Genomic DNA, 52,254 nt, shown 5'->3' on the forward strand with positions numbered 1-52,254 from the left:
GGGGTTTGCTGTGAGGGTTTTTCAGTTGGCGGAAACGATAACTCGCCGTAGCTATTTGATGTGTTGTCATACAAGAGGTGTTGCTAATCGATCAGTCTGGATGGTGCCCCCGCAGTGCAGGTTTGCACCGCAGGAGCTGTCCGGATCGAGGTCATGGCGGGTGACTCAGATCGCCATTTTGCTGAACAATCAGGGAATCAGGCGAGACTTGCGCAGTTTCTCGAACACGTCGAAAAACGCTTGATCGCTCGCTTGATAGGCAGTGAAGCCCATGGCCCTGCTTTTCGACATGTCGGTGACCACCTCGATCGGGCGACCCAGATCTGCATCGGTGTGCCATGGTGAAGTCAGTCGGCTGATATCCGATTCATTCAGCCCATGTTCGGCAACGACCTGCTGCCAGACGGTTTGGTCATCCGCCATCTGTGTCTCCAGTGGCGAGACGGTTGCGGGGAAATCGGCGGGCTGCACCCCGAAGTAATCGGCGATTCGGCCCCACATCCATTTCCAGCGGAACACGTCGCCATTGGTGACGTTGAAGGCCTGATTGGCCGCTTCGGGCGTGGTGGCGGCCCACAATTGTTGCGCCGCCAGTTGCCTGGCATCGGTCATGTCCGTGAGGCTGTCCCATTGCACACGGGACCCAGGGAACACAAAAGGGCGGCCGGTGTGTTTGCAGATGCTGGCGTAGACGGCGAGGGTGGTTGCCATGTTCATCGCGTTGCCCACGGCGACACCCGTGACGGTATGAGGCCGGTGCACGCTCCAGGTGAAGCCGTCCTTTTCGGCGGCGGCGAACACTTCGTCTTCCTGGGCGTAATAGAAATTTTCGATGTCCAGACGACCCTGTTCTTCGCGGAACGGAGTTTGCGGCAGGCTGCCTTTGCCATACGCTTCGAAGGGCCCCAGGTAGTGCTTCAAGCCGGTTACCAGCGCTACATGCTGAACACTTTGCGCCGGGCGAACCGCGTCGAGGACGTTGCGCACCATAGCGCCGTTGACGCGGATGTTGTCCGCTTCCGTGGCTTGCCGCGACCACGTGGTGATGAACACATGGGTCGGTTTCAAATCCGCCAGCGCTTGCTTCAACGACGACGGGTCTTGCAGGTCCGCAGCCACTGGAATCACTCCCGGTGCCGGGGCGGGGTTACGGGAAAGCGCTGCAACCTGCCATTTATTGTCGATGAGTAACTGGGTGATGGCGCTGCCAACGATGCCGCTGGCGCCCACGATCAATGCTGTCTGGGTCATAAGGTTCTCCGGTGAATAGTTTTCTGAGCCCGCGTGCGTGGCGGAGGTTCAACCGGATCGGTTCCAGCAGCCCGTCAATCAGCGAAAAATCAACGATTGATGCGCAGCGCCGCCGGTGCGTGCGCCGTCACCCACGGCGATGGCGACATTGCCGGCCGCGACGGCTGCATCACCGCAGGCAAACACGCCCGTCACACTGGTTTCACGCATCGCGTCGACCTTGATGAAATCGCCCATTGGCCCAGGTTCGAACTCACAGCCCAGTTGTTCGGCCAGTGGCGCCGCCATGTGGCAACGCGGCAGTACGAACACCCCCGCCAGTGGCAAGATTCTGCCGCTGCTCAACGTCACGTCGGCGTGCCCGCTCAGGGATTTCACCGAGTCGCGCTCCAGGGCCACGCCGCGTCGTTGCAGGCTGGCCAACTGCTCGGCGTCCGGCTCGAACGCTTCATTAAGCAGCAGCGTAGTCGGCCCCCAGTCGGGCAGCATCAGGGCGTGGTGCATGGACAGTGGACCGGTCGCGAGAACACCGATCGGGCCTTGATTCAACTCGTACCCGTGACAATACGGGCAGTGGAATACCGATTGGCCCCAGCGCTCCGCCAAACCAGGAATGGCCGGTAATTCGTCGGTCACGCCCGTCGCCAGGATCAGCCGTCGACCGGCGAACGACTGGCCATCGGCGAGGATGATCTCAAATTCATTGCCACGCTTGACCGCCCGGGCCGCCAGCTCGGAAATCCATTCAACGTTGGGATACGCCAGTAACTGCGTGCGCGCATCGCTGGCGATCAAGGCCGGGTCTCGCCCGTCCTGTCCAAGGAAACCGTGGGAATGGTGGGCGAAGCGATTGCGTCGCTGTCCGCCGTCGATCACCAGCACTTTGCGACGTGCGCGCGCCACCTGCAGGCCTGCGGAAATTCCGGCATAACTGCCGCCAACGATGATGATGTCGTAGACCATGATGACCACTCCGTGCTCTTCAAGAGCGCTCGATAAATTCTCGACACACCGTAAGTTACGTGAAAGCAGGCTGTCAATGGTCTCGTAACTTTCGATGTAGCGATTCATACTCGGCGCATCTATTTGCCCGGATTCGTCGTCTATGAGAACCGACACTCGCCTGTCACGGATGCTTCACGTGCTGATTCACATCGCACGTCACGATCAGCCCGCCACTTCCGACACCATTGCGCAGATGCTCGGCACCAACCCGGTGGTGGTGCGCCGGACCATGGCGTTGCTCAAGGAGGAGGGCTATGTTCGTTCGGAGAAGGGCCATCGCGGCGGCTGGACCCTGGCCAAACCGTTGACGCAAATAACCTTGCTGGATATTCACCAGGCGCTGGGTTCGTCTTCGCTGTTCGCCATTGGCCTGTCCACTGACCACCCCGAATGTCTGGTGGAACAAGCGGTGAATGCGGCGCTCACCGACGCATTCAATGCCGCTCAGGCGCTGCTGATCGCGCGTTTGGGCAGCGTTACGCTGGAGCAGTTGGCGCAGGATTTTGAAGCGCGTTTCAACGGTGTGGAAAAGCGGGTCTGACCGGGTGGTGCCCGCAAGCTGTGCCCTGTGTATCCACGATCGACCGAGAAAACTTTTTTGGCGGGCGACTTTTTGCTTCGCCTGACGTCCAACCCTGAGACTGCCAACATGGCTTACCAACCTCAGACAGCTGGCCTCAGCTAAGGACGGACGATGACCTTTTTCATTTTTCTTATAGCCTGCGGTGCCGCGGCGAGCACCGGCATCCTGTTCAAACCCGGCCAATGGTACAACGAGCTGAAGAAGCCCGGCTTCACGCCACCCAACTGGCTGTTTCCGGTGGCCTGGACGATCATTTATCTGCTGCTAGCCTGGGTCGGCTATCGCTTGACGCTGTTACCCGGCAGCCAGTTGCTGTTGGCATTATGGGCGGCGCAGATCGCCCTAAACACGCTTTGGACACCAGTGTTTTTCGGCGCGCACCAGATCTTTGCCGCCCTGATGATCCTCGTGCTTCTGTGGCTGGTGGTAGCGTATATGGTGGTGATGGCGTTGCGTTTTGATCTGGTGACCGGGCTGATCCTGTTTCCTTACCTTGCCTGGCTATCGGTGGCTGCAGCGCTTAATTTTTCCATCCTGCGCAACAATCGCTGAGTCGTCTGTCGCTCTGTTCAGTGCAGAGCGGCAATCTCGCAGCCCCACAGCTGTACGGACGGCTGGCCACTGTCCGGAGCGCCAATCCATTTGCTGAACGGGTGACAGCTGCCGTCGAAACACAGCTGGTAATCGCCCGCTTCCGGTGTCCTGCCTAGGTTCAACGATGGCAACGGCGGCAACGCCCGACGGTAGTGCCAGCTACCGTCGACCAAGCGTGCCTCTGCAGGGATTTCCATGCCCGCGCCATTTCCCCGCACCCGCGCTTCACCCAGCACCAGCCCTTGTGCGGTGACGCGGTAGTCTTCCTCCCAGCGGATCTTTTCGACGGTGTGTTCCCACGCCAGGGTGAAATTGACGATGGGAAGCTGAGCCCAAACCACTCCCGCCAGGCCCAGGCACACACCGATCATGCCTGTGCCAGTCGGGTGTGTCGCGAGCGCCACAGGTGCTGGGCGATGATCAGCGCGCCGAGCGCGAAACCGATCTCGTCGGTGAGCGGCAGTGCGACCACCAGCAAGGCGCCCGCAGCGAAGCTTGCCAAGCGTTCCCACATCGGCATCTTCTGTTGCAGAAAACCGGTGGACGCCATGCCCCACAAGCCGACTGCCAACACAGTCTTGATCAGCATGTAGGCGGTCATCCACAGGCTGTCGCCTTGCATCATCAGCGCCGGGTTGTAGACAGCCATGAACGGGATGACGAACCCGGCCAGGGCAATCCGCACCGCCCACAGGCTGATCTTGAAACCTGATTCCCTGGCGATGGGCGCGGCGGCAAAGCAGGCCAGCGCTACCGGCGGCGTCAGGTCGGCAAGGATGCCGAAATAAAACACGAACATGTGCGAAACGATCAGCGGCACGCCCAGTTCCAGCAGTGCAGGCGCAGCAATGGAGCTGGTGATGATGTAGTTTGGAATGGTCGGAATGCCCATGCCCAGCACCAGGCAGGTGATCATCGTCAGGATCAGTGACAGCAGCAGGTTGTCCCGCCCGATCGCCAATATGTAACCGGCGAACGTCGACGCCACGCCGGTCAGTGACACCACGCCGATGATGGTCCCGACCAGCACGCAGGCGATCCCCACAGGCACCGCGTGACGTGCGCCGTCAACCAGCGCGAACAGGCAGATTTCCAGCGTCTCGCGGCCGCCCTTGATGAACCAGCACACCAGCACCAATGCGGCGATGACCGCGAAAATCACGCCGATGCCGAGCTGGAAGAAACCCACGCAGAGCACGCCTAGCGCCACCCAGAAGGCGCAGCGCAAGGCGAAGCTGGAGACTCTCAGAATGATCGCCGAACCGAGGATCACGATGGCCGTCAGCGCCAGCCCGACCATCCCCGAAAACAGTGGTGTGCGACCGGAAAACAGCAGGTAGACCAGGACCAGCAGCGGGATCAGCAGGTACCAGTTTTCCTTGATCGCCCCCAGTGCACTCGGGCATTGATCTTTCGGCAGGCCCTTGAGGTTGGAGCGTTTGGCTTCCAGGTGGACCATCCAGAAGACCGAGCCGAAGTAGAGCATCGCGGGGATCAATGCCGCTTTGGCTACCTCCACGTACGGCACGTTGATGGTCTCGGCCATGATGAACGCCACCGCGCCCATGACCGGCGGCATGATCTGGCTGCCCATGCTCGACGTAGCTTCGACGCCACCGGCAAATGCCGCGCGATAGCCGAAGCGCTTCATTAATGGAATGGTGAACTGCCCGGTGGTGACGACGTTGGCAATCCCCGACCCGGTGATGGTGCCCATCAAGGCCGATGAAACCACCGCGACCTTCGCCGGGCCACCGAGCTTGTGGCCGAATATGCCCATGGCGAAATCGGTGAACAGTTTGATCATCCCGGCTTGCTCAAGAAATGAACCGAACAGGATGAACAGAAAGATATAGGTGGCCGACACGTACGTCGGCGTGCCGTACAAACCCTCGGTGCCAAATGACAGCTGATTGATGATCTGATCGAAGCCGTAACCCCGATGAGCCAACTCGCCCGGCAAGAATTCACCGAGTAAACCGTAGGCGAGGAACAGCCCGCAAATGATCGGCAACGCGATGCCCATCACCCGGCGTGCTGCTTCGAACACCAGAATGATCAAGACCAGCCCCACGACGATGTCGCTGGGCGTCAGGTCGCCTGAGCGCTGGATCAGGTCCGCCTCGAACACCCATTGATAAATCGCGGTGCTGATAGCGGCCAGACTCAGCAGCCAGGCCAGCGGTTGCCACGGCCGGCTTCTGCCGTAGGCGGGGTAGCTCAAAAACACCACCCACAGCAGGAAGCCCACGTGCACGGCGCGCAACACCTGGCTGGACACCGGCGAAAACGCAGCGGTGACGATCTGAAAGACTGAAAACGCCAGCGCCACGTAAAACAGGGTTTTTGGCCAGTCCCGCGGGTTCGCCGGAATACCGTGCTGATCTTCACTCATTAACTGCCTGCCTCATGATCACAATGCAAAGAAGGGTGATGCGCGGGCGCAGCGGCAGGGTATGCCGCTGCGCCACGCGTCATCACAGCGCAGCTTTTTCCTTGTAGTACCGTTCGGCGCCAGGATGCAGCGGGATTGGCAGGTTTTTGCTCGCGGACTCCAGCTTGATGTCTTTCGCTGCCGAATGAGCGTTACCCAGCCGCGTGAGGTTTTCGAACATCAGTTTGGTCATTTCATACGCCACGTCATCCGGCACATCGGCGCGGGTCACCAGGATATTGGTGATCGCCACCGTCGGCACCGCCTCGGGCTGTCCGTCGTAGGTATTCGGGGGGATCATCGCGCTCTGGTACGCCGGGTTGCCGATTTTGCTGACGACGTCGGCTGGTACGGCAACGTAGTTCAGCGGCATGACCGAGGACAGATCACGAATGGCCGCCATGCCCAGACCGGACGACTGCAGAGTCGCGTCCAGCTGGCGGTTCTTGATCAACTCGACGGACTCGGCGAACGGCAGGTATTGCACCTTGCCCATGTCTTCATAGCTCAAGCCTGCCGCTTTGAAAATCGCCCGCGCATTGAGTTCGGTTCCGGACTTCGGTGCGCCGACCGAGATCGTCTTGCCCTTGAGGTCCGCCAGCGTCTTGATCCCTGACTCCTGGCTGGCCACGATCTGGATGTAGTTGGGGTACGCGCCGCCGATGGCGCGAAGTTTGGTCAGCGGCGCCTTGAACCCGGCGTCTTCCACCCCGTTTTTTGCATCTGCCACCGAGTCGGCCAACGCCAGCGCCAACTCACCGCGACCGGCTTGCAACAGGTTGAGGTTCTCTACCGAGGCCTTGGTGGCCTGCACTGACGTCTTGACCCCGGGAATGCCGTCGCCGTAGATCTGCGACAGGCCGACACCAATCGGGTAATAAACCCCGCTGGTGCCGCCGGTGAGTATGTTGATAAACACCGGGGCGGCGTGTGCGGCGGTCGTCACGGCCAATGCGGCAGCAGCGGCCAGAAGGGTGAAGCGGTTGATCACTCGCATGGGAAAGGCTCCGTCTTTTATTGGCTTTGTGCAGAGTCATTCCACTGTAGTTGATGCAGGCGTAATACGCGTCGGTGCTGGGCTATGTTCGTGAGACACGAAGTTTCAACTTTTCTTCACCCCGCCTTTCTTCCCGCTGTCCAGCAGCAACCCCGAAGCCAGTGTCACGAAGCTCTCCACTGCCTTGCGCGACGCGGACTGGGGGTCGTCGGCATTGGCAATCCATAACGAAGCACCGAGCAACGAGCCCATGATCAGACGCGACATCGCCTCTGCATCCACTACGTGCACCGTGCCTTCGTCGATCAGTTTCTGGAGGCTGCGCTGAGTGCTTTGCATGCACGCGTTCTGGCTCGACCAGCCGGCCGGGTCGCCCAGTACCGCGGGCCCGTCAAGCAGCACGATGCGCTGGAATTCCGGTTCGAGCGCCATTTCGATGTAGGCGATGGACTCGTCGATAAAACCTTCCCACGTCGTGCTGGCCTCATTGATGATCACGCTCAGGCGTTCGATCATTTCCCCGTCAATCTGCGCGATCACCGCTTCCAGCAAGCCTTTCTTGCCACCGAAGTGGTGGTAGAGCGCACCCCGCGTCAGACCTGCTTCAGCCGTCAATTCGTCCATCGAACTGTCCGCATATCCTTTCGCCGCGAAGGCCTCTCGCGCAGCCTTTATCAGCTTGCCGCGAGTTTCCACAATCATGTCCGCGCGCTTCTGTGCCATCAGAACTTCATCCTCAAAAATTAGTGTCATACGCAACGTATGCCAGTTGACATACGCGATGCATGTCCTAATATAGCCGACATACACGGCGTATGCAATTTGACGGCATAGGCGTGATTCGGCCAAGCCGCCTTCAGCAGAGGAATTCAGCCCATGCACAAGCCCTGCGATTTTGATCTTCCAGACGGAAATCCGCCTGTAGTTTGCGCCACCGAACTGAATGCCGCTGGCCAGCCCTACGTCGCTGAAAGACGCAAAACCATCGGGCTTATCGTCAACCCCATCGCCGGTATGGGCGGGCGGGTCGGCTTGAAAGGCACCGATGGTGCCGGTGTTCTGGAAGAGGCAAAAAGACGCGGTGCGCGGCCGCTTTCCAGCGAGCGTGCGTTGCAGGCGCTGAAACGACTGGCTGCTTCAAGCACGCCATTCCACCTTGTTACCGGCTCCGGCGAACTGGGCGAGGACGTGGCGCGCGCCGCCGGCCTTGAGCCGATCGTGGTGTACCGCACACGCAGCGGCTGCAGCCTGCCGGAAGACACGCGCAATGCCGCCCGCGCCATGCTGCGCGCCTCGGTCGATCTGCTGTTGTTTGCCGGTGGCGATGGCACGGCGCGCGATGTGCTCGGCATGGTCAACGACCGCGTGCCGATCCTCGGCATTCCCACCGGCGTGAAAATGTACTCGGCGGTGTTTGGCACGACCCCGGAGAACGCCGGGCATCTGGCCTCGCGATTCATCGCCGGTGCCGGTTCGCTGCGCTCGCGCGAAGCCGAAGTGATGGACATCGACGAGGCGGCGATCCGCAACGATCAGGTGTCGACGCGGCTGTACGGCTACGCCCGCAGCCCCTATGAACGTCACCTGGTGCAAAACGCCAAGGCCGGTTCCGGGCCTGGCGAAAACGCCACGCTCGATGCTGCGAGCCGGCAGATCGTCCGCGAGATGCGCACAGGCTGCCTGTACATCGTCGGGCCTGGCACCACGACGCGGCGGGTCATGTCAGCCCTCGGTCTTCCTTCCACGCTGCTGGGCGTGGACGCGGTGCTGAACGGCGTACGCGTCGGCGCTGACCTCAACGAGCACGAAATCCTGCAACTGATGTCGGGGCGTGAGGCGCGGATCATCGTCGGCGTGCTCGGTGGCCATGGCAGCCTCTTCGGCCGCGGCAATCAGCAGATCAGCGCCGAGATCATCCGCCGCACAGGCGCGGACAACATCATCGTGATCACCACCGTCGAAAAGCTTCTTTCCCTGGAAGCCGGGTGTTTGCGCGTCGACACCGGCGATGCCGAAGTCGACGCCATGCTCGCCGGCTACAGGCGCGTGCACACCGGACCTGACCGGTCGGTTTTCTTCAAGGTTACATCCTGATCAGCCGTCCCACCTGAACTCAAACGAGGTTAACCCCATGAGTCTTCATGTCGCCCATCCCTACATGGCGAATTCCGTTCCCGCAATCCAACAGGAAATGCTCGACTCGATCGGTGTGGACAGCATCGAGCAGTTGTTCCAGCAGATTCCTGCCGAGCATCGTCTCAAGCGACCAATCAATTTGCCGCCGGCGCTCAACGAGAGTCAGCTTCGTCGGCACCTGTTGAGCATCCTGTCGAAGAACAAGACCACCGAGCAATACCTCAACTTTCTCGGCGCCGGCAGTTGGCAACACCATGTGCCCGCCGCCTGCGACGAAGTGGTGCGGCGCAATGAATGGCTGACGTCGGTGTTCGGCGAGCCGAGTTCCGACCACGGGCGCAATCAGGCCTGGTTTGAATTCTGCAGCCAGCTCGGCGAGTTGCTCAACATGGACCTGGTCGGCCTGCCGGTGCGCAGTTGGGGTTGCGCCGCCGGGCATGCGATCCGCATGGCCACGCGCATTAATGGCCGCAACGAGGTCGCCGTGGTGCGCGCCATCGATCCGGAGCGGCTCTCGGTCATTCGCAATTATTGCGAACCCGTCGAGATGCCCAGCCACATTACCGTGCGACTCGTCGATTACGATCCGGCCACCGGGTTGATTGATCTGGATCACCTGCGCGCGACCGTCGGCGCGAACACCGCAGCGGTCTATTTCGAAACGCCGTCGTACCTCGGTGTCATCGAACATCAGGGCGCGGAAATTGCCGCTATTGCGCACGCTGCGGGCGCCGAAGTAATTGTCGGGGTCGACCCGATTTCCCTCGGCGTGCTCGCGGCACCCATCGATTTTGGCGCGGATATTGTGGTCGGCACTACGCAGCCACTGGGTGTGCACATGAACTGCGGGGGCGGCGTCAGTGGTTTCATCGCCTCACGGGATGAAGAGCGTTACGCCCATCAATACCCGACGCTGTTCATCAGCATCGCGCCCACCACCAAGCCGGGTGAATACGGATTTGGCCTGAGCCTGTTCGAACAATCGTCCTATGGCTTGCGCGACAAGGGCAACGACTGGACCGGCCACTCGGTGTACATGTGGGCCATCGCCAATGCGGTGTACATGGCGATGATGGGGCCGCAGGGCTTCGAAGATGTCGGCGGCGTGATCCTGCAACGGGCGCATTACGCGGCAAAACTGCTCGGGCAGATTCCCGGCGTGCGGGTGACCTTCCCGTCGGGTTTCTTCAAGGAATTCGTAGTGAATTTCGATGCCACCGGGCACTCCGTGGCAGACATCAACAAGCGCCTGCTCGACCTCGAGATCTTCGGCGGCAAAGACCTAACCCGGGACTTCCCGGAGCTTGGCGCCAGCGCACTTTACTGCGTCACCGAGGTTCACACCCAGGCCGATCTTGAGCGTCTGGCCGACGCACTCAAAGAGGTAATCGCACAATGAGCACCACACTCAGGGAATACCATGCTCCGGTCTGGAGCGAACCGGTCATTATGGAAATGGGCTATCCGGGCCGCCGCGGGATGATTTTTTCCGACGTCGAGGAAGACGTGAAAACGGCCGTCGGCAGCGTTGAAGGGCTGGTGCCGGTGACGATGCGTCGCGGCAAAAAACCGGCCTTGCCGGAAATGTCCGAACCCGAGGTGCTCTATCACTACCTGCGTCTGTCGCAACAGACATTGGGCATGATGGGCATCAGCCTGTTCGGGACCTGCACGATGAAGTACAACGCGCAGATCAACGAAGCGATGGCCTGGCGTCCGGAGATAACTGAAGTCCATCCCTATCAGGACGAGTCTACCCTGCAGGGCGCGCTTGAAATCGTCCATAACATGGACACGATTCTGCGCGAATTGTCCGGCATGGATCAGTTCATCTTCCAGGCCGGCGGCGGTGCGGATGCGGCGTACACCAGTTGTGCAGTCACCCGCGCTTACCATGCTTCGCGCGGTGAACTGGAACAGCGCAACGAAATCATCACGACCATCCAGACTCACCCAAGCAGCGCAGCAACGGCAGCGGCGGCCGGCTTCAAGGTCATCACGCTGATGATTGAAGAAAACGGCTATCCATCGCTCGAGTCACTGAAGGCGGCCGTGTCCAGTCGCACCGCGGCGTTGATGGTGAATAACCCCGACGACATGGGCGTCTACAACCCCGAGATTCGCGAATGGGTGCGGCTGGTGCACGAGGCGGGCGGTTTGTGCTTCTACGATCACGCCAACTTCAATGGCGCGATGACCAAAATCCGCGCCCGTGAACTCGGCTTTGACGCCTGCATGTTCATGCTGCACAAAACCTTCGGCGCGCCGAAAAGTGGCGTGGGCGGGCCGGCTGTCGGGGCTTATGGCTGCTCCGCCCAGCTGGCGCCTTTTCTGCCGGCACCGGTGGTGGCGTTCGATGGTGAGCGCTACAGTCTTGACCATGACCGGCCGCAGAGCTGCGGCAAGATCCGCGAGTTCTGGGGCAACGTGCCGGTGATCCTTAAAGCCTACGCATGGTCCCGCGCGATGGGCGCAGAGGGCATGGCTGAAGCCTCGGACATCTCGGTGCTGGCCAACAACTACATGGAAAAAGGCCTGCTGGCCATTCGTGGCGTGACCCGCTCACACCCGGATGCCACCAGCCCGCGCCTGGAAATGACCCGCTACAGCCTGCAGCAACTCAAGGAAGAAACCGGCGTGGATGTGCACGACGTGCAGAATCGCATGAGTGATTTCGGCATCGACCCGATGTGGAGCAGCCATCACCCGTGGCTGGTGGAAGAGCCCTTTACCCCGGAGCCGGGCGAGATGTATGGCAAGGAGGCGCTGGACACCTGGATCGCGGTACTGGCGCAGATTTCCGACGAGGCCTATTCCAATCCGGATATCGTCAAAACGTCGCCGCACAACCAGGCGATTCATCGCTTGAAAGGCGCCAACATGGACGATCCGCAACATTGGGCGATGACATGGCGGGCGTTCCAGCGTAAACGTCAGAACACTTGAACAAACACTAAGCGTGCCTGAACAGAGCTAACAATCAGCCACGGGATTTTGCCGGCGCAGAGCGCTTGGCCGGCAACCTCCCCACAGGAAAAACTCATGTCTATTTTCGAACAGCACCTGGCGCCGTTGCCGGTCAATCACATGGCGCTCTCGCCGCTGAGCTTCATTGAGCGCACGGCCTCGGTTTACGGCGATTATCCCGCCGTGATTCACGGCTCGCTGCGCCGCAACTGGCGGGACACCTACGAGCGTTGTCGGCGCCTTGCCAGCGCACTCAGCAGACGCGGCATCAAAAAAGGCGACACGGTGGCGGTGATGCTGCCGAACATTCCGGCGATGCTTGAAGCGCACTTTGCCGTGCCCATGATCGGCGCAGTGCTTAATACCCTCAATGTGCGTCTGGATGCGCAAGCGATTGCGTTCATGCTCGAACACGGCGAGGCCAAAGTGCTGTTCGCCGATCGCGAATTTCACAGCGTAGTTAGCGCGGCGCTGACGCTGCTGGAAAATCCGCCGTGGGTGATCGACGTGGACGATCCGGAGTACGGCGAAGGCAGCGTGCTCAGCGATCTGGACTATGAAGCGTTACTCGCCGAGGGCGATCCGCAATTCGCCTGGCAATGGCCCGATGACGAGTGGCAAGCCATCTCGCTCAATTACACCTCGGGCACCACCGGCAATCCGAAGGGCGTGATCTACCATCATCGCGGCGCCTACCTGAATGCGCTCGGCAACCAGATGACCTGGGCGATGGGCAATCACCCGGTGTACTTGTGGACGTTGCCAATGTTCCACTGCAACGGTTGGTGCTACCCGTGGACGGTTACCGCGCTGGCCGGTACCCACGTGTTTCTGCGCCGCGTCGAGCCGCTGCAAATTCTCGCGTTGATTCGTGAACACCGGGTCAGCCACCTGTGCGGCGCGCCCATCGTTCTCAATGCGCTGGTCAATCTGCCGGAGGCGGTCAAAGCGGTTATCGAGCATCCAGTCGACGCCATGGTAGCTGGCGCAGCACCACCGGCAAAAGTCATTGGCGCGGTTGAGGAAATGGGCATCAAGGTCACTCATGTGTACGGGCTCACGGAGGTCTACGGGCCGGTGACGGTGTGCGCGTGGCACGGCGAGTGGGATAAAAAACCGCTCGACGAGCGCGCCCGGATCAAGTCGCGTCAGGGTGTGCGTTATCCGACGCTGGAAGGTTTGATGGTGGCCGATCCGCAGACACTGCAACCGGTACCGAGCGACGGGGTCACCATTGGCGAAATCTTCATGCGCGGCAACACGGTGATGAAGGGTTATCTGAAAAACCCGGAAGCAACCCGCGAGGCTTTCGCTGGCGGCTGGTTTCACACCGGCGACCTGGCGGTCCGGCATCCGGACGGCTATGTCGAGATCAAAGACCGACTCAAAGACATCATCATTTCCGGTGGCGAGAATATTTCCACCATTGAGGTCGAGGATGTTCTCTATCGCCATCCGGCTGTGCTGGAAGCGGCGGTGGTCGCCCGCCCGGACGAGAAATGGGGGGAAACGCCGTGTGCCTTCATCACCCTCAAGGTTGACAGCGCAGTCACTTGTGAGGCTGACATTATTCTGTTCTGTCGTGAGCATCTGGCCGGTTTCAAGTTGCCTAAAACCGTGGTGTTCCGCGAGTTGCCGAAAACCTCGACCGGCAAGATTCAGAAGTACCTGCTGCGCGATTGGGCCAGGGCGTTGTGAGAGATGATTCGCCAGGGCAGAGCCGGCGCGGTGCGCGGTGACCACGCTTGCCTGGCCCACCTTTATCAGAGAAGCTCGCCACCTGTTCAAGGACTGCGCATCGCGCGATCAAACAGTTAGGGAAGAATGGCATGGCTCTGAGGGTGATGGTGGTCGGCGGGTACGGTAATTTTGGCAGCATCGTCTGTCGGCATCTGGTGGAGATGCCGGACGTAGAGTTGGTGATTTCAGGCCGCGATGCGCGCAAGTTGCAAGGCAAACTCGACGAGCTGAAGAGCCGTTCGGGCAAGGTCTGCGAAGGTTGGTGCGGCGATGCCATGGGCGCCGATTTCAATGCGGTTCTGCTGTCGATGGACATTCATCTGGTCATTCATACCGGCGGCCCGTTCCAGGGGCAGACCTATGCAGTTGCCGAGCACTGCATCGACGCCGGCGTGAACTACTGCGACCTGTCTGACTGCAGAACCTTCGTCAGCGGCATCGGCGTTCTCGACGTCCGAGCTCGAGAAGCGGGTGTGGCGGTACTCAGCGGTTGCAGTTCAGTGCCATCGTTGTCGGCCGCACTCATCGATCAGCAGCGGCATCGCTTTACGCTTATCGATTCGATCGAACACGGCATTACCTCATCAGCCAAGATGCCCGGCCTGTCCACCGTCGAAGGTGTGCTGGCCTATGCCGGCAAACCGATCAAGCAACTCAGGAACGGCCAGGTGCATGAAGTGTTGGGTTGGCAAGACCTGACCCTGCGCAAAATGGGGCACTTGGGCACGCGTTTGCTGGCCAATGTCGATGTGCCGGACATGGATATTTTCCCCAGCCGCTATGGCGCGCGAAACCTGGCGTTCAAGGCGGGCTTAGGGCTCAAGCTGGGCGGAGTCGCCAACTATTTACTGGCTCAGGCGTTGAGGACGGGCATCGTCCGTGACCCTGCTCCATGGGCGGCAAGACTGCATCGCTGGGGGCTCTGGTTTGAACGCTTTGGCGACGGTAAAAGTGCGCTGTATATCGATGTCAAAGGTCTTGGCGCCAACGGCCAGCCATTGTCAATGACCGTGCAGCTGACCGCGCTGAATGACAAAGGCCCGGAAATCCCGAGCTGTGCCGCCGTCGCTCTGACGGCAAAAATCGCCGGGGGATACTCGCCCGAACCCGGCGCCCGGGCATGCGTCGGTGAAATCTCGGTCGACGAGTACATGGCCGCGATCAATGAACCGGACAACGTGAGCCTCGCCGTGCACTTCTCGGATGGGCAGGGCTGATCATGCTGTATCTGAAGGGTGCGGTTTCACCGGGATGTTTGTGATCGTGCTGATCATGGTGACGAAGATGACGCCGGGTCAGGTGCTGCAGTTGCTGCTGTAAGCGACTTCATGCGGGCAATGCGCTCACACCGGCGCCTTCAGAAAACGACGCTCATGATCGGGATCAGGCAGAAGGCAGGTGTCGTATTTTCCGAAAATCCGATAACGATTCAGTGCGATGCGGTCGTAGCACCAGTCACGAAATGAGCGGGGAAAGTAGCGCAGAAGTTTCAACACAGCCCAGCCAGCAGGCAGTTGGTTGATGACTTCAAGAAAGGCGTCCGAGCGCACCCAATAGTGCTGGTCGCGGATCACCGCCATAGTATCGAACTCATCCAGCGGCAGCCCGGCCCAAGCCAACAGTGCCTGCCCCTCGGGTGACTGCACTGTCGCCAACCGCACCCGCTGCTGGCGATCATGACGGATCAGGAATCGCGCCCAGCCATTGCACAGCTTGCACACGCCGTCGAACAAGACCACGGTCTCGCCTGGCTTGAGCATTGGTGCGCGGGAGGGGCGGGTGAGGGATGCGGGCATAAGCGTGGTTCCACCATGAATGGGTTCCCGGATCATACCCACTAACCGTACCAACGTCTGTTCAGGATCGCGTTACGGCTATGCAGCAGGCAGTGCGGCAATCGCCTCGACTTCCACCAGCATGCCGTCCAGCGCCAGCCGCGGGACCGCGATCAGCGTGCCGGTTGGCAGGTGCGATCCCCACGCCCGTTTTGCCTCAGCAGCCCATTCGGCGAGGCGTGATTCGGAGTGATCGACCACCAGTATGGTGAGTTTATAGACGTCATTGAGCGTGGCGCCGGCCGCTGCGAGGCCGATCTCGACGTTGGCGATCGTTTGCCGCACCTGCTCCGCAAAGCCTGGCGCCAGATAGCCTTCGCGGTCCTGCCCACCCTGACCGGCGAGGTGCACTATCCGCGCGTTAAGGGGGACTTGAGCGACGTGCGAATAGGCGTTGTCCGTAGGGTCGTAAAGGCCGGCAGGATTGGACAGGGTGAACGCGGGCGAAGATATTTCGGATGGCATGACGGACTCTCCAAGTGAATGAAGCCGAATCGTCAGACCTCAACGTATATTGAGGTCAAGCCCCTTTTGCCGGACATGTGCTTGCTGCTATTCGCGCTCCAGAATGCCAGCGCCCGGACCTTGCTCACCGTACTTGTCGGCCGGATTTCGCAGTGGACAGTCTTCCAGTGACAGACAACCGCAGCCGATGCAGCCATCCAGCTCATCGCGCAGACGCGTGAGCATGACGATGCGAGCGTTGAGGTTGTCTCGCCACTGCGTGGAGATATCGCGCCATTGCCCAGCCGAGAGCTTGCCGTCCGACGGGTAGGCATCCAGCGCCTGCTTGATCTCTTTCAGAGGAATGCCGGCGCGCTGCGCAACCTTGATCACAGCGACGTATCTCAACACATGCGCCGGGAACTGGCGCTGATTTCCGCTGGTGCGGACACTGGCGATCAGGCCTTTTTTTTCGTAGAAGTGCAGTGTTGAAACGGCTACCCCGGCTCGCCGCGCAACCTCGCCGACCGACAGCATTCTTAAGCTATTTACTGCCATGTTCCGCTCCAGCCTACATTTATCAAAATCGTGTCAGGCCGCTAGCCTACCAGCAGCGCACTGCAGTCCACGATATCGCGCATGAATGCCTGTGATTCCGGTTGAACTAAAAACTGACCATCAAGTCAGGATAAACAGCTGCACTCATCCCATTCGAGGAATCCGACATGCATGAATACACTGTGAAATATCTGTTCAATGGCGAGACCCGCGAGCATACCTTCGAGCTAAAAGACCCCGCGCTGCCTGTTCATGAGGCTGCAATGCACCTTCTGCAGTTACATTTTGGCGACAGCGAAAACAGCCTGATCATGCCCAACGCAGACGCGACGCCGGAAGAAATTCTGGAGCAGGCCGAGTTGGTCGGGGTGATGCAGATTGAGGTTGTCGATCAAGCGATTTGACGATGCGCATCCGAACACGCCACCAATGACTTCTTGTCCAGAGAAACGTAATCTCGCCTATTCGTTTCTCAAGACAAGAAAAACAACAGGAGTCATTGATGCAACCGATCCGTCTCGGTCTGGTGGGTTACGGCAAGATTGCCCAGGATCAACACGTTCCTGCGATCAACGCCAATCCCGCGTTTGAGCTGGTGTCTGTCGCGACGCAAGGGCAACCTTGCGCTGGCGTGGAAAACTTTCGCTCGCTGAGCGAGCTGCTTGAAAGCGGTCCGCACGTTGATGCGATTGCCTTCTGCACGCCGCCGCAAGGACGATTTGCCTTGGTGCAACAAGCGTTAGCCGCGGGCAAGCACGTGCTGGTTGAGAAACCGCCATGTGCCACGCTCGGTGAAGCGATGGCGTTGGTGGATCAGGTTGCGCAGCAGGGCGTCAGTGGTTTGTTTGCCTGGCATTCGCGCTATGCGCCGGGCATTGCGGCTGCCCGCGACTGGCTGGCCGGCCGCACGTTGCAAAGCGTTCAGATTGACTGGAAGGAGGACGTGCGCAAGTGGCACCCCGGCCAGACGTGGATCTGGCAGCCGGGTGGTCTGGGCGTTTTCGATCCGGGCATCAATGCCTTGTCGATTGTTACTCATCTATTGGCGTTGCCGCTGTTTGTCGGGTCGGCCGAGTTACGTGTTCCCGAGAATTGCCAGTCGCCGATTGCTGCATCGATCAAAATGTCGGATGCGCAGCATCTGGATGTGCGTGCGGAGTTTGATTTTGATCACGGTCATGACGAGCTATGGAGCATTGAGATTCGTAGCAGCGAGGGTATTTTGCGGCTGGATAATGGTGGTGCGCTGTTGAGTATCGACGGAGTTCGCCAGGTTGTATCAGAGGAGGGCGAATACGCGGCGGTGTATCGGCATTTTCAGCAACTGATTGCGGATGGGGCCAGTGATCTCGATTTGCAGCCATTGCGGTTGGTGGCGGACAGTTTTTTTGTGGGGAGTCGGGTGTTGGTTGCGCCGTTTTTTGATTGATCGCAACCCTGTAGCAGCTGGCGAAGCCTGCGTCCTGCAGTTAATGATCGTTCCCTCGCGTGGGAACGCCTCCCGGGACGCTCCGCGTCGCTATCTGCGACGCCGTAAATGACTAACACCCGCTAAACTTGCCGCACTTGCCGCTAAATCAAAGAAACCCATTGAAAAAAATTCTCATAAGCTTTAAACGAGATGTTCACTGGCACACTGCTGGCAATCATAAAAAAGTATCGCCAGTCTCTGGCTCCGGGAGCGCTGATGAGTGTTTGTCCATTGACGGACTCACTGCGGCAATCGAACGATTGCGAGGTTGCTGCATCTCAACCGAAAGGGAATCTGGGCAGGGTCGGCATGGCTTACGCTGGCAATGAAGAAACGGTTGAACACTTGCTGGATTCAGCGAGAAACTGGGCACACACCACCGCATGGGTGGTGTATCGCGCCGGTGAGCAAATGCATTTGATGGGGCAGGGCGATCCGCGCATGCAGTGGCCGTCCAGCATCGCCAATGAAGCGTTTGACGCTTTTTGCCAGTCCCGGTGTTTGCACCGCTGGCCGACTGGCAGTGGCGAAACCGTGCTGGGCTGGCTGCTCGCGCCCCTCGACGATGCGGCGGAGCCGGCGCTCGCCGGTTTTGCCCAGCGCCTTGGCATTCAGGTGCAGACCAACACCCTGGCCCGCGCGCAAATCACCCAGCGCGTGCTTTATGAAATCACCTACCTGGCCAGTTCGACCCGCGATCGCTCGGTGTTTCTGGTCGGCGTACACCGGCTGCTGGCCAGTCTGATCGATGCCGAGAACTTCTACCTCGCGCTGTATGACCCGCACACCGGCAAAATCGACTATCCGTATTACGTCGACATCATCGACGTCGATGCCGTGGAGTCCGAGCACTACGAATACCTTGACCCTGCGCATCTGTCGCTGACCGCGCAAGTGCTGACCACCGGCCAGCCTCTGCTGATCGACGCGGCAGGCATATGTGCAGCGCAGGACGAGGGGCGCTTTTTTTGCGTGGGTGACCGTCCCGAGTTCTGGATGGGCGCGCCGTTGAAGAACGCGTCGGACGACGTCTTCGGCATGTTGGCGATGCAGGTTTACGACGTTTCCCGCACCTACAGCGCCGAAGATCGCGCGTTGTTTCTGGTGGTAGCGCGCCACGTGGCCATGGCGCTGGACCGGATTCTGCACCGTGCCGACCTGGAAGCAACGGTGCTGCGCCGCACCCTCGAACTGTCCGCGCTCAACGATGCCTTGCGCCAGGAAGTCGCCGACCGCCAGCGCGCCGAACATTTGCAGAGCACACTGTTTCAGATCGCCGAACTGTCCAGCCAGCCCGGCGACATGACCGAGCTGTTTCAGACCTTGCATGGCATCGTCGCTGAGCTGCTGTTCGCGCAGAACTTCTATATTGCGCTGTTCGACGAAGCGACCGGTGAAGTGACCTTTCCTTATTACGTCGATGAGCGCCTGACTACTTGCCCGGTCGCGCGGCGTGGTCGTCGAGGCTTGACCGAGTACATCATCCGTCAGCGTCGCCCTTGCCTGATCGATGTCAACGAGGCCGAGCGGTTGTCCGCACTTGGCGAAATCCAACTGGCCGACGAGCACGTTCGATCCTATTCATGGCTGGGCATTCCGCTGTTCGAAGGCGATGCCGTGCGTGGCGTGCTGGCAGTGCAAAGCTACACCTCGCTGGTGCGCTACACGTTGCGCGACCAGGAGTTGCTGACCTTCGTATCGCGGCATATCGATACCGCGTTGTCACGGCGCACCGCCGCGGAAGCTATTCACGCTGCCAACCTTAAACTGGAAGCGCGAGTGCAGAGCCGCACCCGTGAGCTCGATCACGTCAATGCTCGGCTGCAGCACGAAAACTTCCACGACGCGCTCACCGGCTTGCCCAATCGCACTTATCTGCAACAACGCCTCGATTTGGCCTGGGCGCAGTTCGAAAGCGAAGGCGGGCACTTGGCGGTGATGTTCATCGACCTGGACCGCTTCAAGATGGTCAACGATAGCTTCGGCCACCATTTTGGTGACCTGCTGCTGCGGCAGGCAGCGCAGCGGTTGCGCAGTTGTCTGCGCGAAACGGACATGCTCGCGCGTCTGGGCGGCGACGAGTTTGCCGTGCTCGCCCCGGACGCGCCGCTGGAGGCAGTGATCGAGATTGCCGAGCGGATTCTGGTGGCCTTCGACCTGCCGTTCCTGATCAATGGCCACGAAGTGTTTTCGTCCTGCAGCATCGGCATCGTCGGCGCCGACAGCCAATTCCATGACGAGCCGGCCGACCTGCTGCGCGACGCCGATGCAGCCATGTATCGGGTCAAGAGTGCCGGGCGCGACAGTTATGCGGTGTTCAATCAGGAAGTGCGTCGCGAGGTGTCCGACCAGGTTGAGCAGGAGGGCGCGTTGCGCAACGCACTGAAACGCACCGACGAACTGCTGCCCTATTTCCAGCCGATTGTCAGCGTAGACAGCGGTGAGTTGCTGGCCCTGGAAGCGCTGATTCGCTGGCATCAACCGGGTGGACGGGTGATTGCGCCGGGTGAGTTTTTGCCGGATGTCGAGGGGTTGCGGCTGATCGGTCGGCTGGATTTGTACATGCTCAACAGCATCGCGGAAATCCTCGCCCTGCCCGAACATGCCAACTGGCCGCCAGTGCACGTCAATTGCTCCAGTTACAGCATGACGCGCGCGGATTTTGCCAGTGATGTGCTGGCACTGCTGGCCCGGCATGATGTTGCGCCTTCGCGGATCTGCCTGGAGTTGACCGAAGGCGCACTGGTCGCCGAACCGGCGATGGCCCGACTGACCATGCAGCAATTGGCCGACAACGGCATGTCGGTGGTGCTGGATGATTTCGGCGCAGGTTTCTCGTCCCTCAGCTATGTGCACCAATACCGCTTCAGCGGCTTGAAGATCGACAAGTCATTCATCTTCGAACTGACCACCAGCGCCCGCAGCCGCGCGATAGTGCGGGCGATCGTGCGCATGGCCGAATCGCTGGACCTCAGCGTGGTGGCCGAGGGCGTCGAGGACGAAGCAACGCTGGTATTGCTGCGCGAAATGGGCGCCGGACAGGCTCAGGGTTATTACTTCGCCAAACCAATGGGGTTGCAGGCACTGTTGGCGACGTCGTTGCTTACTCGCTAAAGGCCACAGCAATTCTCCATAGGGCTCTGCGGCGGTACGCAACCAGCATGCTCACCGCTAAACCTGTAGGAGCCGAGCTTGCTCGCGATGGCGGTGGGTCAGGCGATATCAATGTCGGCTGGTCGGGCCTCATCGCTGGCAAGCCAGCTCCTACAAAGTTTTGTGACGGTACGCAGCAATCTTTCTCACCGCTAAACCTGTAGAGCCGAGCTTGCTCGCGATGGCGGTGGGTCAGTCGAAATATTCAGGAGTTGAAACCGGCGTCAGCTCCATGGACCATAGCAAGCCTGTGCTGTTGCCCTACGCACCACGTTAAAAGGAAATACCGTTGAGCCCACACACATTGTCCATGCGCCTGGAGCGGGTGGCGGCGCATGTGCCTGCCGGTGCGCGGCTGGCCGATATCGGTTCGGATCATGGCTACTTGCCGGTGGCGTTGATGCGGCGGGGCACCATCACCGCGGCGGTGGCGGGGGAGGTGGCGTCTACGCCGTTCCACGCAGCCGAACGCACGGTGCGCGATAACCAGCTCGCCCAGCAGATCAGCGTGCGTCTGGCCGATGGCCTGGCGGCAATCGAGCCCGGTGATGGCATAACCGCTATCACCATTTGCGGCATGGGTGGCGAGACCATTCGCGACCTGTTGGAGTCTGGCAAGGCCCGCCTCAGCCGCCGCGAACGCTTGATTCTGCAACCCAACGGCGGCGAGCCACCCCTGCGCCACTGGCTGATGGGCAACGGTTACCGCATCCTCTGCGAAGAACTGCTGCGGGAAAATCGCTTCGACTACGAAATCATCGTCGCCGAATACGTCGGGACCGTGCAATACACGGCGGAACAGTTGTACTTCGGGCCCCTGCAGATGCAGGCACGCAGCGCAGTGTTCCTCGCCAAGTGGCAACGCCGATTGCGCGAGAAGCAGAAAACCTTGATTCATTTGGGTCGCGCGCGGCAGGCAATACCCGAAGAGAAGGAGCAGGAGCTCGCTCAGGAAGTGCGGTGGATCAGCGAGCTGCTGGCGTGCCCGACCGACAGCTCAGTCCAGCCCATCGACCGCTAGAGCCACGTGTTCACCACGCGCCGATCCAGTTCCTCCCAATCGGCCATGCCCAACACTCGCGTGGTATTCAAACCGCGCAAATAACCGCGCAACTGATTGGCGGTTGCTGAAACAAGCTCAGGGTCAGGCGCGGTTTCTGCCAGCAACACGGCTTCATATTGAATCAGGTACTCAGCCACCCGATCACGGAAATCGGGCAGAACGGCGTCGCGGATCAGATCGAACGTTCTCAAGGAGAGATCCTCATCTGTCTTTTGTGATGGAGTACGCATTCGCCTGCGCGGCGCGCAACTATCGTTAGAAGTAATAGTGACCATTACCAAACGCAAGTTTTGTTTTTCCGCCAAAGGCTGGAAAATCACCTCCATCGAACGTTCTGACTTCACATTTCACCGTGTTGTTGAGGTTCTTGCCGGACCTGTTTTTGTCAACGCCTCACCGAGCTCCTTTGGTTGGCCGCAACCAACCAATTCTTGACCCCGCTCCCTACTGGGTTGCGGGGTTTTTTTTAAATGATTAAACAGCGAGGAGTCAACGCCACCGAAGAAATTGAACACGGTGTTCGATAACATGTGGGTAGTGCAGGTCAGTCAGCAAATCTGAGGATGGATTCGCTGACTGATCCACTCCCGACTATGCGCCAGCACCTTGCCAGCCGCCGCCGTAGGGAAGTGGATGAACCCGTGCGGGCACGCCGGCAACAGGTGCACGTTGACCTGCGCAAACGGCTTCCAGCGCTCGGCAATCTCGAGCGTGTCGTCACTCAGCGGGTCCAGTTCGCCGACAAACAGCAGCGCGGGGGGCAGCCCGTCAAAGTCGCCATACAGCGGTGACAGCGGCGGTTGCCGACGTTGCTCGTCGCTTGAATCCGGGGTGAGCATGCGCAAGGCATCGACCATGCCGGGGCCGTCCAGTACGAGCGTTTCGGGGCCTGCGGCGCGTACGCTTGGGGTTCCCGTCAGGTCGTAGACGCCGTAGTAAAGCACCGCGCCCTTCACCCGGCGAAGCAAGTCCGGCCATGCCTTGAGCGCCAGCAGGGTGGCGGCGGCGAGATGCCCGCCGGCGGATTCACCCACGACGATCACCGCAAGGCCGGCAAATTCTTCGCAGTCGTCACTTAACAGCCAGCGCGCTGCGCCCAGGCAGTCGCTCATCAGGCCTTCAACCGGCGTCGTTACCGCCAGCCGATAATCCACCGAGACCGTTGCGACATTGCACGCGTTGACCATGGCGACGTTGAAGGCATCGTTCATCTGCGCATTGCCGATCACCCAGCCGCCACCGTGAAAGTCCAGCACGACGCCTTTTACCGGTCCTTTCGGTCTGATGATCCGCAAGGAAACAGCCACGCCATCAACGCGGATCACCCGCGTCTCAGCTTCGACGCCATGCCGGGCCAGCTTGCCTGCACCGCCGATCTGGCCCAGGCGCAAGAGTGCCTGAATCACACGCGGGGTGATGCGATTGCGGATGCGGAAGCGCGGCAACCAGGCGAGCGTCTTGTTGAACCGCCGCACCTGCGCTAATTCGTGCTCATCAAGTGTCATTGAGGTTTTGCCATCCAAGTGGGTCAGCTCTGATGGGACTGATGGGTGATCAGTCGTCGCGAATGCGTTCTTTATAGGCTGAAGTCCACATCGAATGTAGAAGCGCTGCGCCGATCAGGCATCAATTTACCACTGAAACCTCCAAGTTCACTGAATGCTCGACGCCAATTCAAAGATCGGGATGTACATCAGAATCACGATCACGCCAATCAACAACCCGATAAATGTCATCAGCAGCGGCTCGAACAAACGCACGAACCATTCGATCCAGCGGCTGATTTCTTCGTCGTAGAAATCGGCGCTGCGTTCCATCATTTGCCCGAGATTGCCAGACTGTTCGCCGGCGCGCAGCAGGCGCAGGGAAACGGGGGTGACGAGCTGGTTGAGTTCGAGGGCGGCGGACAGCGATTGTCCTTCGCGCACACGTTCGCAGGCCTGGTCGAGGCGCGCGCGGGAGCCGACGGTGAGCAGGTTGCGGACCATGCCCATGGCGGTGACGAGCGGGATGCCGCCTTGCAGCAGGATGCCCAGCGAGCGGTAGAAGCGGGCGAGTTCGTACATGAAGATGCGTTGGTGCACCGCCGGGAGTTTTTCGATGAGGCGGTCGACGCCGCGGCGGAAGGCCGGTTGGCGCTGGAGGAAGGCGAGGCCGACGATGATCGTCACCAGTGCGCCGAAAAACTCGCCCTGATGCGCATGCAGGAACATGCCGCAACTCATCAGAACCTGCGACAGCCACGGCAGATTCGAACCGAGCCCTTCAAACACCAGACTGAAACGCGGCACCACGTAGCCCATCAAAAACAGCACCACGCCACCGCCGACCACCAGCAACAGCAGCGGATAGATCGAGGCGCTGACGATGCGCTGCCGCACCTCGTCCATGCGCTGGCGGTAGCTGACGTAACGGCCCAGCGCGTCGCCGACAGCGCCGGTTTTTTCGCTGGATTGCACCAGTGCGACGTACAGCGGCGGGAACACCGCAGACAACTGACCAAGCGCCTGGGAGAACGATTTACCTTCGTACAGCAGCCGCACCAGTCCGCTCAATGTCTTGCGCGCCTGTGGAGCGCTTTCTTTCTCTGCGAGGCTTTCCAGCGCATCGATCAATGGCAGCCCGGCATTCAGCAAAGTGGCCAGTTCCTGGCTGAACAGCACCAGGTTGAAGGTTTCCTTTTTGCGCAATCGCAGCGCTCGCCAGTGTCGCTCGACGTGCAGGCTGACCACGCGCAAACCCTGATCTTCAACGATGCGCCGAGCTTCGCTATGGCCAGGCGCTTCGACCGTCATCGAGACCACACCGGCCTTGCCCACGGCTTTGAGATGAAAGCGCATGCTCGACACCCCCGTCATTGCCAACTGGTGACTTCGGCGTTCTCACCTTCGCCGCCGGGCTGGCCGTCCTTGCCCATCGACAGCAGATCGTACTCGCCGTTTTCGCCGGGGTGGCGGTAGGCGTAGTTACGGCCCCACGGATCCTGCGGGAGTTTTTTCTGCAGGTACGGACCGGTCCAGCGGGTTTCATCGCTGGGGGCGGTGACCAGCGCCTGCAACCCCTGTTCGGTCGACGGGTAATGGCCGACCTCCAGGCGATACAGGTCCAGGGCTTTGCTCAGGCCTTCGATTTGCGCCTTGGCCACCTTCACTTCCGAGCGGCCGAGTTGAGCGAAATACTTCGGCGCGACGATACCGGCCAACAGCCCCAGCACCACCAGCACCACCAACAGTTCGAGCAGGGTAAACCCGCGTTGGGAACGCGGAGCACAACGCAGACGCTGTTTCATGATGACCTCACACAATTAGGCAGAAGGGTCGCTGAGAGGTCTTATGCAATTGCCATGCTCACGCTCGGGCATCCTCCTCAACCTCCCGAATTACGGGGCTTTGCAGTTGCGGCACAGTGCTTGCGTATGGCTGATCCACGACCGTCCATTGGGGCATTACCCCCACTTTCCGGGGCCGGTCAGGGGAGGCACAACAATGAAAACACTCACCACCGGACTGCTCGGTTTTCTGCTGCTGACCGGCGTCGCTCAGGCCGATGTGTTCGTTTCCGTAGACGCCAAGGGCAGCTACGTGCTGTCCAATGTCCACCGTCCCGGCCGTACTTATGAACGGGTCATTCGCGACCCGCAATCGTCGCTGGTCAGCCTTGATCAGCAACCGCAAATGATCGCCCGGCAGCCCTATGCCGAACTGGTCTCGGCGGCGGCCACAGCGCATCAATTGCCGGCCGCGTTGTTGCACGCGGTGATCCAGGCCGAGTCCAGTTACAACGCCGAAGCGACGTCGCCGAAGGGTGCGGGCGGGTTGATGCAGCTGATGCCCGACACCGCTCGCGAGCTGGGGGTGAAGGACGTCTATGACCCCAAATCCAATATTCAGGGAGGCGCGCGTTATCTCAAGCGCTTGATGATCCTGTTCGACAACGACATCAGCCTCGCGGTGGCCGCTTATAACGCCGGGCCGCAGGCGGTCCTGAGCCGTGGCGGCGTGATCCCGCCGTTCACCGAAACCCAGCGTTACGTGCCGAATGTGCTGCGCCAATACCGGCGATTGCAAGGCCTGGCGGTGGATGCGCCGCTGTGATTGGGGGCTGCCCCGAATGTGGGGAAGCGCGCCGGATTTTTTACGAGATGGGCCGACTGCAAAAATTGCGGCTGGCACAAAAAACTGTAGGAGCAAGCTTGCTCGCGAAAGCGGTGTCATTCAAGCAAGACGGTGACTGACCCACCGGTATCGCGAGCAAGCTTGCTCCTACGAAGACGGTGATCCGCATCCGCAGTGGCCCGCCCGTTATGGGGGAGTGGGTGGGGAATATCCCCCGGCCTATTCAAATAGGTTCGCAACTCACTGAATCAATGGACTAATTTTTTATGGCATGCCGATTGCTCCAGCGACATTGTCGTGAACCATTCCTTTGAGCACCTACTGCGAGGTCCATCATCATGACCGGCAAATCCAACGCTCAGTCTCTGTTCCACTTGCTGCTGTCGGTGACGTCGATGATCGGCCTCAGTCAAGCGCAAGCAGCCCTGCGCTGTGAGCGCAACCTGGTCGCCAACGTCGTGGCGCTGGACCAGCCGCTGATGTTCAACCGCCTCGGTGCGCAGAACGTCAACGGCATGATGTACGCCCTGCGCCGCGACGTGGTCGACGACCACGATAAGTCGCTGGCCCAGGGCGGCGCGGCGGTGCCGGGGAAAGTGTCGCTGCGCCCCGACAAACGCCCGCGGCCACTGGTGCTACGGGTCGCTGCCGGCGACTGCCTGACCGTCAACCTGCAAAACCTGCTGGCCTATCAAGCCAACCCACACTCCTTGGACGATGGCGGCGAGGAGGAGGGCGAAGAAGAGGAAGGCCACGAAGATGAAGACCTGCAAAACGCCAATCAGCAATCCTTCAAGGCCGATGAGCAGGTGCGCGATCGTCACGTCGGTTTCCAGGTCAACGGCCTGCAAGCGGTCAACAGCATTGATGACATTTCCTCCTACACCGGGCGAAACGCCAATACCCTGATCGCCCCCGGCGCCAGCCGCACCTACACCCTGTACGCCGAGCGCGAAGGTGCGTTCACCGTCAGCAGCCGTGGCGCGACGTTCGGCAGCGAAGGCACCGCAGGCAACAATGCCAATGGTTTGTTCGGCCAGGTGGCAGTGATGCCCAAAGGGGCAAAAATTTATCGCAATACGCTGACTGAAGAAGAAATGCGCCTGGCCAGCACCGGCCGTACACCGGCCGGCCAGCCCATCGTCGATTACCAGGCGCGCTACCCGCAGCGCGAACCGTGGATCCGTGAAGGCAAGGCCGGTACGCCGATCCTGGGTATGATCGATGGCAATGAGATCATCACCAACGAAGCCGATGCCGTGGTCATGGGCAGTAACGCCGACGGCAGTTTCCCGGCCTCAACGTATCCGCTGGAAACCCTCGGCAAACGCAACCCGGCGATACCGAATCGACTCGAAGCCTTCCGCGATTTCTCCTCGCAATTCCAGGATGAAACCGCCGTGACCCAGGCATTCCCCGCTTACTGGGCGGACCCGGTGATGGGCCATGTGCTGGAACCGACCCGCGACTCCTTCATGATCAACTACGGCTCCGGCGGCCTGGGCGCCGAAGTGCTCGCCAACCGCCTGGGTGTGGGGCCGATGCACGATTGCCTGTCCTGCGCCTATGAGGAGTTTTTCCTCAGTTCGCATACCGTCGGTGACGTCGCGATGCTGGTGGACGTACCAGCCAACTCCGGCCTTGAAAACATCGCCCCGGGGCAGACACCGAGCGCTGATCAGGTCGGAATCAAGGCGACCATGGCGCTGTACCCGTCCGAACCTTCCAACGTCAACCACAGTTACATCGGTGACTTCGTCAAATTCCGCAACACGCATAATGGTTATGAACACCACATCTTCCACCTGCACGGACACCAGTGGCTGTTCAATCCCAATGACGACAACTCCGATTACCTCGACGCCCAGGGCATCGGTCCGGGCTCCGGCTACACCTATGAAATCGCCAACGGCGGTTCAGGCAACCGCAACCGCGTCGCTGGCGATGCCGTCTATCACTGTCACTTCTACCCGCACTTCGCCCAGGGCATGTGGGCCATGTGGCGAGTGCATGACGTGTTCGAAGAAGGCACCAAACTGGAAGTGTCGCAACAGGGCGAGGACGGCTTCCACAGTGAGCCTTTCGCATTGCGCAGCGGTAAACCGGCGGCGGGCGCACGGGCCTTGCCCGATGGCGAAATTGTTGCAGGCACCCCGATCCCCGCGATCGTGCCGCTGCCTGGCAAAGCCATGCCGCCCATGCCGGGCAAAGTTGCAGTGGTGCCTAAAGTCGGCACAACCCTGCTCGCCGCTGGCGATGACGATGATGATGACGAAGCCGGCGATGACGACGGCCCCGGCGATGTGCAGGCCATCGGTTCCCTGGCCCTTGTGGATCGCAGTGAAGCCAACCGCAACGCCGACGGCAGCCTGAAAAACCCTGGCTATCCGTTCTGGATCGGGGGCATGGAAAGCTCGGTCGGCCAACGCCCGCCAACGCCGCCTCTGGACATGCTCGACGCCGCCACGGCGCAAAGCCTGAAAGCCAGCGGCAATGCCTTGTGGGCCAACCTTGACCCTGCGCAGTCGGGCGGCTGGGACGGCGGACTGGGGCGGCACACGCTGGATGGCGTCTCGGCCGGTGGCCAGGCGCAGACCGTGACCACCTCTCTGGATTTCTCCAAGTCAGTGACCCGCGCCAAACCGATTTACCTGCCCGAAGAAGGCACTGAAGTCGAACAGGCGGCCATGTTGTTCCACTCCAAAAAAGATCACCCGAGCTTCGCCTTGCTGCCGGGTAATCAAATCGTGGCGCGCAGCTTCCGCACCAACGGCGCACTGCCAATCGCTGGCGCGCCTTATTACGAACCGTGCATGGATGACCGGCAAAAACGCCTGACCAGCAGCGCCGGCACGGGTGAATTTGCCAGCGGCGAGCGCGCCGACGGCATGTCGTTTCTCGGCAGCTCGAACTTCACCGCCGACCGTCCGCGTGTCTATAAAGCCGCCAACATCCAGTTTGACGCGGTGTACAACAAAGTCGGTTATCACTTCCCGCAAGCGCGCATCCTCGCATTGTGGGAAGACGCCTGGCCGGTGATCACCAAACAGCGTCCGCCAGAGCCGCTGGTGATGCGCATGAACACCTTCGATTGCGTGCAATACCAGCAAACCAACCTGGTGCCGGCCACTTATGAAATGGACGATTATCAGGTACGCACACCGACCGACGTGATCGGCCAGCACATTCATTTGCCGAAATGGGACCTGACCTCAGCCGATGGTTCGGCCAACGGCTGGAACTACGAAGACGGCGTGCTCTCACCTGGCGCCGTGCAGGAACGCATTGAGGCGATTCGTGAGTTCAACGACTGCGAAGGCGCGGATCCGCGTGACGGCACACCCGCGTGTCCGAAAGCGAAAAATCACCCGTACTTCGGCCAGTTCGGCCGGGCCGACTGGGTGGGTGCGCGGACAGCAATGCAGCGTTGGTTCATCGATCCGGTGATCAACATCAAAGGCGTCGATCGTGGCCTGGGCACCATTTTCACCCACGACCACCTCGGCCCATCGACGCACCAGCAGATCGGTCTGTACGCCACCGTGCTTGCCGAGCCTGCCGGTTCCACCTGGTTCCATGGCGAAACCGGCGAACCTTTGCACAGCGGTGCACGGCAGGATGGCGGGCCGACTTCGTGGCAAGCGGTGGTCTCTACCGGCGACATCGACGGTGACGGCCGCAATGACAGCTTCCGCGAGTTCTTCCTGGAGTACAGCGACTTCCAGCACGCCTATGAAGCCGGCGTCTATGTTGGTGCCGGGCCCAATGGCGTGCCGGATCCACAAGCGTTCCCGGCCACTGCCGACACGTTCCGCTACGCGATTAACCCGCCGGTGCGCGACAACACCAGCCAGTTGCTCGAACAAGTGGTGGAAGTGCGTGGCGGGGTGCTGCCGGTCTGCCCAAGCCGGCCTTGCCCGCAAGCGATCTCGGTGGATGACCCGGGCATGTTCGTCGTCAATTACCGTAACGAACCGCTGGCCCTGCGGGTGTACGACCCGAACAAGGTCGGCCCGGACGGCAAGCGCGGCATGCAGGCCGACGGCCTTGGCGGTGACCTCGCTTACGCCATGCAAAGCCGTACCGACCGGGCGATTCCGGCGATGAACCTCGCGCCCAACCTGATCACCTCGGCGAGCGGCCCAACCGGTGGCACCACGCTGTTCCCGCCGCACATCAACCGTGGTTCGGAGCCGGGCGATCCGTTCACGCCGATGCTGCGTACCTACACCGGTGACAACGTGCGGCTACGGGTGCACGCCGGCGGTCACGAAGAAGAGCACAACGTGACGTTGCACGGGGTGAAATGGCTGCAAAGCGGCACCGGTTACGGCAACAGCTCCAACTCGGGCTGGCGCGCATCGCAGATGGTCGGGATCTCCGAGCAGATGGGCTTCGTCGCACCTGTCTCGATGCTCTCCAGTTCGGCGGCGACCACCGGCGATTACCTGTACTCGATGGACGCTTCGCTCGAAGGCTACTGGAACGGCATCTGGGGAGTGATGCGCAACTACACCGCGCAGCGCAGCGATCTGTTCGCGTTGCCGAACAATCCGAAACCAATGGGCATGCGCAACACCGTGGCGTTCGATGGCACCTGCCCACGGATGAGCGCCAACCCCAACGGCATCGGCACACGGCCCACCGTGCAGCGCAACTACGACGTGGTCGCGGTGCTGGCTAACGACATCCTGCCGAATCCGTTGGGCCTGACCATCGGCGATCCAGCCGGGATTGGCCAACACGTCGGCGGTCCATTGAATGCGGCCGGAGGCACCCTGGTGTACAACTCGCGGACCGTGAGCATCCCGCAGGTCACCATCACCGATCCGGAAGATGGCGAGACCTTCACCGTCGGCGGGCAGAGCGGGCCGCTGCATGACCCGACTGCCGTGTTGTATGTGCGCAAGGGCGATCTCGATGCAGCCACCGGCAAGCTCAAGCCCGGCATACCGGTCGAGCCGCTGGTACTGCGCGCCGCTGCGGGTGATTGCATCAACATCACCCTGGAAAACCGCTTGCCGAGTGTGATGCCTGACCTGGCCCAAACGGCAATTCTGCAGGGCCTGGCCAAGCGTGACCGCAACGACGGGCAAGGTTCGACGACCTTCAACAACAACTTGTTGCGGCCGTCCAGCCACGTTGGCCTGCATGCGCAATTGCTGGCCTATGACATCACTAAATCCGATGGCACCAACGTCGGCGCCAACCCGATCCAGACCGTGCCACCGCGTGTCGGCAGCACCGGTGCTTACCCGACCCGTACCTATCAGTACTACGCCGGGCACCTGGAACGCGAAGGCAAACCGGTCACTCAGCTGGGCCGTAACGTTGACAACATCAACGCCACGGCGGTGGAATTCGGCGGCTTGAATTTCACCCCGGCGGATGTGATCAAGCAACCGCAAAAAGGCCTGGGCGGGGCCATGAGCGTGCTGCCGATCGGTTCGACCTGGGTTGAAGATGCCAAGCGTGCTTCAGCCACGGTGACCGCGCCGGGGCAGACGGTCTATCGCGACTTTGCGATGGTGTGGCAGAAAGCCTTGAACACCCGTTGGGCGAATGGCCGCCCGGTCGAAGGCATCGCCTCGGAAGGCAACGGCATACCGAATGATCCGAAAGACAACGCCAGCATGGCCGCCAACTACAAGGTTGAGCCGATGTGGTTCCGCTTCGGCCTGGCCCCTGATGCACCGTTCGGTCACGCCGGCAGCCCCGGCACCTACGGCGACGTGCCGAATGCGCACATGGCTTTCAGCAACGCGCTAGTGGCCGGTGATCCGCAGACGCCGGTGTTTTATGTGAAACCGGGGCAACCGTTCCGCACGCATATCCTGATGCCGTCCGGTGGCAGCCGTGGTTCGACCTTCCAGCTCGACGGTCACGTCTGGTCGGTCAACCCGTTCCTGTCGGAGAAGAGCGATGCCAGTGGTTACCCGTTGAGTGCGCCAGGCATTGGCTCGGTGCGGTTCGGTTACAACCCGATGTCGATGTACATCGGCGCCCGGGAAAGCGTGCTGCCAGCAGCGCACTTCAGCTTCATGCACCCGAGCGCCGGCGGCAGCAATGCGATCCCGGGCGACTACCTCTACCGCGACAACGCCTCGTTCGGCAGCGCCGCCGGTTTGTGGGGATTGCTGCGGGTTACCAATGAACCAGAACCCGCCCCGGCTCCGTAGAAAGGAAGGTTGAGGTGTGTGGCGGGAGACGCCGCACACCTTGTGGGAGCGAGCCTGCTCGCGAAAGCGTTATTTGCCTCACTGCAAACCGAGGTGACTTCTTCGCGAGCAGGCTCGCTCCCACAGCGGCGCGCCCAAGGCAGATTGATGAGGGGAGAATCACCATGAACAGGACCATCAAACTCACCACCGGCGCGTTGCTGGCCGGGCTTGGGCTGATCTGGCTAACGGTGGGGCAGACGACTACCGCGCCGGCCAGGCTCGCACCCGCCGCAATGCCGGTCACCGCCAACGATCAGACCCTGGTCCGCGACGGTGTCTCCATCGCGCTGGAGATGCAGTCCCTGGCGAAGGACGGCGTGCTGCGCGAAGGCGAATTCGCCGACGTACGCTTTCGCATCAACGACAGCACCTCCGGCCAGCCGCTCTCCGGCGTCGCCCCTGGTGCCTGGCTCGACCCGGAAACCGTTGCCGGCGACAAGGCCCAGGGCCGTGAGCAAAGCTGCAAATCGCGGGTCGGGGTGTTCCTCAAATCGAACATCGGCGCGCGACCACTGCTCGACCTCAACAGCTATTTCCTGATGGTGATGAACCGCGACGCCAGCGTCTCGGTGGTCGACCCGACCGTCTCGGTGGGCGGCGTCACCAGCACCATGGCGCGCATCGCGATCAAGCAGCCGCCCATGGACTGGGTCACACCGCGCGACAACAAACGCGTGTTCATCTCGATGCCCACTGCTGGCGAAGTCGCGGTGATCGACAGTCAGCAATTCAAATTGATCGACTCGGTCAGCGCCGGCAGCAACCCGGTACGCGTCGCGCTGCAACCGGACGAGCGCCTGCTGTGGGTCGGCAACAATGCCGCGAAGGCGGAAGAATCCGGCGTCACCGTGATCGACGCACAAAGTCTCAAACACCTGAAAACCCTCGCCACCGGCCCCGGTCATCACGAAATCGCCTTCAGCAAAGACAGCCGGCATGCCTTCGTCACCAACCGCGACGACGGCACACTGAGCATCATCGACATCGCTAGCCTGACGGTCAGCCAACAACTCAAAACCGGTTCGCACCCGCTGTCGGTCGCCTATTCGGCGCTGTCCCAGGCGGTGTACGTGGTCGATGGCAAGGACGGTACCGTGACCGTCGTCGACGCAGTCAGCCACGCTGTGCGCAAGGTGATCAACGTCAATCAGGGCCTTGGGCCGATGGGCTTCAGTGCGGACGGCCGGTTCGGCATCGTCCTCAACACCCTCGAAAACCAGGCCTCGGTGATCGACGCCGCCACCGACTCGCTGATCCATCAACTGGACGTGTCCGCCGAACCCTATCAAGTGGTGTTCACCAAGGCCTACGCCTACGTCCGCGGACTCGCCTCGGCCAAGGTCACCATGATCAACCTGTCGTCGCTGGGCGAAGGCCGTACGCCGATCAGCCAGGGTTTCGAAGCCGGCCCGCAGGCACCACGCCTGGCCGGTGACTTGCCACTAGCGTCGAGCCTGGCAGTGTCGCGCGATGACAACGCGGTGTTCGTGGTCAACCCGGTGGACAACACCACCTATTTCTACGCTGAAGGCATGAACGCACCGATGTCCGGTTACCCCAATCGCGGACAAGTGGCGCGCGCGGCGCTGGTCATCGACCGCAGCTTGCGAGAGGTCGAGCCGGGACTCTACAGCGCGCGGGTCAAACTGCCGGCCGCCGGACGCTTCGACGTGGCGTTCCTGCTCAACCAGCCGAATATTATCCATTGCTTCAGCGCTGCGGTGGAGGCGGATAAAAACGTCAACCCACTGGCCGGTCCACCGAAGGTCGAGTTCATGCTCGACAAATACACAGCGTCCGTAGGCAACCCTTACGTGGTGCGCTTTCGCATCGTTCAGGGCCAGCAGAAAGCGCGGCGCAGCGGGATCAAGGACGTTCAGGTGCGTTACTTCCGCGCGCCATCTTCGCGTGCCCAGGAGGTCGCCGCACTGGAAGTCGGCAATGGCATCTATGAAGCCCCGGTGAGCCTCGACCAGAACGGCGCCTGGTACCTGCACGTGCGCGCGGCGTCCCTTGGCGCAAATTTCGACGACAAGACCTTTGCCAGCGTTCGGGTCTTGCCCGGCAACGCCCACTGAAGAGGAGATCGACATGAACCGATTCGCACACCGTGGGCTGCTGACGTTCTGCCTCCTGGCCACTGGCATCGGTCAAGCCATGGCGCACTCGGCGGACGAACACGCCGGGCATGACATGTCCGCCAAAACCGCCAGTGCCGAGAGCGCTCAGGTGAAATTCGCCGACGTTGCGCTGGTCGATCAGAGCGGCAAAGCGGTGCGCCTGGAGAAGGACTTGGTGACCGACAAAATCGTCGTCATGAGTTTTATCTACACCAGTTGCACCACGGTCTGCCCGGTGGTGTCGTCGATCATGGGCAAGGTGCAGAAACAGCTTGGCGCCCGGGTCGGCAGCGAGGTGCAACTGGTGTCGATCAGCATCGATCCGCAGCGCGACGACCCCAAGCGCTTGAATGACTACGCCCGTGCATTCCAGAACGGTCCGGGCTGGAGCTGGCTGACCGGGAGCACGCAGTCGGTCAACGCAACCCTCAAGGGTCTGGGCAGCTTCAGTGGCGACTTCAAAAGCCATCAGCCGCTGATCCTCGTCGGCGACGGCAATAGCCGCCACTGGACGCGCTACTACGGGTTTACCGACCCGGCGGTTCTGAGCCGAGAAGTGGAAAAACTCAGCGGCCTGCGCAACAGCCACGCCAAGCACACCGCCATAGCCATGGAGCACCACCCATGAAAGCGCTCGCGTTGATCTTCCTCACCATGATGAGTTTTCCGGCGTTCTCCCACGAAGGCCATCAACCGGCTGCGGCCACAGAGCCAGCGGCAGAAACAGCAAGGGCGGCGCAACCGGCAGCTGGCACCCGCGATGCAAAAACCTGGTTCACCGACACGCCGCTGCAGGACCAGAACGGCGAGACCCTGCGCTTCTACAGCGATGCCTTGCAGAACCGCATCGTGCTGTTGAACGTGATCTTCACCCATTGCACCGATGCCTGCCCGCTGATCACCCAAAAGCTCAAGCAAGTGCGGGAAGTATTGGGCGACAAGGCGGACGTCATCACCTTTATTTCCCTTACCAGTGATCCGCTGCGGGACACCCCGGCGGTGCTCAAGGCTTACACCTTGAAGCAGGGCGTCGATGGCCCCCACTGGCTTTTTCTGACCGGCGACAAGGCACACATGGACCTTGTATTGAGCCGCATCGGCCAGATCATCCCGAGCCCCGAACAGCATTCCACACAGCTGATCGTTGGTGACGTGGCCAACAAACGCTGGAGCAAGATCCGCCCCGATGCACCGGCCGCTGCCATCGCCCAGCGCCTGCAGCTGCTGGCAATGCCCGTGGCCGGCCGTTGAGTCAGGGCCGTGAACACTTCATTCGCCCTCTGCCTGTTGGTGCTCGGTGGTCTCAGTTTGACCGTGCACGCGCTGCCCCTCAGCCCCAGTGAAAGCGCGGGCAAGCGGCTGTACCGCGAGGGCGTGTCGGCCATCGGTGAACCGATCATGGCGCGGGTCGGAGCGGCGGACGTGTTGTTGCCCGCCACCCGTTTGCCCTGCGCCAACTGCCATGGCGCCGATGGCCTCGGGCGGCCTGAAGGTGGCGTGCGCCCGCCCGACATCAGCTGGTCGCGACTCAGCAGCACGTATGGTCAACAGCAAATCAACGGCCGTGATTACCCGGCGTATTCCGACAGCAGCCTGGCGCGGGCGATTCAGCAGGGGCGCGATCCGGGTAACCATCGGCTCGATCCGGCGATGCCTCGGTTCCTCCTGTCGATGAAAGACCAGCGCAACCTTACCGCGTACCTGAAGCGGATTGCTGAAGATCGTGATCCAGGGCTGACCCCGGGAACTCTGCACCTGGGCACTTTGCTGCCGAGCAAGGGGCCGTTGGCCGAGGAGGGCGCCACCGTCGCAGCGGTGCTCAACGGCAGTGTCGCGCGCATCAACGAGGCCGGCGGCCTGCACGGTCGGCAAGTGCAGCTGACGATTGTCGATCCGGGCCCGGACCGCGCCAGCGCCGAACAGGCTTTGCAGCGCTTGATCGAGCAAGAACAGGTGTTCGCCCTGATTGCACCGTTGGCACCGGCACTGGGCACGGACCTGGCACAGCGCCTGGAAAGCGCCGGCATTCCACTGATTGGCCCACTGTCGCTAGTGGCCAGCGCGCAAAGCAGTCGGCAGATTTTCGAATTGCTGCCGGGCCTGCTCGAACAGATGATCGCTCTCGCCGATTACGCCGCCGAGCGCTTGCGCGTGCTGCAAGGGCCGACCTTGATCATCCATCCGAATGAGTCGAACCAGCGCCTGGCCGCGCAGAGTCTCGCTCAGTACTTGCAGGACCGCGCCTGGCAAAACGTCAGTCTGCAAAACTATGACGCGGCGCAGGACGCGTTGCCACTGGGCTCGCGCTCGGTGTTTTACCTGGGCAGCAGCGGCGGCTTCAGCAAGCTTGCCGGACGCTTGCAAAGCGCCGGGCAGGTGCCGTATTTGTTCGCCGCCTCGAACCAGGTGGCGGGGGACCTGATGCAGGTGCCCAGTGGTTTTTCCAGGCGGGTGTTTCTCGCTTACCCGTTTGTGCCCAGCGACTGGACCCTGGCCGGGCGCACGGCCCTGACCCGTTTGCGCGAACATCAAGGTTTGGGCGGTGAGCACACGGTGCTGCAGGTCGGCGCCTACAGTTCGATGCTGCTGTTCAGCGAAGGCATGAAGCAGGCCGGGCGCGATGCCAGTCGCGAGAAACTGGTCAGCGCCCTGGAAGGCCTGCATGACTTCGAGACCGGCCTGACCCCGCTGATCAGCTTCGGCCCGGGTCGACGCCTGGGCCTGAGTGGAGCGCACATCGTCACCGTGGAGCTGCCCGACCAGCGCTTCTATCGGGTCGCCCCTTATAAACCCATTGCCGCAATGCCCTGAGCGGAGGCCGATCATGAAAATCACCAGCGTGTTGATCCTGCTTGCGTTGTGGCTGCCAGTCGCGTTCGCCAACAATGGTCCGGTGGCTGCACGGGTCAATGGCGAAGAAATCTCTGAGATGCGCCTCGAACGCTATTTCGCTGAATTCCTCGAGGATCAGGGGCGCGCCGTGGGCAACATTCGCAATCCCAAGGCCTACAAACAATTGCGCCAGGCCGCGCTCGACGTCTTGATCGACCGCGAATTGCTGTGGCAGGAGGCCGTCAAGCGCGGGGTGGTGATCAGCGACGCCACGGTGCAGGCGCAGGTCGAGCAAACTCGCCAGGCCGTTGGCGGCCCGGACAAATTTGCCCAACGCCTGAGCGATGCCGGTTTCGACGAGCCGGGATTTGTCGAGTACACCCGCCGCGAAATCGCCGCGCAGCAAGTGTTCGCCGAATTGACCAAGGGCAGCGCACCGGACGAGCAGCAGGTGCGTGCGTTCTTCGCCGAACATCGCGCCGCGATGAGCCGGCCCGAGCAAATTCAGGCCCGCCACATCCTGGTCAAAGTGCCTGGCGGTGCCGATGCCGCGACAGTCGAAGCAGCGCGGCTCCGCCTGGTAAAAATGCAGGAAAAAATCAGCCAGGGTGCGGACTTTGCCAGCGTGGCTCAAAGGGGTTCCGAAGACAGCTCGGCCAGCAATGGCGGTGACCTCGGCTACTTCGCTCGCGGGCGCATGCTGCCGGAGTTCGACGCCGCCGCGTTTGCGCTCTCACCCGGCGCGGTCAGTGAGCCCGTGCGCACGGCAGTGGGTTGGCATCTGATTATTCTTGAGAACCACATGCAGGCCGCCGATGTCTCAGAAGAACAGGGGCTTGAAATAGTTCGGGCGCACCTTGCCCGACGGCAACAGGCTCAAGTGCGGCAACAGGTCTTGGCTCAGTTGCGATCAAGCAATCGAATCGAACGGATTGACGATGACTGAAGTTTCCCCCCCAATAGTGGGGAAAGGATCTGACCCTCTCCGTACGCTTCCCCACAGTTGGGGGGCGGGGTGCCAGTGACAGTTGGCTTTTCCATGAATTACAACGACATGCAGCGGCAATAGAACCGGCGCAAAGCCTGGCATGAAGTGTGCGTTAGCCTCAATAAGGCGCGCACTCCGCCAGGTACGTTTCTCGGACCTGCGGTTCAAGGAGTCCACCTTGGTAAACAAAGTACTGGTTGTTGAAGACGAACAACTCCTTGCTCAAAACCTCAAGGAATACCTTGAAGCGCAAGGTCTGGTCGTCCGGATGGCACATGAAGGTGCGGCGGGAATCGGTGAAGCCGAACGTTTTGCACCCGATGTGATGGTGTTCGATTACCGCTTGCCTGATATGGAAGGTTTTGAGGTGCTCGATGCCGTCCGCCAGAACGGGAAGTGTCATTTTGTGCTGATCACCGGGCACCCGACCGCCGAAGTTTGCGAACGGGCCCGCCAGTTGGGCGTCAGCCATATCCTGTTCAAACCCTTTCCGTTGGCGGAATTGGCCCGTGCAGTTTGTGATCTTCTGGGAATCAAGCGCGAACCCAGAGCAGGCATGGACACATCCGTAGGTTTCGTCGAACGACGCCAGAGCAGGACCGAGAGTTTCCCGCTGCAGTTGTACGACGGCAGTTGGGTGCTGGCAGATCGTCGACGCAACCCATCGACTTCCATGGCACCAGACGACGAACAATTGCTCACCGGGGATTAGTGACGCGACAAGAGGTTCGGCTCTCGCCGTAACTGCTCGCCGCGTCGACAGGGCTTTAGGCCCCCGGCGTTGGAGAGCAAGCCATGGACCGTCTATCCCTTGCCGTAGAACCGGCGCTGCTGGACTGCACACCGTCCCGTTTTACCAGCGAACAATTGGCCCAGGCCCGCGCCCGTGCCACCACCTCCGGCGAGCGCATGCTCGAAGCCCTCGGGGTGCTTTGCGAACTGGCGCCCATGCCGTTCATCCAGTGCCTGGGCGCGACCCTGCATTATCCGGTGCTCGACACCGACACCCTGTTCAGCGCCACGCCGGTGTTCGACCGGGTCACCCTGGCCCAATGCCTGAAACGCGAATTCATCCTGCTGCGTCACGACGACGCGGTGATTGGCGTGTTTGCCGACCCCTTCGACAGCGGCCGTCTGGCCTGGATCGATGACTGCCTGCACGGCGCGCCGTTGTACTTGGTGCATGCCGATGACCTGAAAGCCTATCTGGCGCGGCACGAAGAAAGCTTCCACGCGGTGGAATCGCTCAACGCCCAGGCCGGCGCCCATATCGAAATCGACAACCTGCAAAGCCTGTCCCTGACCAGCATCAGCGAGGACGCCAGCGTCGTCGTCAAACTGGTCAACTCGACCCTGTACGACGCGCTGAAAATGCACGCCAGCGACATCCATCTGGGCACCACCGGCAGCGGTCTGGTGATCAAGTACCGGATCGACGGCGTGCTCAACAACATCAGCAAAATCCAGGGCAGCGAGTTCGCCGAGCAAGTGTTGTCGCGGGTCAAAGTCATGGCCGAGCTGGACATCGGCGAGAAACGCGTGCCCCAGGACGGTCGCTTCAAGATCGGCATCAGCGGGCGGCAGATCGACTTCCGCGTGTCTATCATGCCGAGCATTTTTGGCGAAGACGCGGTACTGCGGGTGCTCGACAAACAGGACCTGGCCGACAAAGTTTGCGGCGTGCAGCTGCAGGCGCTCGGCTTTGAAGACGAGACCTTGCGCCAACTGCGCCGCCTCGCCGCCGAACCCTACGGCATGGTGCTGGTGACCGGCCCGACCGGCAGCGGCAAAACCACCACGCTGTACGCGATGATCACCGAGATCAACCACGGCGTGGACAAGATCATCACCATTGAAGACCCGGTGGAATACCAGTTGCCGGGCGTGCTGCAGATCCCGGTCAACGAGAAAAAAGGCCTGACGTTTGCCAGGGGCCTGCGCTCGATCCTGCGTCATGACCCGGACAAAATCATGGTCGGCGAGATCCGCGATCCGGACACCGCGCAGATCGCCGTGCAATCGGCGCTCACCGGCCACCTGGTATTCACCACCATTCACGCCAACAACGTGTTCGACGTGATCGGCCGTTTCACCCAAATGGAAATCGACCCGTACAGCCTGGTCTCGGCGCTCAATGCGGTGCTGGCGCAACGGCTGATCCGCCTGGTCTGCGCCACCTGCAGTACGCCGAGCAATCCCAGCGATGAAGAGTTGCAGGCGTCGGGACTCGATCCTCGGCAGGTCGATCACTACCAATTCGTGCATGGCAAAGGCTGCGGAAATTGCCGTGGCACCGGCTATCGCGGGCGCACGGCGATTGCCGAGTTATTGCACCTGGACGACGAGCTGCGGCAGATGATTGTCGAGCGCCAACCGATTTCGAAGATCAAGGCCCACGCGTGCAAACGAGGCTTGCGCTTGCTGCGCGAGTCGGCGCTGGAACTGGTGCAGGCAGGGCGGACCACGCTCGAGGAGATCAATCGTGTCACTTTTGTCTCGTGATCGTTTTATCGCCGTGCTCGGCGCCAGTGGCGTCGGCCTCGGCCAGCGCAAGGGCAGCGAAACCCTGTGGCTGGGCAGCGTCGGCTTCATCGACGAAGGTTTTCATGCCTGGTCGGTGGCGCTGGAAACCCTCGACCACCTGCTCGCAGAACACACTCGCCCTGGGGCTGAGTTGAGCGTGGTAATTTCCGGGCACTTCGGGCGTTTTTGCCTGGTGCCCTGGAGCGACCAGATCAGCAGCCCGGCCGAATTGCTCGGTTTCGCCACGCTGTGTTTCGAAGACCTGTATGGCGTACCGACCCAGCCCTGGAACGTTGTGTTGTCGCCGGAGCCTGCCGGTTACGACCGCATAGCCACGGCGCTGCCGCAGGAGTTGCTCGAGCGTCTGCGCAACCTCGCCAGCGCGCGCGAAGTGCGGCTGGGTTCGGTGCAACCGTACCTGATGGCGGCGTTCAATCACTTCGACAAAAGCTTCGACGCTGGTGACTTTCTGTTCGTGGTCGCCGAGCCGGTGCGCAGCGTGCTGCTGGTGGCCCGCGAAGGGCGCTGGGCCTCGGTGCGCTCGGTCGGCACTGGTGACAGTGACGCCGCATTGAGCGCGCTGATCGGCCGCGAAAGTCAGTTGCAGGCCTCGACCAGCGAGCGACCGCTGAACCTTTATCTGCATGCGCCGGCGCGTGTCGACGTGCAACCCGATGTGCCCGGTGTGCAGTTGCGCACCCTCGAAGAAGACCGGACCCACGTACGCGATTACCTGTACGTGATGTCCCGGGCGGTGGCCTGACATGCGCCCGCTGATGCTCGATTTTCAGCCACGTCGCCGCTCCGGTCCTTTGGGCTGGAGCCTGCTCACCGTCGGCGCCGTATTAACGGTGGGTTGCCTGTTCGTCCAGCACCACCTCAGTGAGCAGGCGGCGCAACAGCAAGGCCACTTGCAAACCGCGCAGCGTGTGCTGACCGGCGACAGTGGCAGCAAGACCAGCCTGACCCCGGCCGAAACCCGCGAACAGGCGCAAAACCTCGCGGAAATGCGCAAGGTCTCGCAACAGCTGCGGCGGCCATGGGAGCACCTGTTCGCCATGCTCGAAAGCATGCCACGGGACAACATCGCGCTGCTGGCACTGACCCCGGATGCGCGCAAAGGTCAGGTGCGGATCAGCGCCGAGGCGAAAGACCTGGAAGCGATGCTCGGCTTCCACCGCAACCTCGAAGCCAGCGACGAGCTCTCCGATGTGTCGTTGCTGAGCCACGAAATTGTCGCCAACGTGGCGGAACGTCCGGTGCAATTCAACCTGTCGGCTACCTGGGAGATTGGCGATGCGAATCCCTAAATTGATCGTCCACGAATATTTGCAAGGGCTCGGCGCGCCGGGGCTGGCAGGGCTGGCGATGGTGCTGGTGGCGCTGGTGTATGGCCTGGCGGGCCTGATGCCGGACTGGCAATCGCTGCAACAGCTCAGCCAGCAGACCCGCGAAGCCGGCGAGTACCTGGCCCGCGTCGAGAACGGCAGCGTCGCCGCACCAGTGGTGCCGCAGCGCCAGCTCGATGACTTCCGCAGCAAGCTGCCATCACAACCGCAGGCCACGGTCGCCATCGACAAAATCTACGCGTTGGCCGCGCAGGAACACATCACCCTGGCCCGTGGTGAATACGCCTTGGGTATCGATCCGAAAACTCACCTGGCGCGTTATCAAATTCTGCTGCCCGTGCGCGGCAGCTACCCGCAACTGCGGCGCTTTCTGCATGCCTTGCTGTTGCAACTGCCGGCCGTGGTGGTGGAAGACGTCGAGTTCCAGCGCAAGAAGATCGCCGACACCGACCTGACCGGCCGGATCCGCATGACCCTTTACTTGTCGAGGTCATGATGAATACCAAACGCGTAGCGGGATGGCTCGGGTTCTTCGTCGTCGCGGCGGCGCTGGCCTGGTTGCCTGAATACCTGATGCCCACGGACAACAGCGATGTGGTCGCCGTGGTGGCCCGCCCGGCCAAAGGCACAAACGTCGGCACGCTGCCGGCGGCTTCTACGAGCAAGAAAACCGCCGTAGTCAAGGACCTCAGCCCGGCCGGTGACCTTTTCGCCGCGCGCAGCTGGAAAGCCGCACCGAAGATCGCCACCGTCATTGAACAACCCATCAGCGTCGCCCCGGTCGTGCAAGTCCCCACTGCACCGCCGATGCCGTTCCAGTTTGTTGGCCGCATGGATGACCGTTCCGACTTGCAGGTTTTTCTGCAGAACGGCGAGAAAATATACGTCGTACGCAAAGGGGATGTGATCGACGAAACGTGGCGGATCGAGGGTATTTCCGATGTGGAATTGAGCCTGGTCTACCTGCCTCTGCATTTATCCCAGACGTTGTCTGTGGGGAGCGCGCAATGAACAGATCCCGTTTATTGACCAGTTTGTGCCTGTGCACCGCGCTGGCCGCGTGCAGTTCGGCCCAGGTCGCCAACAAGGAAGCGTCCGACCTGATCGAACAGGGCCAGTACGAAGCCGGCCTGGCGCGGATCGAAGATGGCCTGCGTGAAAATCCTCGTGACACGGAACTGCATCTGGCCTTGAACAGTGGCCGTGCGAAAGCGATCACTGCGCTGCTGACTGAAGCCGATGCCGACCGTGCGCACCGTGATTTTCCCCAGGCGCGCATGGGTTACAGCCGGGTGCTGACCATCGAACCGAACAACCGTCGTGCGCAGGACGCGTTGCGCCAGCTCGACTACCTGCGCAGCATGGATGAAAAACTCGAACTGGCCCGGGGCGACCTGCGTCGCGGCGACATTTACGGCGCCGATCGCCAGGTCAAACAGATCCTCGAACTGGACCCGAAAAACGACGGCGCGCTGGAACTGCAAGGCAATATTCGCCTGGTGCAGAGCCGCAACGTCATCCCGTATCCGCAACTGCGCACACGGCTGGATCGGCCGGTGACCCTGGAGTTTCGCGACGCCAACCTGAAGACCATTTTCGAAGTGCTGTCGCAGGTCGCCGGGTTGAATTTCATCTTCGACAAAGACCTGCGCCCGGATATGAAAGCCACCATCTTCGTGCGTGACGTGCGCATCGAAGACGCAGTGGAACTGCTGCTGCAACAGAACCAGCTGCATCAGAAAGTGGTGAACGAAAACACTTTGCTGATCTACCCGGACTCGCCGCAGAAGCTCAAGGACTATCAAGAGCTGGTGATGCGCACCTTTTACCTGACCAGCATCGACGCCAACACCGCGCTGAACATGATCAAAACCATGCTCAAGACCCGCGACGTGTTCGTTGATGAACGCCTCAACACCCTGACCATGCGCGACAGCGAAGACGCGATTCGCATGGCGGAAAAACTCCTCCAGTCGCAGGACCAGTCCAACCCCGAAGTGGTGCTGGAAGTGGAGGTGATGGAAGTCGCCACCCAGCGGATTCTCGACCTCGGCCTGCAGTGGCCGAACACCTTCGGCGTGGTCAACAGCGATGGCTCGGCGGTGACGTTGCTCGATCAGCTCAAAGGCATCAACTCTAGCCGGATCAGCATTTCGCCGTCGCCACAGGCCAAGATCAACGCGCAGGACAACGACATCAACACCCTCGCCAGTCCGGTGATTCGCGTCAGCAACCGTGAACAGGCGCGCATCCACATTGGTCAGCGCGTACCGATCATCAGCGCCACCTCGGTGCCTTCCACCCAAGGGCCGGTGATCACCGAAAGCGTGACTTACCTGGACGTCGGTCTGAAGCTGGAAGTGCAGCCGACCGTGCACCTCAACGGTGAAGTCGCGATCAAGATCGCGCTCGAAGTGAGTAACGCAACGCCGCTTGAGCCGACCCGGCAGGGCACCATTCCCGTGCAGGTCGACACCCGTAATGCGCAGACCACCTTGCGTCTGCATGACGGCGAAACGCAGATCCTTGCCGGGCTGATGCGCAACGATCACGGCGCCACCGGCAACAAGATTCCAGGCCTTGGCGACATCCCCGGGCTGGGCCGTTTGTTCGGCAGCAACAAGGACACCGTTGGCAAATCCGAGCTGGTGCTGTCGATCACGCCGCGCATCGTGCGCAACCTGCCGTACCAGAGCCCGTCGGACATGGAATTTCCCACCGGCACCGAAACCAGTCTGCACATCCAGGCACCGGACCGGCGCATGCAGACCTCGACTCAGCCTGCGGGCCTCGACCATCCGGTTGCGGTCAATTCCCCAGTCGTTGTCGGGAAGCCTTGATCATGAACGCCTCGCAGCGCGGTTTTACCTTGATCGAAGTCGTGGTGACGCTGGCCCTGATCGGCCTGCTGGCCGGCATGGCCGCGCCGCTGACCGAGACCGTGGTGCGCCGGGGCAAAGAGCAGCAATTGCGCACCGCGCTGTACCAGATTCGCGACGCCATCGACGCCTACAAACGTGCGTTCGACGCCGGGTACATTGAGAAGTCGCTGAACAGCAGCGGTTACCCGCCGAACCTGCAAGTGCTGGTCGAAGGCGTGCGCGATGTGCGCAGTGCCAAAGGTGCCAAGTTCTATTTCCTGCGCCGCGTGCCGCGCGATCCGCTGGCACCGGTCAAGCGTGATGACGAAGGCGGCTGGGGCGTGCGCTCTTATGACAGCACGGCGCTGAACCCGCGCGAGGGCGAGGACGTGTTTGACGTTTACTCGCAATCGGGTGGCAAGGGGCTCAACGGCATCGCGTATCGGGAGTGGTGATCATGACTCGGCAAAAGGGTTTTACCTTGCTCGAACTGATGGTGGTCATGGCAATCATCGCCACCCTGATGACCATCGCCTTGCCGCGTTATTTCAACAGCCTCGAAGCATCGAAAGAGACCACGCTGCGCCAGAGCCTGTCCGCCATGCGCGAGGCGCTCGATCACTATTACGGCGACACCGGGCGCTACCCCGATTCCATCGAGCAACTGGTGGAGCAGCGCTACCTGCGCAACCCGCCAACCGACCCGATTGCCGAGCGCAAGGACCTTTGGGTGCTGGTCGCGCCGCCGGACGGCGTGGCGGGCGGCGTGGCCGATATCAAAAGCGGTGCCACCGGGAGGGCGCGCGATGGCAGCCTTTATTCCGAGTGGTAAGCCGGCTGGCGAGGAGGGTTTCACCTACCTCGGCGTGCTGTTCCTGATCGTGCTGATGGGCATGGGCCTGGCGAGTGCCGGCCAATTGTGGTCGACCGCCTCCAAGCGCGATCGCGAGCGCCAGTTGCTCTGGGTCGGCACCCAATACGCGCAGGCCTTGCGCAGCTATTACCGCAGTTCGCCAGGTCTGGCGCAGTACCCCAGAGAGCTGGCGGACCTTTTGCAGGACGAGCGTTTCCCCAATGCCAGGCCTCACATTCGGCAGTTGTACCCGGACCCGGCCGGCGGCGGTGAATGGACCTTGATGCGTGGGTTTGACGGGCGCATCACCGGCCTCAACAGCCCGTCCACGGACAAGCCGATGAAGCAGGCGGACTTCCCCGCGCAATGGTCGGATTTTACCGGAATGGCCAGCTACGCGGACTGGCAGTTCGTTGCCGAGAAAGCTTTCCTCGAAGGCGCGCCCGGGCCGAAAGCCCAGCCTGGTGCAGCGCCGGGAGTGCAGCCATGAACAGATTCTGTATGGCCTTGATCCTGATCTTAAGCGCTTCGTCTGCCTCGGCCGCCGAAGAGGACGAACTGCTGGGTTTCGTCGTCGATGACACGATTTCGCACATTGGCCACGAGTTTTATTACGCGTTCACCGAACGCCTGCGCGCCACCAGCCCGATGGATTTCAACCTGGTGGTACGCGAACGACCTTCGGCGCGCTGGGGCAGCCTGGTGACCGTGGAATATCAACAGCGATTGGTTTACCGGCGCTTTCTGCCGCCCAACACCGTCGAGCTGAAGGAGGAGGCGTCCGACGCTGCCGACTGGGTTCGCGGACAGATAGTTCAGCGCAAGCTGGAAGCCTTGTTGCAGGACACCACGGACCTTGAGAGGGACGAATTATGAAAACCAAAACGCTCTCGCAGTGCACCGGCTTATGGATGCTTGGCCTTGTCAGCGGCGGCCTGGTCCAGGCCTCGGAGCTGGTTTACACGCCGATCAATCCGTCGTTTGGCGGCAACCCGTTGAACGGCACCTGGCTGCTCAATAACGCGCAATCGCAGAACGACTACGACGACCCCGATCTGAAAAGCCGCTCATCGCTGGCCGGCACCTCAGCGCTGGAGCGCTTCAGCAATCAGTTGGAATCGCGCTTGCTCGGGCAGTTGCTGGACAACATCTCCACCGGCAACACCGGCAGCTTGTCCACCGATGCTTTTATCGTCGATGTGCTCGACGACTCGGGCGCGCTGACGATTGTGGTGACCGATCGGGTGACGGGTGAAATTTCTGAAATCCAGGTGAATGGACTGGCCCCTTGAAGGGGACTCGGGTCGACGGGGAGTGACGGACATGAAAAAAATAATACTGGTTGGGCTGATGCTGGCGGCGTTGCAGGGTTGCAGTTTGCGTGAGCCGATGGGTGCCGAGCAGGACACCGAATCACCGACGCTGACACCACGGGCGTCGACCTATTACGATCTGCTCAACATGCCACGGCCCAAGGGGCGCCTGATGGCGGTGGTCTATGGTTTTCGCGATCAGACCGGGCAATACAAACCGACCCCGGCCAGTTCGTTTTCCACCAGCGTGACCCAGGGCGCGGCGAGCATGCTGATGGATGCGTTGCAGGCGAGCGGCTGGTTTGTGGTGCTGGAACGTGAGGGGCTGCAGAATCTGCTGACCGAGCGCAAGATCATTCGCGCGTCGCAGAAAAAGGCCAATACGCCGGTGAATATTCAGGGTGAGTTGCCGCCGTTGCAGGCGGCGAATCTGATGCTCGAGGGTGGAATCATTGCGTATGACACCAACGTGCGCAGTGGCGGGGAGGGCGCGCGGTATCTGGGGATTGATATTTCCCGGGAGTATCGGGTGGATCAGGTTTCGGTGAACCTCCGTGCGGTAGATGTGCGCAGTGGGCAGGTGTTGGCGAACGTGATGACCAGCAAGACGATTTATTCGGTCGGGCGCAGTGCCGGGGTGTTCAAGTTTATCGAGTTCAAGAAGTTGCTCGAGGCTGAAGTCGGCTACACCACTAACGAGCCGGCGCAGTTGTGTGTGCTGTCGGCGATCGAGTCGGCGGTGGGGCATTTGCTGACGCAGGGGATCGAGCGCAAGTTGTGGGCGGTGGCGGGGGATAACGCGGCTGCGGTGCAGAATGAGACGCTGGATCGGTATCTGGCGCAGAGCAAGATTGTGCCTGAGGAAGAGAATGAGTGATTCCCCGGCCCTGCAGGCGTCGCTCAACCCGCTGTGGGTGAGAGCGGTCATCTGCAAGCTCCTCCGAAAAAAACAGCACGTACATCCAATTTCCCAACCCCCCGCCCCGGGCACTATCAAACCATTCCCGGCGCACCCACGCCGGCGGTTTTTTTCTGTGCGGGCGGGCCATGAACACATCGCAATGGGATGAACGCGCTCCCGACCTCGGCTTGCTTTTCCTGCGCGTCAGCGGTGGGCTTTTTCTGCTGTGGGTTCACGGTCTGCCCAAGCTGCTTAACTACAGCGCCGAACTGCAGCTCATCGAAGATCCCTTCAACCTCGGCGCCCACGTCACGTTGATGCTGGCGATATTCGCCGAGGTGTTCTGCCCGTTGCTGATCATCGCAGGGGCGCTGGTACGTCTGGCCTGTCTGCCGATTTTGTCCGTGCTGTTGATCGCGATGTTGGTAGTGCACCCGCAGTGGACCCTCGCCGAAGGGCAGTTCGGTTGGTTACTGTTGATCGTTTTCACCAGCGTTTTTATCGCCGGGCCGGGAAGGCTGGCGCTCAATGTGCGTTTCGCCGGAGCTTTACGTTATGCCTGATTCCATCCAGCCCGAGCTTGCCAAAAAAAGCTTCGATGAAGTCGTGACCCTGGTTATCAAGCACCGGGTCAAGGCCGGTTTTGAAGTGGCTTACGAGGCGTGGTTGCGCAACATCGTCAGCATCGCCGGGCAGCAGGACGGGCACTTGGGTGTCGATGTGATGCGCGGCAAAAACGCCGGCCTCGACCTGTACACCTGCGTACTGCGCTTTTGCTCCACCGAGGCGATGCAGCGCTGGCTCGATTCACCCCAGCGCCAGGCACTCGTTAACGAAGCCACGCCGATGCTGGCCGATGGCGACCAGACTGAAGTCAACCCGGTCAACGAGTTCTGGTTCGCCCCGGCCGAAGCGGGTTCACCGCCACCGCCACGCTGGAAACAGGCAGTGGTGACGCTGCTGGTGATTCTGCCGCACACGCTGCTGGTGCCGTTGCTCTGGGGACCATTGCTGCAACTGCATGCTTTTCTCTCCAACTACGTGGTTGCGACGTTTCTGATCACGCTGACCATCGTGGTCTCGGTGGTGTACCTGTTCATGCCATTGGCGACGCGCCTGTTCGCGCCCTGGCTGTCTCCCTCCACTCAGCCCAAGGAAACGCGATGAACGCCGACCTGATTTTATTCAATGGCCACTTTCATACCGTTGACCGGGAAACCCCGCGCGCCAGCGCCGTCGCGATCAGCGAGGGTCGCTTTGTCGCCGTCGGCACCGATGCCGACGCCATGGCTTTGCGCGGTTCCGGCACCCAGGTCATCGACCTCAAGGGCCGGTGTGTCATACCCGGCCTCAACGACTCGCACTTGCATCTGATCCGTGGCGGGTTGAACTACAACCTCGAACTGCGCTGGGAAGGCGTGCCGTCGGTGGTCGATGCCTTGCGCATGCTCAAGGATCAGGCCGACCGCACGCCGACCCCGCAATGGGTACGCGTGGTCGGTGGCTGGAACGAATTCCAGTTCGCTGAAAAACGCATGCCGACCCTTGAAGAACTCAACCAGGCTGCGCCGGACACCCCGGTATTTGTCCTGCATTTGTACGACCGCGCCTTGCTCAACCGCGCCGCGCTGCGAGTGGCGGGCTACACGCGCAACACGCCGAATCCACCGGGTGGCGAGATCGTCCGGGACAGCAACGGCGAGCCGACCGGCATGCTGGTCGCTCGACCCAACGCGATGATCCTCTACTCGACGCTGGCCAAGGGGCCGAAGCTGCCGCTGGAATATCAGGTCAACTCGACCCGCCAGTTCATGCGCGAGCTCAACCGCTTGGGCCTTACCAGCGCCATTGATGCCGGCGGTGGTTTCCAGAACTATCCGGACGATTATCAAGTGATCGAGCAGTTGGCCAAGGACCAGCAACTGACTATCCGCATCGCTTACAACCTGTTCACCCAAAAGCCGAAAGAAGAACTCACCGATTTCAAGAACTGGACCAGCAGCGTCACGCTGCATCAGGGCGATGATTACCTGCGCCACAACGGAGCCGGGGAAATGCTGGTGTTTTCCGCGGCGGATTTCGAGGACTTCCTCGAGCCGCGTCCGGACCTGCCGCAAACCATGGAAGACGAGTTGGAGCCGGTGGTCCGCCACCTCGTCGAGCAGCGTTGGCCGTTCCGTTTGCATGCGACCTACAACGAGTCCATCAGCCGCATGCTCGACGTGTTCGAGAAGGTCAACCGCGACATTCCGTTCAACGGTTTGCCATGGTTTTTCGATCACGCGGAAACCATCACGCCGCAGAACATCGAGCGGGTGAGGGCGCTGGGTGGCGGCATCGCGATTCAGGATCGCATGGCGTTTCAGGGCGAATATTTTGTCGAGCGTTACGGTGCCAAAGCCGCCGAAGCGACGCCGCCGATCAAGCGCATGTTGGCCGAAGGCGTACCGGTCGGTGCCGGCACCGATGCCACGCGGGTGTCCAGCTACAATCCATGGACTTCGTTGTACTGGATGGTCAGCGGCCGCACGGTCGGCGGGCTGGAACTGCACAGCGAAGGGCTATCGCGCCAGACCGCGCTGGAATTGTTCACCCACGGCAGCGCCTGGTTCTCTTCCGAACAGGGCAAAAAAGGCATGATCAAGGTCGGGCAACTGGCTGACCTTGCAGCGTTGAGCGCGGATTTTTTCAGCGTCGACGAAGAAGCGATCAAGTGGATCGAGTCACTGTTGACTGTGGTCGGCGGCAAGGTGGTGTACGCCGCCGGAGATTTCGAAAAACTCGGCCCGGCCAGTGTACCGGTGCTGCCGGACTGGTCGCCGGTGGTCAAGGTGCCGGGACACTGGCGGCCGACTTCGCCGATGCAGGCGCAGGTGCACCATTGCAGCGGGCCGTGTGGCGTGCACGCGCACAGCCATGACCGCGCGCGTTTGTCGAATGCGCCGGTGAGTGACTTTGCCGGTTTCTGGGGCGCCTTCGGCTGCTCGTGTTTCGCTTTCTGATGAACATGATAAAGCGTCGGCCCGACGTGCCGGCGCTGCCAGCGACAACCATCCCTCGAGGAGTTTCACATGAGCAATGTTCCCTACAAACGCCTGAACAAAGACGACGCTGTGGTGCTGTTGGTAGACCACCAGACCGGTCTGATCTCGCTGGTTCAGGATTTCTCGCCCAATGAATTCAAGAACAACGTGCTGGCCCTGGGCGACGTCGCCAAGTTTTTCAAACTGCCGACCATCCTCACCACCAGTTTTGAAAACGGCCCGAACGGCCCGATGGTTCCTGAGTTGAAAGAGCAGTTCCCGGATGCGCCGTACATTCCGCGTCCAGGCCAGATCAATGCCTGGGACAACGAAGATTTTGTCAAAGCGGTGAAAGCCACCGGTCGCAAGCAATTGATCATCGCCGGTGTGGTGACTGACGTGTGCGTGACGTTCCCGACCCTGTCGGCACTGGCTGAAGGCTTTGATGTATTTGTGGTCACCGACGCTTCCGGCACGTTCAATGAAACCGTGCAGCAAGCTGCTTGGGCGCGCATGACTGCGGCCGGTGCGCAACTGGTCAACTGGTTCTCGGTGGCGTGCGAGCTGCAGGGCGACTGGCGCAACGACATGGAAGGCCTGGCGAACCTGCTGTCGCCGCGCATTCCAAACTACCGCAACCTGATGAACAGCTACTCGGTGCTGAGCGCGAAGTAAGTCCTGTGGCGAAAAAAATGCCCGCCATTGTGCGGGCATTTTTTTCAGTCTCAAGGTGAGGGGAGTCTCTGTGGCGAGGGCTTTTCTAGTGATCTGCTTTTGTGGTGCTGATCTTTTGTGATGATGAGATTTTGTGATGATGAGATTTTGTGGCGAGGGAGCTTGCTCCCGCTGGGTTGCGAAGCAGCCCCCTTGTTACAAAAAAAAGCAGGGGACCGCTACGCAGTCCAGCGGGAGCAAGCTCCCTCG

The 52,254-nt window shown here is 61.0% G+C and carries 49 protein-coding genes and 1 pseudogene; 37 read left to right on the forward strand and 13 right to left on the reverse strand.

The window, feature by feature from the left end; all coding sequences use genetic code 11:
* Nucleotides 1-189: 189 nt before the first annotated feature.
* Both DU29_RS0119590 and DU29_RS0119595 read right to left on the reverse strand, forming a co-directional pair.
* Nucleotides 190-1,251 (reverse strand): SDR family oxidoreductase, encoded by a 1,062-nt coding sequence (locus tag DU29_RS0119590; protein WP_028623205.1) that lies wholly within the window; start codon nucleotides 1,249-1,251, stop codon nucleotides 190-192.
* 78 nt (nucleotides 1,252-1,329) lie between these two features.
* Nucleotides 1,330-2,214, reverse strand: coding sequence for an NAD(P)/FAD-dependent oxidoreductase (locus DU29_RS0119595; RefSeq protein WP_028623206.1), 885 nt, complete (start codon nucleotides 2,212-2,214; stop codon nucleotides 1,330-1,332).
* 142 nt (nucleotides 2,215-2,356) lie between these two features.
* Here DU29_RS0119595 and DU29_RS0119600 point away from each other — a divergent pair, with 142 nt between their 5' ends.
* Complete coding sequence (locus DU29_RS0119600; protein ID WP_028623207.1) at nucleotides 2,357-2,797, forward strand: Rrf2 family transcriptional regulator; 441 nt, start codon at nucleotides 2,357-2,359, stop codon at nucleotides 2,795-2,797.
* A 153-nt stretch (nucleotides 2,798-2,950) separates the two neighbouring features.
* A complete protein-coding gene (tspO, locus tag DU29_RS0119605) occupies nucleotides 2,951-3,391 on the forward strand; it encodes a tryptophan-rich sensory protein TspO (RefSeq protein ID WP_028623208.1) in 441 nt (146 codons plus the stop codon).
* A 17-nt stretch (nucleotides 3,392-3,408) separates the two neighbouring features.
* Here the strand turns inward: tspO and DU29_RS0119610 are convergent, their stop codons facing one another.
* From DU29_RS0119610 to DU29_RS0119625, 4 genes are all read right to left on the reverse strand, one after another.
* Entirely contained in the window at nucleotides 3,409-3,804 is a 396-nt protein-coding gene (locus DU29_RS0119610) for a DUF1850 domain-containing protein (protein WP_028623209.1), read from the reverse strand.
* Complete coding sequence (locus tag DU29_RS0119615; protein ID WP_028623210.1) at nucleotides 3,801-5,828, reverse strand: TRAP transporter permease; 2,028 nt, start codon at nucleotides 5,826-5,828, stop codon at nucleotides 3,801-3,803. The genes DU29_RS0119610 and DU29_RS0119615 overlap by 4 nt, the downstream gene beginning before the upstream one ends.
* A gap of 82 nt (nucleotides 5,829-5,910) precedes the next feature.
* The gene (locus DU29_RS0119620) at nucleotides 5,911-6,864 is read right to left on the reverse strand and encodes a TAXI family TRAP transporter solute-binding subunit (protein ID WP_028623211.1); all 954 of its coding nucleotides are present in this window, start codon (nucleotides 6,862-6,864) and stop codon (nucleotides 5,911-5,913) included.
* 105 nt (nucleotides 6,865-6,969) lie between these two features.
* Nucleotides 6,970-7,587, reverse strand: coding sequence for a TetR/AcrR family transcriptional regulator (locus tag DU29_RS0119625; RefSeq protein WP_028623212.1), 618 nt, complete (start codon nucleotides 7,585-7,587; stop codon nucleotides 6,970-6,972).
* Nucleotides 7,588-7,740: 153 nt separating this feature from the next.
* Between DU29_RS0119625 and DU29_RS0119630 the strand changes: the two genes are divergently transcribed.
* The 6 genes and pseudogenes from DU29_RS0119630 to DU29_RS1000000133360 form a co-directional block, all read left to right on the forward strand.
* Nucleotides 7,741-8,958 (forward strand): ATP-NAD kinase family protein, encoded by a 1,218-nt coding sequence (locus DU29_RS0119630; RefSeq protein ID WP_028623213.1) that lies wholly within the window; start codon nucleotides 7,741-7,743, stop codon nucleotides 8,956-8,958.
* Nucleotides 8,959-8,995: 37 nt separating this feature from the next.
* A complete protein-coding gene (gene gcvPA / locus DU29_RS0119635; RefSeq protein WP_028623214.1) occupies nucleotides 8,996-10,399 on the forward strand; it encodes an aminomethyl-transferring glycine dehydrogenase subunit GcvPA in 1,404 nt (467 codons plus the stop codon).
* Nucleotides 10,396-11,946 carry an aminomethyl-transferring glycine dehydrogenase subunit GcvPB gene (gcvPB, locus tag DU29_RS0119640; RefSeq protein ID WP_028623215.1) on the forward strand — a complete coding sequence of 517 codons (1,551 nt, stop codon included), beginning with the start codon at nucleotides 10,396-10,398 and terminating at the stop codon, nucleotides 11,944-11,946. Before gcvPA ends, gcvPB begins: the two co-directional genes overlap by 4 nt.
* A gap of 96 nt (nucleotides 11,947-12,042) precedes the next feature.
* Entirely contained in the window at nucleotides 12,043-13,665 is a 1,623-nt protein-coding gene (locus tag DU29_RS0119645) for an acyl-CoA synthetase (RefSeq protein ID WP_028623216.1), read from the forward strand.
* A 131-nt stretch (nucleotides 13,666-13,796) separates the two neighbouring features.
* Nucleotides 13,797-14,924 carry a saccharopine dehydrogenase NADP-binding domain-containing protein gene (locus DU29_RS0119650; RefSeq protein ID WP_028623217.1) on the forward strand — a complete coding sequence of 376 codons (1,128 nt, stop codon included), beginning with the start codon at nucleotides 13,797-13,799 and terminating at the stop codon, nucleotides 14,922-14,924.
* 22 nt (nucleotides 14,925-14,946) lie between these two features.
* Nucleotides 14,947-15,027: pseudogene (locus tag DU29_RS1000000133360) on the forward strand (DUF2269 domain-containing protein); the annotation flags it as partial.
* A 23-nt stretch (nucleotides 15,028-15,050) separates the two neighbouring features.
* On the opposite strand, the gene DU29_RS0119660 reads toward DU29_RS1000000133360, so the two are convergent.
* The 3 genes from DU29_RS0119660 to soxR all read right to left on the reverse strand — a co-directional run bounded on the left by DU29_RS0119660 (nucleotide 15,051) and on the right by soxR (nucleotide 16,544).
* Complete coding sequence (locus DU29_RS0119660; protein ID WP_028623218.1) at nucleotides 15,051-15,503, reverse strand: thiol-disulfide oxidoreductase DCC family protein; 453 nt, start codon at nucleotides 15,501-15,503, stop codon at nucleotides 15,051-15,053.
* 78 nt (nucleotides 15,504-15,581) lie between these two features.
* On the reverse strand, nucleotides 15,582-16,007 hold the full coding sequence (locus tag DU29_RS0119665; RefSeq protein WP_033050705.1) for a RidA family protein: 426 nt from the start codon (nucleotides 16,005-16,007) through the stop codon (nucleotides 15,582-15,584).
* Between the two features lie 87 nt (nucleotides 16,008-16,094).
* Nucleotides 16,095-16,544: a redox-sensitive transcriptional activator SoxR gene (gene soxR, locus DU29_RS0119670; protein WP_033050706.1), complete on the reverse strand. Its 450-nt coding sequence runs from the start codon at nucleotides 16,542-16,544 to the stop codon at nucleotides 16,095-16,097.
* Between the two features lie 167 nt (nucleotides 16,545-16,711).
* Between soxR and DU29_RS0119675 the strand changes: the two genes are divergently transcribed.
* From DU29_RS0119675 to DU29_RS01000000130220, 4 genes are all read left to right on the forward strand, one after another.
* Nucleotides 16,712-16,948, forward strand: coding sequence for a hypothetical protein (locus DU29_RS0119675; RefSeq protein ID WP_028623221.1), 237 nt, complete (start codon nucleotides 16,712-16,714; stop codon nucleotides 16,946-16,948).
* A gap of 98 nt (nucleotides 16,949-17,046) precedes the next feature.
* Nucleotides 17,047-17,973: a Gfo/Idh/MocA family protein gene (locus DU29_RS0119680; protein ID WP_028623222.1), complete on the forward strand. Its 927-nt coding sequence runs from the start codon at nucleotides 17,047-17,049 to the stop codon at nucleotides 17,971-17,973.
* 258 nt (nucleotides 17,974-18,231) lie between these two features.
* The gene (locus DU29_RS0119685; RefSeq protein ID WP_028623223.1) at nucleotides 18,232-21,129 is read left to right on the forward strand and encodes a sensor domain-containing phosphodiesterase; all 2,898 of its coding nucleotides are present in this window, start codon (nucleotides 18,232-18,234) and stop codon (nucleotides 21,127-21,129) included.
* Between the two features lie 328 nt (nucleotides 21,130-21,457).
* Nucleotides 21,458-22,189 (forward strand): tRNA (adenine(22)-N(1))-methyltransferase, encoded by a 732-nt coding sequence (locus tag DU29_RS01000000130220; RefSeq protein WP_050483144.1) that lies wholly within the window; start codon nucleotides 21,458-21,460, stop codon nucleotides 22,187-22,189.
* Here DU29_RS01000000130220 and DU29_RS0119695 read toward each other — a convergent pair.
* Nucleotides 22,186-22,422 carry a hypothetical protein gene (locus DU29_RS0119695; RefSeq protein WP_028623224.1) on the reverse strand — a complete coding sequence of 79 codons (237 nt, stop codon included), beginning with the start codon at nucleotides 22,420-22,422 and terminating at the stop codon, nucleotides 22,186-22,188. The genes DU29_RS01000000130220 and DU29_RS0119695 overlap by 4 nt on opposite strands.
* Nucleotides 22,423-22,498: 76 nt before the next feature.
* Here DU29_RS0119695 and DU29_RS1000000132865 point away from each other — a divergent pair, with 76 nt between their 5' ends.
* Nucleotides 22,499-22,666, forward strand: a complete 168-nt coding sequence (locus DU29_RS1000000132865) for a hypothetical protein (protein ID WP_161781301.1) — start codon at nucleotides 22,499-22,501, stop codon at nucleotides 22,664-22,666.
* A gap of 113 nt (nucleotides 22,667-22,779) precedes the next feature.
* On the opposite strand, the gene DU29_RS0119700 is transcribed toward DU29_RS1000000132865, so the two are convergent.
* The 3 genes from DU29_RS0119700 to gspG form a co-directional block, all read right to left on the reverse strand.
* A complete protein-coding gene (locus tag DU29_RS0119700) occupies nucleotides 22,780-23,736 on the reverse strand; it encodes an alpha/beta hydrolase fold domain-containing protein (protein WP_028623225.1) in 957 nt (318 codons plus the stop codon).
* Nucleotides 23,737-23,883: 147 nt separating this feature from the next.
* Nucleotides 23,884-25,071 carry a type II secretion system F family protein gene (locus tag DU29_RS0119705; protein ID WP_028623226.1) on the reverse strand — a complete coding sequence of 396 codons (1,188 nt, stop codon included), beginning with the start codon at nucleotides 25,069-25,071 and terminating at the stop codon, nucleotides 23,884-23,886.
* A 14-nt stretch (nucleotides 25,072-25,085) separates the two neighbouring features.
* Nucleotides 25,086-25,520: a type II secretion system major pseudopilin GspG gene (gspG, locus tag DU29_RS0119710; protein WP_028623227.1), complete on the reverse strand. Its 435-nt coding sequence runs from the start codon at nucleotides 25,518-25,520 to the stop codon at nucleotides 25,086-25,088.
* A 196-nt stretch (nucleotides 25,521-25,716) separates the two neighbouring features.
* Between gspG and DU29_RS0119715 the strand changes: the two genes are divergently transcribed.
* The 24 genes from DU29_RS0119715 (at nucleotide 25,717) to ycaC (ending at nucleotide 52,005) form a co-directional block, all read left to right on the forward strand.
* The gene (locus DU29_RS0119715; RefSeq protein WP_028623228.1) at nucleotides 25,717-26,325 is read left to right on the forward strand and encodes a lytic transglycosylase domain-containing protein; all 609 of its coding nucleotides are present in this window, start codon (nucleotides 25,717-25,719) and stop codon (nucleotides 26,323-26,325) included.
* Nucleotides 26,326-26,684: 359 nt separating this feature from the next.
* Nucleotides 26,685-32,525: a manganese-oxidizing multicopper oxidase MnxG gene (mnxG, locus tag DU29_RS0119720; RefSeq protein WP_028623229.1), complete on the forward strand. Its 5,841-nt coding sequence runs from the start codon at nucleotides 26,685-26,687 to the stop codon at nucleotides 32,523-32,525.
* Between the two features lie 164 nt (nucleotides 32,526-32,689).
* Complete coding sequence (locus DU29_RS0119725) at nucleotides 32,690-34,645, forward strand: YncE family protein (protein ID WP_028623230.1); 1,956 nt, start codon at nucleotides 32,690-32,692, stop codon at nucleotides 34,643-34,645.
* A gap of 13 nt (nucleotides 34,646-34,658) precedes the next feature.
* On the forward strand, nucleotides 34,659-35,315 hold the full coding sequence (locus DU29_RS0119730) for an SCO family protein (protein ID WP_028623231.1): 657 nt from the start codon (nucleotides 34,659-34,661) through the stop codon (nucleotides 35,313-35,315).
* The gene (locus DU29_RS0119735; protein WP_028623232.1) at nucleotides 35,312-35,938 is read left to right on the forward strand and encodes an SCO family protein; all 627 of its coding nucleotides are present in this window, start codon (nucleotides 35,312-35,314) and stop codon (nucleotides 35,936-35,938) included. Before DU29_RS0119730 ends, DU29_RS0119735 begins: the two co-directional genes overlap by 4 nt.
* 9 nt (nucleotides 35,939-35,947) lie before the next feature.
* The gene (locus DU29_RS0119740) at nucleotides 35,948-37,498 is read left to right on the forward strand and encodes a cytochrome c/ABC transporter substrate-binding protein (RefSeq protein WP_028623233.1); all 1,551 of its coding nucleotides are present in this window, start codon (nucleotides 35,948-35,950) and stop codon (nucleotides 37,496-37,498) included.
* A gap of 13 nt (nucleotides 37,499-37,511) precedes the next feature.
* Nucleotides 37,512-38,465 carry a peptidylprolyl isomerase gene (locus DU29_RS0119745; protein ID WP_028623234.1) on the forward strand — a complete coding sequence of 318 codons (954 nt, stop codon included), beginning with the start codon at nucleotides 37,512-37,514 and terminating at the stop codon, nucleotides 38,463-38,465.
* Between the two features lie 220 nt (nucleotides 38,466-38,685).
* Entirely contained in the window at nucleotides 38,686-39,219 is a 534-nt protein-coding gene (locus tag DU29_RS0119750) for a response regulator (RefSeq protein ID WP_028623235.1), read from the forward strand.
* 83 nt (nucleotides 39,220-39,302) lie between these two features.
* Nucleotides 39,303-41,009, forward strand: a complete 1,707-nt coding sequence (locus tag DU29_RS0119755; protein WP_028623236.1) for a GspE/PulE family protein — start codon at nucleotides 39,303-39,305, stop codon at nucleotides 41,007-41,009.
* Nucleotides 40,990-41,793 carry a hypothetical protein gene (locus DU29_RS0119760; RefSeq protein WP_028623237.1) on the forward strand — a complete coding sequence of 268 codons (804 nt, stop codon included), beginning with the start codon at nucleotides 40,990-40,992 and terminating at the stop codon, nucleotides 41,791-41,793. The genes DU29_RS0119755 and DU29_RS0119760 overlap by 20 nt, the downstream gene beginning before the upstream one ends.
* A 1-nt stretch (nucleotide 41,794) precedes the next feature.
* Nucleotides 41,795-42,340: a PilN domain-containing protein gene (locus tag DU29_RS0119765; protein WP_028623238.1), complete on the forward strand. Its 546-nt coding sequence runs from the start codon at nucleotides 41,795-41,797 to the stop codon at nucleotides 42,338-42,340.
* A complete protein-coding gene (locus tag DU29_RS0119770; protein WP_028623239.1) occupies nucleotides 42,327-42,875 on the forward strand; it encodes a GspMb/PilO family protein in 549 nt (182 codons plus the stop codon). Before DU29_RS0119765 ends, DU29_RS0119770 begins: the two co-directional genes overlap by 14 nt.
* Entirely contained in the window at nucleotides 42,875-43,390 is a 516-nt protein-coding gene (locus DU29_RS0119775; RefSeq protein ID WP_028623240.1) for a hypothetical protein, read from the forward strand. The genes DU29_RS0119770 and DU29_RS0119775 overlap by 1 nt, the downstream gene beginning before the upstream one ends.
* Complete coding sequence (locus tag DU29_RS0119780; RefSeq protein ID WP_028623241.1) at nucleotides 43,387-45,219, forward strand: secretin N-terminal domain-containing protein; 1,833 nt, start codon at nucleotides 43,387-43,389, stop codon at nucleotides 45,217-45,219. The genes DU29_RS0119775 and DU29_RS0119780 overlap by 4 nt, the downstream gene beginning before the upstream one ends.
* A gap of 2 nt (nucleotides 45,220-45,221) precedes the next feature.
* Nucleotides 45,222-45,695 (forward strand): type II secretion system protein, encoded by a 474-nt coding sequence (locus DU29_RS0119785; protein ID WP_028623242.1) that lies wholly within the window; start codon nucleotides 45,222-45,224, stop codon nucleotides 45,693-45,695.
* A 2-nt stretch (nucleotides 45,696-45,697) separates the two neighbouring features.
* Complete coding sequence (locus DU29_RS0119790; RefSeq protein WP_028623243.1) at nucleotides 45,698-46,072, forward strand: type II secretion system protein; 375 nt, start codon at nucleotides 45,698-45,700, stop codon at nucleotides 46,070-46,072.
* Complete coding sequence (locus DU29_RS0119795; protein ID WP_028623244.1) at nucleotides 46,047-46,583, forward strand: type II secretion system protein; 537 nt, start codon at nucleotides 46,047-46,049, stop codon at nucleotides 46,581-46,583. The genes DU29_RS0119790 and DU29_RS0119795 overlap by 26 nt, the downstream gene beginning before the upstream one ends.
* Nucleotides 46,580-46,969, forward strand: a complete 390-nt coding sequence (gene csgE, locus DU29_RS0119800) for a curli production assembly/transport protein CsgE (RefSeq protein WP_028623245.1) — start codon at nucleotides 46,580-46,582, stop codon at nucleotides 46,967-46,969. The genes DU29_RS0119795 and csgE overlap by 4 nt, the downstream gene beginning before the upstream one ends.
* On the forward strand, nucleotides 46,966-47,385 hold the full coding sequence (locus DU29_RS0119805) for a curli assembly protein CsgF (RefSeq protein WP_028623246.1): 420 nt from the start codon (nucleotides 46,966-46,968) through the stop codon (nucleotides 47,383-47,385). Before csgE ends, DU29_RS0119805 begins: the two co-directional genes overlap by 4 nt.
* Nucleotides 47,386-47,416: 31 nt before the next feature.
* On the forward strand, nucleotides 47,417-48,283 hold the full coding sequence (locus tag DU29_RS0119810; protein ID WP_028623247.1) for a CsgG/HfaB family protein: 867 nt from the start codon (nucleotides 47,417-47,419) through the stop codon (nucleotides 48,281-48,283).
* A gap of 170 nt (nucleotides 48,284-48,453) precedes the next feature.
* Nucleotides 48,454-48,870, forward strand: coding sequence for a DoxX family protein (locus tag DU29_RS0119815; protein WP_028623248.1), 417 nt, complete (start codon nucleotides 48,454-48,456; stop codon nucleotides 48,868-48,870).
* A complete protein-coding gene (locus tag DU29_RS0119820; RefSeq protein WP_028623249.1) occupies nucleotides 48,863-49,474 on the forward strand; it encodes an antibiotic biosynthesis monooxygenase in 612 nt (203 codons plus the stop codon). Before DU29_RS0119815 ends, DU29_RS0119820 begins: the two co-directional genes overlap by 8 nt.
* Complete coding sequence (locus DU29_RS0119825) at nucleotides 49,471-51,309, forward strand: amidohydrolase (protein ID WP_028623250.1); 1,839 nt, start codon at nucleotides 49,471-49,473, stop codon at nucleotides 51,307-51,309. The genes DU29_RS0119820 and DU29_RS0119825 overlap by 4 nt, the downstream gene beginning before the upstream one ends.
* 69 nt (nucleotides 51,310-51,378) lie before the next feature.
* Complete coding sequence (gene ycaC, locus DU29_RS0119830; protein ID WP_028623251.1) at nucleotides 51,379-52,005, forward strand: isochorismate family cysteine hydrolase YcaC; 627 nt, start codon at nucleotides 51,379-51,381, stop codon at nucleotides 52,003-52,005.
* The last annotated feature ends 249 nt before the right edge of the window (nucleotides 52,006-52,254 follow it).

Source organism: Pseudomonas sp. Ant30-3 (genome assembly GCF_000690905.1).
In the GTDB taxonomy this organism is placed as follows: domain Bacteria; phylum Pseudomonadota; class Gammaproteobacteria; order Pseudomonadales; family Pseudomonadaceae; genus Aquipseudomonas.

Coding starts and splice junctions, on each gene's coding strand:
- DU29_RS0119745 (WP_028623234.1), top strand. CDS start 37,512: ATGAAAATCACCAGCGTGTTGATCCTGCTTGCGTTGTGGCTGCCAGTC.
- DU29_RS0119595 (WP_028623206.1), bottom strand. CDS start 2,214: ATGGTCTACGACATCATCATCGTTGGCGGCAGTTATGCCGGAATTTCC.
- DU29_RS0119730 (WP_028623231.1), top strand. CDS start 34,659: ATGAACCGATTCGCACACCGTGGGCTGCTGACGTTCTGCCTCCTGGCC.
- DU29_RS0119805 (WP_028623246.1), top strand. CDS start 46,966: ATGAAAACCAAAACGCTCTCGCAGTGCACCGGCTTATGGATGCTTGGC.
- DU29_RS0119810 (WP_028623247.1), top strand. CDS start 47,417: ATGAAAAAAATAATACTGGTTGGGCTGATGCTGGCGGCGTTGCAGGGT.
- DU29_RS0119665 (WP_033050705.1), bottom strand. CDS start 16,007: ATGCCATCCGAAATATCTTCGCCCGCGTTCACCCTGTCCAATCCTGCC.
- DU29_RS0119645 (WP_028623216.1), top strand. CDS start 12,043: ATGTCTATTTTCGAACAGCACCTGGCGCCGTTGCCGGTCAATCACATG.
- DU29_RS0119795 (WP_028623244.1), top strand. CDS start 46,047: ATGGCAGCCTTTATTCCGAGTGGTAAGCCGGCTGGCGAGGAGGGTTTC.
- DU29_RS0119700 (WP_028623225.1), bottom strand. CDS start 23,736: ATGACACTTGATGAGCACGAATTAGCGCAGGTGCGGCGGTTCAACAAG.
- DU29_RS0119615 (WP_028623210.1), bottom strand. CDS start 5,828: ATGAGTGAAGATCAGCACGGTATTCCGGCGAACCCGCGGGACTGGCCA.
- DU29_RS0119725 (WP_028623230.1), top strand. CDS start 32,690: ATGAACAGGACCATCAAACTCACCACCGGCGCGTTGCTGGCCGGGCTT.
- DU29_RS0119765 (WP_028623238.1), top strand. CDS start 41,795: ATGCGCCCGCTGATGCTCGATTTTCAGCCACGTCGCCGCTCCGGTCCT.
- DU29_RS0119675 (WP_028623221.1), top strand. CDS start 16,712: ATGCATGAATACACTGTGAAATATCTGTTCAATGGCGAGACCCGCGAG.
- DU29_RS0119820 (WP_028623249.1), top strand. CDS start 48,863: ATGCCTGATTCCATCCAGCCCGAGCTTGCCAAAAAAAGCTTCGATGAA.
- DU29_RS0119590 (WP_028623205.1), bottom strand. CDS start 1,251: ATGACCCAGACAGCATTGATCGTGGGCGCCAGCGGCATCGTTGGCAGC.
- DU29_RS0119705 (WP_028623226.1), bottom strand. CDS start 25,071: ATGCGCTTTCATCTCAAAGCCGTGGGCAAGGCCGGTGTGGTCTCGATG.
- DU29_RS0119620 (WP_028623211.1), bottom strand. CDS start 6,864: ATGCGAGTGATCAACCGCTTCACCCTTCTGGCCGCTGCTGCCGCATTG.
- DU29_RS0119815 (WP_028623248.1), top strand. CDS start 48,454: ATGAACACATCGCAATGGGATGAACGCGCTCCCGACCTCGGCTTGCTT.
- DU29_RS0119790 (WP_028623243.1), top strand. CDS start 45,698: ATGACTCGGCAAAAGGGTTTTACCTTGCTCGAACTGATGGTGGTCATG.
- DU29_RS0119625 (WP_028623212.1), bottom strand. CDS start 7,587: ATGGCACAGAAGCGCGCGGACATGATTGTGGAAACTCGCGGCAAGCTG.
- soxR (WP_033050706.1), bottom strand. CDS start 16,544: ATGGCAGTAAATAGCTTAAGAATGCTGTCGGTCGGCGAGGTTGCGCGG.
- DU29_RS0119785 (WP_028623242.1), top strand. CDS start 45,222: ATGAACGCCTCGCAGCGCGGTTTTACCTTGATCGAAGTCGTGGTGACG.
- ycaC (WP_028623251.1), top strand. CDS start 51,379: ATGAGCAATGTTCCCTACAAACGCCTGAACAAAGACGACGCTGTGGTG.
- mnxG (WP_028623229.1), top strand. CDS start 26,685: ATGACCGGCAAATCCAACGCTCAGTCTCTGTTCCACTTGCTGCTGTCG.
- DU29_RS0119780 (WP_028623241.1), top strand. CDS start 43,387: ATGAACAGATCCCGTTTATTGACCAGTTTGTGCCTGTGCACCGCGCTG.
- DU29_RS0119755 (WP_028623236.1), top strand. CDS start 39,303: ATGGACCGTCTATCCCTTGCCGTAGAACCGGCGCTGCTGGACTGCACA.
- gcvPA (WP_028623214.1), top strand. CDS start 8,996: ATGAGTCTTCATGTCGCCCATCCCTACATGGCGAATTCCGTTCCCGCA.
- DU29_RS0119735 (WP_028623232.1), top strand. CDS start 35,312: ATGAAAGCGCTCGCGTTGATCTTCCTCACCATGATGAGTTTTCCGGCG.
- csgE (WP_028623245.1), top strand. CDS start 46,580: ATGAACAGATTCTGTATGGCCTTGATCCTGATCTTAAGCGCTTCGTCT.
- DU29_RS0119680 (WP_028623222.1), top strand. CDS start 17,047: ATGCAACCGATCCGTCTCGGTCTGGTGGGTTACGGCAAGATTGCCCAG.
- gcvPB (WP_028623215.1), top strand. CDS start 10,396: ATGAGCACCACACTCAGGGAATACCATGCTCCGGTCTGGAGCGAACCG.
- DU29_RS0119650 (WP_028623217.1), top strand. CDS start 13,797: ATGGCTCTGAGGGTGATGGTGGTCGGCGGGTACGGTAATTTTGGCAGC.
- gspG (WP_028623227.1), bottom strand. CDS start 25,520: ATGAAACAGCGTCTGCGTTGTGCTCCGCGTTCCCAACGCGGGTTTACC.
- DU29_RS0119775 (WP_028623240.1), top strand. CDS start 42,875: ATGAATACCAAACGCGTAGCGGGATGGCTCGGGTTCTTCGTCGTCGCG.
- DU29_RS0119825 (WP_028623250.1), top strand. CDS start 49,471: ATGAACGCCGACCTGATTTTATTCAATGGCCACTTTCATACCGTTGAC.
- DU29_RS0119660 (WP_028623218.1), bottom strand. CDS start 15,503: ATGCCCGCATCCCTCACCCGCCCCTCCCGCGCACCAATGCTCAAGCCA.
- tspO (WP_028623208.1), top strand. CDS start 2,951: ATGACCTTTTTCATTTTTCTTATAGCCTGCGGTGCCGCGGCGAGCACC.
- DU29_RS0119685 (WP_028623223.1), top strand. CDS start 18,232: ATGAGTGTTTGTCCATTGACGGACTCACTGCGGCAATCGAACGATTGC.
- DU29_RS0119610 (WP_028623209.1), bottom strand. CDS start 3,804: ATGATCGGTGTGTGCCTGGGCCTGGCGGGAGTGGTTTGGGCTCAGCTT.
- DU29_RS0119715 (WP_028623228.1), top strand. CDS start 25,717: ATGAAAACACTCACCACCGGACTGCTCGGTTTTCTGCTGCTGACCGGC.
- DU29_RS0119600 (WP_028623207.1), top strand. CDS start 2,357: ATGAGAACCGACACTCGCCTGTCACGGATGCTTCACGTGCTGATTCAC.
- DU29_RS0119630 (WP_028623213.1), top strand. CDS start 7,741: ATGCACAAGCCCTGCGATTTTGATCTTCCAGACGGAAATCCGCCTGTA.
- DU29_RS0119770 (WP_028623239.1), top strand. CDS start 42,327: ATGCGAATCCCTAAATTGATCGTCCACGAATATTTGCAAGGGCTCGGC.